The organism is Pseudoxanthomonas sp. LH2527, from assembly GCF_022539275.1.
Classification (GTDB): domain Bacteria; phylum Pseudomonadota; class Gammaproteobacteria; order Xanthomonadales; family Xanthomonadaceae; genus Pseudoxanthomonas_A.
On record NZ_JAKZBW010000011.1, the window covers coordinates 1 to 57,671 of the forward strand.

Genomic DNA, 57,671 nt, shown 5'->3' on the forward strand with positions numbered 1-57,671 from the left:
TCCCCGCCCCCATGGACCCAGCCACCCAGATGGTGATCGACGGCCAGCAGGCCTTCGGGATGATCAACGCCATCCTGTGGACGATGCTGCGCACGGGCGCGCTGCTGATGGCCGCGCCGCTGATCGGCACGCGCGCGGTGTCGGTGCGCGTGCGGGTCATCATCGCCGGTGCGCTGGCGATGGCGCTGGCCCCGCTGCTGCCCGGCACGCCGGACCGCATCGCCTTCGACGCCAGCACCGTGCTCAGCGTGGCGCGCGAACTCGCCGTCGGCGCCAGCATGGGCTTCATGCTGCGGCTGGCCTTCGAGGCCGGGGCGATGGCGGGCGAACTGATTTCGCAGGGCACCGGCCTGGCCTTCGCGCAGATGTCGGATCCCCTGCGCGGGGTGAACTCCGGCGTCGTCGGCCAGTGGTTCTACCTGGCCTTCGGCCTGCTGTTCTTCACCGCCAACGGCCACCTGGCGCTGGTGTCGCTGCTGGTGGACAGCTACCGCTCGCTGCCGATCGGCACGGCGCTGCCCGATGTCCAGCAGATGCTGGAAGTGGCGCCGATGCTGTTCACCCATGTGCTGCGGGCCGCCGTGGGCCTGGCACTGCCGGTCATGGTCGCCATGCTGGCGGTGAACCTGGCGTTCGGCGTGCTGGGCCGCGCCGCGCCGGCCCTCAACCCCATCCAGCTGGGCCTGCCCACCGCCCTGCTGCTGGGCTTGTTCCTGCTGGCCCTGCTGGCCGGCGAGCTGGGACCGCCGGTGCAGCGGATCTTCGATGTGTCGTTCGACGCGGCGCGGCAGCTGACCGCCTGAGGGTGTGAAAGTCACGTTTGTGAAACGGTGCGGAAACGCACAGTTGGCGGATCTGCCGTGCCCGTCTCACATTAAAGTGCGTCGCCGGTTCCACTAAATGCATGAATTTGTGCAGAATGGAGGCGAGGGAGTTGCGACATACGCCTGCGCACGGACGGAACCGATCCCGCCCGACGCCGGAACGCTCCTCCCGCGAACCGGAGATTGCCGTGCACCACAGCCCGACCCACAAGCGCCGCACCAGTCAGGAAACGCGTGAAGCCGTGCTGGCCGCCGCGCGCCGGCTGTTCTTCACCAAGGGCTTCGACCAGACCACGCTGATGGACCTGGGCGAGGAAACCGGGCTGAGCGCACGCGGCGTGATCCTGCACTTCGAGACCAAGGCCGACATCATCGCCACCCTGCTGATCCGCGACTACACCGCGCGCCGGGCGCCGATGGTGGAGCGTCCGCAAGGTTCGACGCATGCGCAGCGTATTCTGGATTTCTATTTCTGGATGGCGCGCGAAGACGCAGCCAACTTCATCGCCTTCCCCGCCTTGTGGAGCGTGTCGGCACGCTGGTCGCCGACAGTCGAGGCGGAGATGAACACCGCGCTGCGCCGCATGCGCGAACCGGTGCGCCTGGAACTGAGCCGCGGCATGGGCGCTGGCGAATTCCGCGGCGTCGACATCCAGCACGCCGACGAAATGATCTGGCAGAGCTACCAGCACGGCCTGCGCGCCGTCGCCGTCAACGGCGGCACGCCGGCGATGGCGGTGCCGCAGGTGTTCAAGACGCTGGAAGCACTGTCGGCCTGACGCGCGCCGCGCCGGTTGCGTACAAACAGAACGGCCTCCTTGCGGAGGCCGTTCTTCGTTCACACCTGCGACGGCTCAATAGCTCGAGCACTCTGCGTGCCAACCGTGCCGTTCTTCAATGCACGGAGGGAAGGCGATCGCGTGACGATCGGCGGGAACTCCAAGCGTGACCTCCATCACTCTCGTCTCACAGTTAGCGCCTACACTGCGCGGGGCGCCGGGGTGGCGCCTGTCCCTGCCCCTTCCGAGCGACGAGTCGCCGACTCGCGACTCCCGCAACCGCACTCGAGATGAAGCCGAAACACCGCGACTTCCGCCTGGACATCATCGTCCTGCTGGGCTCCATTACGGCAGTGACGATCGCCTCGTTCGGCGTCTATCGCGGCTGGCAGGGACAGTGGTCGCAGGCGGGGTTCGATCTCGTAGTGGTCCTGGCCGTCGCCGCTCCCGTGGTGTACGCGTGGCGTACCGGCGACAGTCTCCGTGCCGGCAACGTGCTGGCGGTGCTCAATTCCGTCGCGACGTTCGGCGCCTGCCTGTTGCTGGGCCACACCGCGCTCACCTGGACCTACCTGGTACTGCTGACCAACTTCTTCATCGCGCACCGCTGGGTGGCGGTGGCGTGCAACGTGCTGCTGATCGTCGGCATGCAGCTGCTCCCGGGCTTCTTCCACGATGTGGTGCACGCGGCGTCGGTCTTCGTCAGTGCCGGCATGATCACCGCGTTCTCGCTGATCTTCGCCGCGCGCACGCAGGACGACCGCGCGCACCTGGAGCGGCTGGCGGCGGTCGATGCACTGACCGGCGTCCCGAACCGCCGCAGCATGGAGCGCGCCCTCGCCGATGCCGTCGGCCGCTTCCAGCGCGGCGAGCGCCGTTTCGGACTGGTCGTGCTGGACCTGGACCATTTCAAGGACGTCAACGACCAGTACGGCCATGCCGCCGGCGACGCCGCCATCGCCGACCTCGCCTCGATCCTGCGCTTCGAGATGCGCCGCAACGACCAGGTATTCCGTTTCGGCGGCGAGGAGTTCGTGACCCTGCTCGAACTCGACAGCACCGACGACCTGGAAGCCGCGGCCGAACGCCTGCGCAAGGCCGTACGCGGCAGCCTTCGCGGCCCCGGCGGACGCATCACCATCTCGCTCGGCGCCGCGCTGCTGCGCGAACAGGAAAAGACCTGGCACGACTGGTTCTCGCGCGCGGACGCCGCGCTGTACCGCGCCAAGTCGGCCGGCCGCGACAGCTACGTGATCGCGGACGACCTGTTCTAGCGGCAGCAAGGCTGCATGCAGAACTCCACCGCCGTCATCCCGGCGAAAGCCGGGACCCAGCGACTTGCGTTGCTGTCATGCGTGGAAAGCGAAAGGCACTGGGTCCCGGCCTGCGCCGGGATGACGGTCCCCACACCGTCGTCCCAGCGGCTTTCAACAGACGCACGTCTGGTCACGCTGGAACCCATCTTGCTTTTGCTTCTCGGTGTATCCAGGACACTGCAGCCGCAAAGGCCAAATGGATCCCAGCGTGCGCTGGGATGACGTCTCGGACGGTTAGGCAGTTCCGTCATCCCGGCGAAAGCCGGGACCCAGCGACTTGCGTTGCTGTCATGCGTGGAAAGCGAAAGGCACTGGGTCCCGGCCTGCGCCGGGATGACGGTCCCCACACCGTCGTCCCAGCAGCTTTCAACAGACGCACGTCTGGTCACGCTGGGACCCATCTTGCTTTTGCTTGGAGCCTCGACACTCACGGGCAATGGATTCCAGCATTCGCTGGAATGACGAGTTCCTGGCCTTCCCGCACCCTCCCCTTCGCCGTCGTCCCAGCGAAAGCTGGGACCCATCTTGCTCTTGCTGCGGGAGCTTTGGTACTCACGGACAATGGATTCCAGCGTTCGCTGGAATGACGAAATCCAGGCCCTCCCGCGCACGCATCTCCGCCGTCGTCCCAGCGGCTTTCAACAAGCGCACGTCTGGTCACGCTAGGACCCATCTTGCTCTTGCTCAACGAACCTCGGCGCTCACAGGCAATGGATTCCAGCGTTCGCTGGAATGACGGCAGCGAATCCTCCGGATGGACGATCCGGCTCCATGCGTGCGTCACTTCCCGCGCCACAACCACCGGTACAGCACTGGCAGCACCAGCAGCGTCAGCAGTGTCGATGACACGATGCCGCCGATCACCACCGTCGCCAGCGGCCGCTGCACTTCCGATCCCGCGCCGACGTTGAACGCCATCGGCAGGAAGCCGAGCGAGGCGACCAGCGCGGTCATCAGCACCGGGCGCAGGCGACCGAGTGCGCCGTCGACGACGGCCTGATCCAGCGCCAGCCCCTGCTCGCGCAGCTTGCGGATGAAGGCGATCATCACCAGGCCATTGAGCACCGCCACGCCGGACAGCGCGATGAAGCCCACGCCCGCGGAGATGGACAGCGGAATCCCGCGCAACGCCAGCGCCACCACGCCACCGGTCAGCGCCAGCGGCACGCCGGTGAACACGATGGCGGCGTCCCTGGCCGAACCGAAGGCCCAGAACAGCAGCGCGAAGATCAGCAGCAGCGTCGCCGGCACCACCACGGCGAGCCGCTGGCTGGCCGAGATCAACTGCTCGAATGTGCCGCCATATTCGATCCAGTAACCGGCCGGCATTGCCACGTCCTTCGCAACGCGTGCGCGCAGCTCCTCGACGAAGCCGCCCAGGTCGCGACCGCGTACATTGGCCGTCACCACTACCCGGCGCTTGCCGTTCTCGCGATTGATCTGGTTGGGTCCAAGGGTGGTCTCGATCTTCGCCACTTCACGCAACGGCACGGTGCCCGGGGCGCCGGAACCCCAACTGGCCGAGCGTATGGATTCGTCCTCGTTGCCGGCGCGGCCCAGCGGGATGGGCAGGTCGTGCAGCGCGGCGGGGTCCTGCCGCATCGCTTCCGGCAAACGCACGACGATGTCGAAGCGGCGGTCGCCCTCGAACAGCTGGCCGGCCACCTCGCCGCCGACCGCGGTCGCCACGGTGTCCTGCACGTCGCCGGGATTCAGCCCGTAGCGGATCAGCGCCTGGCGGTCCGGCGTGATGGTCAGCAGCGGCAAGCCGGTGGCCTGTTCGAGGCGGACGTCGGCCGCACCATCTACGGTGTTCACGACCGCCTCGATGCGTTCGCCGACCTCCACCAGCGTATCCAGATCGTCGCCGTAGAGTTTGATCGCCACGTCGGCACGCACGCCGGAGATCAGCTCGTTCATCCGCATCTGGATGGGCTGGGTGAACTCGTAGTTGTTGCCGGGAATCTGCGCCACGGCCTGTTCGATCTCGGCGACCAGCGTCGCCTTCGGCTTGCGCGGGTCGGGCCACTGCTCGCGCGGCTTCAGCATGACGAAGGTGTCGGCGACCGACGGCGGCATGGGGTCGGTCGCCACCTCCGCGGTGCCGAGCTTGCCGAACACGCGGTGCACTTCGGGAAACTGCGTGATCCGCGCCTCCAGCGTGGCCTGCATGCGCACCGCCTGGTCCAGGCTGGTACCGGGAATGCGCATGGCATGCATGGCGATATCGCCTTCGTCCAGGCTGGGCACGAACTCCGTGCCCAGCCGCGTGGCCAGCAGGCCGCACAGCACCACCAGTGCGAACGCACCGCCCACCACCACCGCGCGCGCGCGCAATGCCCACGCCAGCGCCGGCGCATACGCGCGGCGCGCCCATTCCATCACGCGCGTTTCCTTTTCCTGTACGCGGCCACGCAGGAACAGCGCGATCGCGGCCGGCACGAAGGTCAGCGACAGCACCATCGCGCCGCTGAGCGCCAGCACCACCGTGATCGCCATCGGATGGAACATCTTTCCCTCCACGCCGGTGAGCGCGAAGATCGGCAGGTACACCGCGGTGATGATGCCCAGGCCGAACAGGCTGGGCCGGATGACCTCGGCCGTCGCCGAGGCCGTGGCGTCCAGCCGCTCCTCCTCGGTCGGCAGGCGTCCGAGCCGGTGCTGCAGTTCGCCGAAGCGGCGCAGGCAGTTCTCGATGATGATCACCGCACCGTCGACGATCAGGCCGAAGTCCAGCGCGCCCAGGCTCATCAGGTTGCCCGACACGCCGCCGCGCACCATGCCGGTGAGGGTGAACAGCATCGACAGCGGGATCACCGCCGCGGTGATCAGCGCCGCGCGCACGTTGCCCAGCAACAGGAACAGCACGACGACGACGAGGATCGCGCCTTCGACCAGGTTCTTGGCCACGGTGCGGATGGTGCGGTCGACCAGCGCCGTGCGGTCGTACATCGGCTCCGCGCGCACGCCGGCGGGCAGGCTGCGGTTGGCCTCGGTCAGGCGTGCGGCCACCGCCTGCGACACGTCGCGGCTGTTGGCGCCGATCAGCATGAAGGTGGTGCCCAGCACGACCTCCTTGCCGTCCAGCGTCGCCGCGCCGGTGCGCAGCTCCGGCCCCTCGCCCACCTGCGCCACGTCGCCCACGCGGATCGGTACGCCGTCGCGGCGGTCCAGCACGATGTCGCGGATGCCGTCGAGGTCGGCCACCTGTCCCGGTGCGCGCACCAGGAACTGCTGGCCATTGCGCTCGATGTAGCCGGCGCCGACGTTGCGGTTGTTGCGCGCCACCGCCTGCACCACGTCGTGCAGGGTGAAGCCCAGCGCCACCAGCCGCGCCGGGTCGGGGGTGATGTGGATCTGCCGGGCGAAGCCGCCGATGGTGTTGACCTCGGTCACGCCGGGCACGTTGCGCAGTTGCGGACGCACCACCCAGTCCTGCAGCGTGCGCAGGTCGGTGGCGGTATACGGCGTACCGTCGTCCTTGCGCGCCGTCGCCTCCGCTTCGAGGGTGTACATGAAGATCTCGCCCATGCCGGTGGCGATGGGCCCCATCTCCGGCTCCAGTCCGGCCGGCAGCTGCGATTTCACCTGCTGGATGCGCTCGCCGACCTGCTGGCGGGCGAAGTAGACGTCGGTGCCGTCCTTGAACACCACCGTCACCTGCGACAACCCGTAGCGCGAGATCGAGCGCGTGTAGTCCAGCCCCGGCAGACCGGCGAGCGCGGTTTCCAGGGTGAAGGTCACGCGTTGTTCGGCCTCCAGTGGGGAATAGCCGGGCGCCTCGGTATTGACCTGCACCTGCACGTTGGTGATGTCGGGGGTGACGTCGATCGGCAGCCTGCCGAAACTCCATGCGCCCACCGCCACCAGGACCAGCGTCAACGCCATCATCAGCCAACGGTGCCCGATGGCGAAGCGCAGGACACGCTCCAGCACACCGCCGGATGCGGGAATGCCGGGATCAGTGGTCATGCGAGGCCCCCGATTTCTCGATGTCGGCCTTCACCAGATAGCTCTGTTCGACTACCACCTGGTCGCCCACCTGCAATCCTGAGCGCACTTCGACGCGCTGCGCGTCGCGCTGGCCCAGCTCGACCGGCCGGATCTCGTAGGTGTCGCCGACGCGCACGAATACCACGTCCCAGTCGCGGAACGTCTGCAGCGAGGCCAGCGGCACGACCATCGCCGCCGGCTGCTGTTCCACCGTGATGCGCGCCTTCACCGCGGAGCCGGGGCGCCACAGGCCATCGCGGTTCTGCAGCGTCGCGCGCGCCACCGTGCTCTGGCTGGCGGTGGCGGTGCCGGGCAGCACGCGCTCCAGCGTGGTCTGCGCGGTGGCGCCATCGCTTAGGCGCGTCACCGTGACCGGTACACCGGGCACGATGTGCTGGGCATCCGCGCCGAAGATGTGCAGGTCCACCCACAGCGTGGACAGGTCGGCGATCTCGAACAGCGTGGCACCCTCGCCCGCCACGCTGCCGACGCTGGCGTTGCGCGCCAGCACCACGCCGCCGATCGGCGAGGTGACGGAATACGTGGTCAGGCTGAGGTTGCTTTCGATGGTCGCCAGCGTCTGTCCGGCGCGTACGCGGTCGCCGGCATTGACGGACAGCCGGCGGACAGGACCGGGAAAGCGCGCAGCGACGTTGGCAACGCGGCCTTCCACCGGCGTCAGCAGGCCCTGCACCTCGTGCTCGTCGGCGATCGTGCCGGCCTGCACCGGCGCAACGCGGATGCCGGAATCCGCGGCGATCTTCGCGCCGATGGTGGTGCGGCCTTCGTAGCTGTCGTAGGCCCAGCGCAGCGGCTTGCCTTCCACCTTCGCCAGCACTTCGACATCGAAGGAGTGCGGTTCGCCCACCACGCTCTTCGCCAGCAGGCTGCCGTCGGCCTGCGGATGCAGCACGTGCGTCTCCCGCACGTGGCCCAGGCGGACCAGACGAACCTCCACGCTGCCCGCCGTGGCCGGCAGCGGCTTGCCGTCGCGGTACAGCCACGCCTGGTAGGTCGGTGGCGTGCCCGATTCGGCGATCGCCAGTTCGACGCGATAGCCGGCCTGTTCCAGCAGGCGGCCGCCGTGTTCGCCGCGTGCGACCTCCTCATCGCCGTGGCCGCCCGCTTCATCGTGGCCATGGCCGGCTTCGCTGCCGTGGTCGTCGGCGTGATCGTCCTTGCCGCCACACGCGGCCAGCATCAGCGAAAGCGCCAGCGCGCTCATCAGGGGACGCAATGTCATGGGGTTGTTCCTTGTTCCGGGTTCATCGGCATGGCCACCAGGGCTTGGCCGGTAAGGCGCTGCAGTTCGATCAGCGCGAGCTGGGCTTCCAGCGCCGCATCCAGTTGCTGCCGGCGTGTCGCGGTCGTTTCCGACTGCAGCTGCGCCCATTCGAGGTAACTGATGGCACCGGCGCGATACGCCCGCTCGGCGGCCTGTTCCGCACGCCGCAGGCGCGGCAGCACGTCGTCGCGCGTGCGCTGGACGTCGAGTTGCGCCAAACGGTAGCGGCCATGGGCGTCGGTGAGCGTGGCGTACAGCGCGATGTCGCGCGACTCGCGCTCCATTTCCAGCGCTGCCAGATCCGCTTCGGCGACACGGATCGCCGGCGTGGCGCGACGTGCGCCGCCCAGCGCCAGCGACACGCTGCCGACGAGCGTGATATCACCGCTGTCCTGCAGGCGACGCACGCCGACCTGCCAGTCCAGGTCCGGCGTGGACGCCGTGCGTGCAAGCCGTACGCGGGCCTCGCGCACGCGATGCTCATCGGCGAACTGCGTCAGTTCCGGCGTGCCGTCCAGCAGCTCGGCCAGTTCGTTGGCATCGGCGATGGCGGCGAGCGCCAGCGGATCGGTGGCTGCGATCTCGAACCGCGGTGCGCGTTCACCCCACAGCGCCGCGAGGTGCTGTCGCGCCGCGACGGCCTGGTGATCGGCACGTGCCAGCGCCAGGTCGGCGCGCGCGAGCGCCGCCTCGGCGGTCAGCACGACGGACGCCGGTGACGCGCCGGCCTGAAGGCGCTGACGCGCCGCCGCGACCGTGCGGCGACGCTGCGCGATGTCCTGCACGGCGATGGCCTGCTGGGCACGTGCGCCGGCAACGGCGAGGTAGCGGCGGGCGACATCGGCCAGCAGGTCGAGGCGCTGCGTCTCGCGCTGCATCGCCAGGGCATCGATACGGGCCTGTGCCAGCGTCCGGCGCGCATCCAGCTTGCCGCCGCGCTCCAGCACGCCGGCCAGCGTCAACGTCGCTTCGGCTTGGCGGAAGCCGCTCGCATCGCCGGTGCCGAGCACATTCTCGACCTCCAGTCCGGCACGCAGCGCAGGCCTCAGCAGCGCGGCCTCGCGTTCGGCGAGCAGCGCCTGGGTGCGTGGGCCGAACAGGCGCAGGTCGGGATGGACGCGGGCGACGCGCGCGATGGCGTCGTCCAGGGTCAGGATTTCAAGGGGAACAGCAGGCGATGGCGCCTGTGCGTGCACGCACGGCGCGATCGCGAAGGCGGCCAATGCCGCCAGTCGCAACCACATGGGAAGTCTCCGGAACGTCGGTGATGGAATGCGGGCGACGGAACGTCAGCCCGGCACGGGCATCACGCGGCGATCGGGGGACGCAGCAACGACGCGCGTGGTGCCTGCGCCAGGGGCACCGCATCCAGCACGGGCACCGCGGCGGGCAGCACCATGGCCGGCACGCGCATCGGCGCCGGCACGATGGCGGTCAGGTGGCCGCAGCAGTGGCTGGCATGCATCAGGGCATGCAGCAGGTCGCCCGGATCGGCATCGTCGTGATCGTGGCGGGGGCCTTGGCCATCGTGTTCGCCGACCACGTGCAGATGCTCGGCGCCGTTGCCCAGTTCGTGCAGGTCGCCCAACGAGGCGAACACCGGATTGGCCAGCACCGCCAGCAGCAGTACCGCCAGCGCCGGCAGGCGCAGCAGGAGGAAACGGCGGTGGCGCAGGAAACGGAGCATCGGCGGGCATGCTAGCGGCCGATGCCGGCGTTAGACAATTCCACGAGGGATTCCCGTCCCCGGACTGGAACAGGTCTTGCAGCGCACCGTCCGACCCCGTCGGAAATGCGCCATGTCTGAGCAGGACGAAAGCGGCGAACGCACTGAACTTCCTACCGAAAAACGGCTTCGCGAGGCCCGTGAGCAGGGCAACATCCCGCGCTCGCGCGAGCTGGCGACGGCGGCGGTGTTCGGCGCGGGCGTGCTGGCGATCATCGCGATGGGCCCCGGCCTGGCGCGCAATGCGCTGGGCTGGATGAAGATCGCCCTGACCCCCGACCCCATGCTGATGCGTCAGCCGGACCAGTTGTTCGGCCATGTCGGCCTGTTGCTGCTCAAGCTGCTGGCCGCGGTCGCGCCGGTGGCCGGCATCTGCGTGCTGGCCGGGCTGGCGGCGCCGGCGCTGATGAGCGGCCTGCAGTTCTCGCAGAAGTCGCTGATGCCCGACTTCAAGCGCCTCAACCCCGCCACCGGCCTCAAGCGCCTGTATGGCGCGGAAAGCATCGCCGAGCTGCTGAAGTCGCTGCTGCGTGTGGCGCTGATCGGCGGCGCGGCGGCCATCTGCCTGAAGCTGGGCCTGGATCCCCTGCGCGAACTGCTGACCATGCCGCTGGAACAGGCCGTGCGCAGCGGCCTGTCGTTCACCAGCACCCTGCTGCTGGCCACCACCGGCGGGTTGATCCTGCTGGCCGCCATCGACGCGCCGTACCAGAAGTGGAACTGGCTGCGGAAGCTGAAGATGACGCGCAAGGAGCTGCGCGACGAGATGAAGGAAAGCGAGGGCAGCCCGGAGGTGAAGGGCCGCATGCGCCAGTTGCAGCACCAGATGTCGCAGCGCCGGATGATGGAAGAGGTGCCGACCGCCGACGTGATCGTGGTCAACCCGACCCACTACGCCGTGGCGCTGAAGTACCAAGCCGGCCAGATGGGCGCGCCCACCGTGGTCGCCAAGGGCGTGGACGAAATGGCCCTGCGCATCCGCGAACTGGCCGACGCCCACCGCATCGCCATCGTCTCCGCGCCGCCGTTGGCACGCGCCTTGTATCGGGAAGGCCAGCTTGGCCGGGAAATCCCCGTGAGAATGTACGCCGCCGTCGCCCAGATCCTCTCCTACGTCTACCAGCTGCGTGCCTGGCGCGTGGGCGAAGCCCCGCTGCCCGACCAGCCGACCGTCGACATCGATGAGCACGGAGGCAAGGCATGAGCGCGCAGCCCGCCGGCGGGCTGCGCTGGATGGAGATGCTGAAGAACGGCCTGGGCGCACCGCTGGTCGTGCTGGCGCTGCTGGCCATGATCGTGGTGCCGTTGGCGCCGCCGGTGCTGGACGCGCTCTTCAGCTTCAACATCGCCATCTCGCTGGTGGTGCTGCTGGCGGTGATCTACGTGAGGCGCCCGCTCGACTTCACCATCTTCCCGATCATCCTGCTGATGACCACCATGCTGCGGCTGGCGCTGAACGTGGCGTCGACGCGGGTGATCCTGCTCAACGGCCAGAACGGCCACGACGCCGCCGGCAAGGTCATCGCGGCGTTCGGCGAGTTCGTGGTGGGCGGCAACTACGCCGTCGGCATCGTGGTGTTCGCCATCCTCACCATCATCAACTTCGTGGTGATCACCAAGGGCGCCGGCCGCATCGCCGAGGTCTCGGCACGCTTCATCCTGGACGCGATGCCCGGCAAGCAGATGGCCATCGACGCCGACCTCAACGCCGGCGTGCTGACCCGCGAGGAAGCCAAGGCCCGCCGCGAGGAAGTGCGCGCGGAAGCCGACTTCTACGGTTCGATGGACGGCGCCAACAAGTTCATCCGCGGCGACGCCATCGCCGGCATCCTGATCCTGTTCATCAACCTGGTGGGCGGCTTCGCCGTGGGCATGTTCCAGCACGGCATGCCGGCGGCCGAGTCCGCTTCCACCTACACCCTGCTGTCGATCGGCGACGGCCTGGTGGCACAGCTGCCCGCGCTGCTGGTGTCGTCGGCCGTGGCCATGCTGGTGACCCGCGCCTCGCGCTCGGAAGACATGGGCCAGGCCGTGATGGGCCAGGCCTTCGGCCAGCACAAGGCGCTGGCGGTGGCGGCCGGCGTACTGGGCCTGGTCGGTCTGGTACCCGGCATGCCCAACGTCGCCTTTTTGACGCTGGCGGCCGGCATCGGCTACCTGGCCTGGAAGATGTGGAAGCGGACCCAGGAAGGGCCGGACGCGGCCGGCGGCGACGTGCCCGCCCTGCCCGGCCCGGGCGCCCCGGACCGCAATGCCGAACTGACCTGGGACGAGCTGCGTCCGGTCGATCCGCTGGGCCTGGAAGTGGGCTACCGGCTGATCCCGCTGGTCGACAAGAACCAGGGCGGCGAGCTGATGTCGCGGATCAAGGCCGTGCGCCGCAAGCTGACCCAGGACCTGGGCTTCCTGGTGCCGCCGGTGCACATCCGCGACAACCTGGAACTGCCGTCCAACGGCTACCGGCTGCTGGTGCATGGCGTGCCGGTGGCCTCGGCGGAGATCCATCCGGACCGCGAACTGGCCCTCGACCCGGGCGGCGCGTTCGGCACCATCGACGGCATCCCCGGCAAGGACCCGGCGTTCGGCCTGGACGCGGTGTGGATCCAGTCGCACCAGAAGGCCACCGCCGAATCGCTGGGCTATACCGTGGTCGATCCGGCCACGGTGATGGCCACCCACCTCTCGCACCTGGTGCGCGAACACGCGCCGGAACTGCTTGGCCACGAAGAAGTGCAGCAGCTGCTGTCGCAGCTGGCCCGCAGTGCGCCGAAGCTGGTCGAGGACCTCACCCCGAAGGCGCTGCCGCTGGCCACCGTGGTGCGCGTGCTGCAGAACCTGCTGATCGAGCGCGTGCCGATCCGCCAGCTGCGCCGCATCGTCGAGGCGCTGGTCGAGTTCGCCCCGCAGAACGCCGATCCGGCCGCCCTCACCGCCGCCGTGCGCACATCGCTGGGCCGCTTCATCGTGCAGGAAATCTCCGGCATGGCACCGGAACTGCCCGTCTATACCTTGGCGCCGAATCTGGAACGCGTCTTGCAGGACAGCACCCAGGGAACCGGCGCGGCGCTGGAACCGGGACTGGCCGAACGCCTGCACCAGAGCCTCGCCGACGTGGTGACCAAGCAGGAAGCCCGCAGCGAGCCTGCGGTGGTGCTGGTACCGGGAACGGTCCGCGCCGCCCTCGCCCGCCTGGTCCGCCACAGCGTCCCCTCGCTGTCGGTACTGGCCTACAGCGAGGTGCCGGAAGACAAGCGGTTGAAGCTGGTGGGGACGATCAGTTGATCGCGCGGGAATGGGGATTTGGGAATGGGGAATCGTGAAAAGCGATTCCAGGCCGGAGAAAGCAGTGATGACGCGAACATGTAGACACAAGGCAAATCAGGGCGCGAGACCTCGCAACGATCAGCGAGTCCTTTCGATTCCCCATTCCCTATTCCCCATTCCCGGCCTGCACCCATGAAAATCAAACGCTTCGTCGCCGCCGACATGCGCACTGCCTTTGCGATGGTCCGGCAGGAACACGGGCCGGATGCGGTGATCCTGTCCAATCGGGTCACCGAGGACGGTGTCGAGATCGTCGCCGCCAGCAACTACGACGAGGCGCTGGTGCAGCGCACGCTGGAGGCGATGCGTCCCGCTGCACCCGCAGCGCCGCTGCATCCGCTGCTGGACCCGGCCACGCCGGCCGCCGCCGCGAATGCACCCGCCCAGTCGCCGGCGCAGGCCGCGGCCAGCTACTTCGCCCGTCGCCAGCCGGCGACGCCTGCGGCCCCGCACGCCGAGGTCGCGAAGCCGGCGCCTGCCGCCGCCGCTGCGGTCACCGTCGCCACGCCTTCGCCGGTCACCGCGCCGCGTGCGCCGGTGGCCCCGGCCGACCGCGTGCCGGCACCGGTGGTGCGCGAGATCGCGCCGCTGCTGATCGAACCCGAATCCTTCGCCGCCAAGCTGGCGTCGTGCCTGCCGCCGGCGCCGGCCAACGAGCCCGTCGCCATCGCGCCGGCCATCGCCCCGCGTCGCCCGGTGGTACCGCGCGCCGAGGCCGACGACACCCTGGACCTGGACGCGCTGCTGCCCTTGATCGCACCGCCGGTGTCGCTGCCGGAACCCGAACCCGCGCCGGTGGCGGCCCTGCACGCCACCCGCACGCCGGCCCTCGCGCCGGTGCCGGCGCCCACCACCGTCACCGTGCCCACGCTGAGCGTGGTCACCGACAACGCCGCGCAGGCGCGCGAGAGCGACGAGCAGCTCGTGCAGATGCGCGGCGAACTGTCGGCGATGCGCGAGATGATCGAACGCGAGATGCATCGCCTCACCGACGAACGCCTGCGCGGTTCGCCGGTGCGCATGCAGGCGATGGAGCTGATGGAGGACTACGGCTTCGACGCCGGCATCACCCGCGACATCGCCCTGCAGATTCCGGCCGATACCGAAGCGCATCGCGGCCGCGGCCTGATGCTGGGCCTGCTGTCGAAGAAGCTGCCGGTGCTCGACACCGACCTGCTGGACACCGGCGGCGTGATCGCCTTGGTCGGCCCCACCGGCGCCGGCAAGACCACCACCATCGCCAAGCTGGCCGCCTGCTTCGCCCAGCGCCACAACCCGCGCGACGTGGCGCTGGTGACCACCGACACCCTGCGCGTCGGCGGCCGCGAGCAGCTGCATGGCTATGGCCGCCAGCTCGGCATCGCCGTGCACGAGGCCGACAGCGCGCAGGCCCTGGCCTTGGTGCTGGAACGCCTGCGCGACTACAAGCTCGTGCTGATCGACACCGCCGGCCTGGGCCAGCGCGACCGCAACCTGGTCGGCCAGCTCAACTGGCTGCGTGCCTCCGGCCAGGTGAAGACCCTGCTTTGCCTGCCGGCCAATTCGCACTTCTCCGACCTGGACGAAGTGGTCCGCCGCTTCAGCACCGTGCAGCCGCAAGGCGTGGTGCTGACCAAGCTGGACGAGACCGGCCGCCTGGGCAGCGCACTGAGCGTGGTCGTCGACCACCAGCTGCCGATGACCTGGGTGACCGACGGCCAGCGCGTTCCCGACGACCTCCATCGCGCCAACAGCGCCCACCTCGTGCTGCGGCTGGACCAGCTGCGCCGCGAAGCCGACGAACCCTGCTCGACCGAGGCCACCCATGTCGCCTGACCACCCGCTGCAGACCAATCCCCGCAGCACCCCGCCGTTGCCCGGCGCGTTCCATCCCGTGCGCGTCGTCGCCGTCACCGGCGGCAAGGGCGGCGTGGGCAAGACCAACGTCTCGGTCAACCTGGCCGTGTCGCTCGCCGAGATGGGCAAGCGCACCCTGCTGATGGACGCCGACCTGGGCCTGGCCAACGTGGACGTGCTGCTCGGCCTGTCGCCGAAGTTCACCCTGGCCGACCTGGTGGCCGGCCGCTGCGGGCTGGAGGATGTGCTGCTGGAAGGTCCTGAGGGCGTGCTGGTAGTGCCGGCGTCGTCGGGTTTCCGCCACATGGCCGAACTGACCCCGGCCGAACACGTCGGCCTGGTCAACGTGTTCTCAGAACTCCAGCGCGCCCTCGACTTCATGATCGTCGACACCGCCGCCGGCATCACCGACAGCGTGCTGACCTTCTGCCAGGCCGCGCAGGACACCGTGGTGGTGGTCTGCGACGAACCGGCCTCGATCACCGACGCCTACGCGCTGATCAAGGTGCTGGCGCGCGAGCGCGGCCTGGACCGCGTGCACGTCATCGCCAACATGGTCCGCGACCCCAACGAGGGCCGCAAGCTGTACGAGAAGCTCGCCCGCGTCTGCGAACGCTTCCTCGGCGACGTTGCCCTGCACTACCTGGGCGCCGTGCCGCAGGACGACTGGCTGCGCCGCGCCGTGCAGCGCCAGCAGGCGGTGGTGAAGGCCTACCCGGGCAGCCCCTCGGCGCGCGCCATCACCGACATCGCACGCACCACCGCACGCTGGCAGCCGCCGGTGGGCGCGCGCGGCAACGTGGAATTCTTCGTCGAACGCCTGATCCAGCGGGGGGTGGCCGCATGAACACCGCCGCCGCCCAATACCGCGCGGTGCAGCGAAGCGCCGCCAACGACTTCGTCACCCAGCACGCCGACCTGGTCCGCCGCATCGCCCATCACCTGGCGGCGCGACTGCCGGCCAGCGTGGAGATCGACGACCTGATCCAGGCCGGCATGATCGGCCTGCTGGAAGCCTCGCGCAGCTACGACGCCGAACAGGGCGCCTCGTTCGAGACCTACGCCTCCATCCGCATCCGCGGCTCGATGATCGACGAGATTCGCCGTGGCGACTGGGTCCCGCGCTCGGTGCACCGCCGCGCGCGCCAGGCCGCCGCCACCGTGCGCGAGATCGAACAGCGCACCGGCCGCGCCGCCATCGCCACCGAAGTCGCGAGCGCGATGGAGATGCCGCTGCCCGAATACCTGCGCCTGATGGAAGACGCCGCGCGCGGCCAGGTGCTGAGCCTGGAGTCGCACATCGACGACCACGGCGAGCCGAACACCTCGCGTACCGGCGGTCCCTCGCCGCAGCAGAACCTGGAACGCAGCGAGTTCCGCCAGCAACTGGTCAAGTGCATCGGCCAGCTGCCCGAACGCGAGCAGCTGGTGCTGTCGATGTACTACGAGCAGGAGCTCAACCTGAAGGAAATCGGCGCCGTGCTCGGCGTGAGCGAGTCGCGCGTCTGCCAGATCCACGGCCAGGCGATGGTGCGCCTGCGCGGCCGCCTGCAGGTGTTCGAGAAGGCCGATGCGGGGCTGGGAGACGATGAGTGAAAGGACGGGGAATCGGGAATAGGGAATAGGGAATAGGGAATGGAGAGTGGCGCTCTGCGTTGTCCGCAGGTCCGCGTTCCTTCGGACGCAACAAAACCGCTCCCCATTCCCCATTCCCTATTCCCGATTCCCCGCTACCCCTAAACCTTTCCCGGCCCCGGCCGATACCCCTTCCAGACTCGCCGTCCACGCAATACCGGAGCACCCGTGACCAACAAGAACATGCGCATCCTCATCGTGGACGACTTCTCCACCATGCGCCGCATCATCAAGAACCTGCTCAACGACCTGGGCTACACGAACACCGCCGAGGCCGAGGACGGCAACAGCGCGTTGACAGCGCTGGGCCAGGGTGGTTTCGACTTCGTGGTCACCGACTGGAACATGCCCGGCATGACCGGCATCGAGCTGCTGAAGGCGATCCGTGCCGACGACCGCTACAAGACCCTGCCGGTGTTGATGGTGACCGCCGAGGCCAAGCGCGAGCAGATCATCGAGGCGGCGCAGAACGGCGTGAACGGCTACATCATCAAACCGTTCACCGCGCAAACGCTGGAAGAAAAGCTGGGCAAGATCTTCGAACGCCTGGGAGCGGCCGCCTGATGAACGCCGTCGTCGACGCCACCGCTGCCCGCGCCGCGCTGGTGGAGAAACTGCAGCACGCCCTCGACGCCCTGGAACAGGGCGACGAAGCCGGCTGGCGTCGCGAGCTGGATGCCATCGCCGCCTGGCGCACGCAGCCGATGATGCAGGGCCTGGGACGGCTGGCGCGCGAACTCGCGCAGACGCTGGGCGAGCTGCCGCCGACCGGTCCGGACGAACTCGACGACGCCTGCTCACGCCTGGACCATGTGGTCGAAATGACCGAACAGGCCAGCCACAAGACGCTGGACCTGGCCGAACAGTGCCGCGGCTACGCCACCGAACTGAAAGCCACCGAGCTGTCACCGGCGCAGGCCGCGCTGGTGGACAGCATCGGCAAGGGCCTGTCCGAGATGGCGCTGGCGCAGAGTTACCAGGACCTCACCGGCCAGATCATCCGCCGCGTGGCGGGCATCGTGCGCCGCGTGCACGAGGGCTTCGGCGCGCTCGGCCTGCCGCCGCCGGAAAAAAACCGCGACAAGGGTTCAGAACTCGCCGGTCCGGCCGTTGCTGGTCTTGACCGCAACGCGTTTTCGCAGGACGACGCCGACGACCTGCTGTCCGGCCTGGGGTTGTAGCCCCGGGGGACACGCGCTGCGGAACCGGAGACCTGCCATGCCCGCCGCTGCCGCCCGCCGTTCCCGTCACCCCGTCGTCCTGCTGTTCGTGGGATCGCTGCTGGTCTGCGATGCGCTGGTCGGCCGCTTCCTGCGACGCCGTGCCGCCCCGGCCCTGCTCGATTCCTCCCGCTGATCGCCTGCCCCGGTATCCGTCCTGCCCATGTCCGCCGTCACGCCCGAAATCGCCGCCGACTTCCTGATCGAAGCGCAGGAAATCCTCGACCGGCTCGGCGAACAACTGGTCACGCTGGAACAGGACCCGTCCGACAGCGACCAGCTCAACGCGGTGTTCCGCGGCTTCCACACGCTCAAGGGCGGTGCCGGCTTCCTCGGCATCCAGCCGATGGTCAACCTGTGCCACGCGGCCGAAGAGACGCTGGGCCTGGTCCGCGCCGGCCAGGCCACGCTGGAAGCGCAGCACTTCGACGCCGCGCAGCAGTCGCTGGACTGGCTGCAACAGATGCTCGACGCCATCGGCGCCGGCGAAGAGCCGCCGCATGCACCGCAGATCCTGATCGACCAGTTCGACGTGCAGGGCGGCACACCCGCCTCGCGCCCGGCGCCTGCCGCGCTCGCGACCCCCACGGCGCCCGCCGCGGGCGGCGACATGATCAGCGACGACGAATTTGAAGCCCTGCTCGACCAGCTGCACGGCGAGGCGGCGCCCACCACCGTGGCCACGCCTGCGCCCGCAGCGCCGCGTGCCGCGCCGGCGCCCGCTCCCGCCAGACCCGCCGCGCCGAAGCCCGCCGCCAAGGCCGGTGGCGAGGTCGAACAGACCATCCGCGTGGACACCAAGCGGCTGGATGCCATCGTCAACCTGGTCGGCGAACTGGTGCTGTCGCGCAACCGCCTGAAGACCCTGCGCGCGCGCATCCGCGACGAAGAACTGGACCGCGCCGTCAGCAGCCTGGACATCGCCACCGCACGCCTGCAGACCGCCGTGATGCGCACGCGCATGCAGCCGGTCGGCAAGGTGTTCTCGCGCTTCCCCAAGGTCGCCCGCGACGTCGCCCGCCAGTTGCAGAAGGAAGTCGACCTGGAACTGGTAGGCGCCGACACCGAACTCGACCGCAACCTGGTCGAGGCGCTGGCCGATCCGCTGGTGCACCTGGTGCGCAACGCGATCGACCACGGCATCGAAGTGCCGTCGCTGCGCGAAGCGTGCAGCAAGCCGCGGCAGGGCCACGTGCGCCTGTCGGCGCAGCAGGAAGGCGACTTCGTCACCATCGAGATCCGCGACGACGGCGCCGGCATCGATCCGGAACGCCTGCGCGCCAAGGCGCTGGAAAAAGGCCTGATCGATCCCGAGGCCGCTGCCCGCCTCAGCCATGACGAGTGCCTGCAGCTGATCTTCCTGCCGGGCTTCTCGACCAAGGCCGAGGTCACCGACATCTCCGGCCGCGGCGTCGGCATGGACGTGGTGCAGTCGCGCATCCGCGAACTCAGCGGCCAGATCACCATCCATTCCGATGTCGGCCGCGGCAGCCGTTTCGTCATCCGCGTGCCGCTGACCCTGGCCATCCTGCCGACCCTACTGGTGCAGGCCGGCGAGCCGGTCTATGCGCTGCCGCTGGCGCGCGTGATGGAAGTGCTGCACGCCCCGTCCGAAAGCCTACGCTGGTTCGACGGCCAGGCCGTGCTGGACCGCCAGAGCCACACCCTGCCGCTGGTCGACCTGCGCCAGTGGCTGCGCGTGGATCCGTTCATGGCGCCGCTGCTGACCATCGTGGTGTTGCAGATGGGCGAACAGCGCTTCGGCCTGATCGTCGACCAGGTCCGCGGCCGCGAGGAAGTCGTCATCAAGCCGCTGCCGCGCGCCGTGCGCGGCCTGCCCGGCTACGCCGGCGCCACCCTGATCGGCGACGGCCGCATGGCCCTGATCCTGGACGTGGACGGCCTGCGCGCGACGGCGTGATCAACCCGCTGTAAAGCTCCTGTAGGAGCGACGTAAGTCGCGACCGCACGTCCACCTCAACGCGGAAAACCGGTGATTGTCGGTACGGATGCGCTACGGCGCGGCGGTTGTTACTGCAAGGCAACAGGGCTCTCCAGGGGCGCGATCGCGACTTACGTCGCTCCTACAACAGCGCACCCTACCCTCGCGACTACGTCCCTCGCACGACATGACAGCCGGATGTCTCTGTGATCCCGGTCGCGACTCACGTCGCTCCTACAGGGGCATCACCTCAAGTCCCCCTCGACCAGGCCGATAGATCAGCACATGGACATCTTCAGCCTCATCGGACTCCTGCTGGCACTGGTCGCGCTGGTCGGCGGCAGCATCCTCAAGGGGGCCGGCCTGTCGTCGCTGTGGTCGTCGGCGGCCTTCGTCATCGTCATCGTCGGCACGCTGGCCGCGATCCTGGTGCACACGCCGCCGCCGGTGTTCAAGCGCGCGGTGTCGATCGCCCGCTGGGTGATCCGCCCGCCGGGCACCGCCGGCGACGCGCTGCTCGCGCAGATCGTCGAGTGGAGCAACATCGCGCGCAAGCAGGGCCTGCTGGGGCTGGAGCCGGTGGTCAGCCAGCAGGACGACCCGTTCCTGAAGAAGGGCCTGCAGATGCTGGTCGACGGGGTGGAGCCGGAATCGATCCGCCACATGATGGAGATCGACCTCAACGGCCAGGAACACCAGGACCTGGCCGCCGCCAAGGTGTTCGAGGCCATGGGCATCTACGCGCCCACGCTGGGCATCATCGGCGCCGTGTTCGGCCTGATCGCGGTGATGAAGAACCTGGCCGACCCCAGCAAGCTGGGCCACGGCATCGCCGCCGCGTTCACCGCCACCATCTACGGCATCGCCTCGGCCAACCTGTTCTTCCTGCCCATCGCCAGCAAGCTGAAGAGCGTGATCGGTGGCCGCAGCCGCGAGCAGGAAATGATCATCGAAGGCCTGATCGCCATCGCCCAGGGCGAGAATCCGCGCAACATCGAGGCCAAGCTGGCCGGCTTCCTGCACTGAGCCCGCGGGACGACGGCGATGGCACGCAGGAAGAAACACGAAGAGCACGCCAACCACGAGGCCTGGGCGATCCCCTACGCCGACCTGATGACGCTGCTGCTGGCCTTCTTCGTGGTGATGTACGCCATCTCCACCGTCAACGAAGGCAAGTACCGGGTGGTGGCCGATGCGCTCACCGCCGCGTTCGGCGGCGCGCCGCGCACGATCAATCCGGTGCAGGTGGGCAACCACCAGCTGCAGGGCTCGGACTTCGACCGTCCCTCGCCCATCAAGTCCGGCGCCAAGGAAGGACCGTCGGCGCCCTCGCCGTCGCCCAACGTCACCCTGCTGGCGGCAATGGCCTCGCAGATGAACATGTCGCTGGACGCCGCCGGCCTGCAGGCCGCACAGGGCGAGCTCAAGCGCATCGCCGACGACCTGGAGCGCGCGCTGGCGCCGCTGATCGACGAGAAGCTGGTGACCATCAAGCGCTCGGCGCTGTGGCTGGAAGTGCAGATCAACAGCGACATCCTGTTCGCCACCGGCTCGGCGGCGCTCGACCCGCAGGCGCAGCAGACCGTCGGCAAGCTGGCCGAAGTGCTGGGCAACGTGCCCAACTCGGTGCGGGTGGAGGGGTATACCGACGACCGGCCGATCCGCACCTCGCAGTTCCCGTCCAACTGGGAGCTGTCCTCGGCCCGCGCGGCCAGCGTGGTGCACCTGTTCGTGCGCGACGGAATTCCGCCGGAACGGCTGGCGATGATCGGCTACGGCGAGTTCCGCCCCATCGCCGACAACGCCAGCGAGGAAGGCCGCAACACCAACCGCCGCGTATTGCTGGTGATCCTGGCCAGCCCGGCCGGTCCGGCACCGGTCTTGCATGCAGGGGAACAGGTCGTCGCGCCGCCGTCAGTGATCCCGCTGCCGCCGTTGCCGGCCCACGCCGCGTCGCCCATGCCCGGAGCGCCGCCGGCGCCCCAGGTCCATGAAGGAGTCCCGTGATGCGCGTGTGGGCAATCGCCAACCAGAAAGGCGGCGTCGGCAAGACCACCACCACCCTCGCCCTCGGGCGCGGCCTGGCCATGCGCGGCCATCGCGTGCTGCTGGTCGACCTGGATCCGCATGCATCGCTGACGCGCGCGTTCGGCGTGGCCACCGATCCACAGCCGACCGGCGTGCTGGAACTGTTCGACGAGCAGCCGCCCATGCTGGCCAGCGTGGCGCGCGCCACCGAGATCGAGAACCTGTCCTTCGTCGCTGCGCAGACGCCGCTGGCCACGCTGGAGCGCCGCAGTGCCACCCAGCCCGGCCTGGGCCTGGCGTTGTCCACTGCGCTGGCGCGCGGCGGCCAGGCCTGGGACCACGTGCTGTTCGACTGTCCGCCCACGCTGGGCCTGCTGATGGTCAACGCGCTGGCCGCGGCCGACCACGTCATCATTCCCACCCAGACCGAACCGCTGGCGCTGCACGGCCTGAAGGGCATGTGCCGCACGGCCGACATGATCCAGCGCTCGCGCCATCGCGTGCTGCCGGTCTCGATCCTGCCCACCCTCCACGACAAGCGCACGCGCACCGGCGCGGATACGCTGAAGGCGATGCAGGAGGAATACGGCGAGCGCGTCTGGAACGACGCCATCCCCAATGACACCCGCATCTGCAGCGTCGACGCGCTGACGCGCTCAAGCCCGGCCACGCAGTACCCCGGCCGTGGGTTGTCGGCGTACCGGCGCGCGCTCGACTGGCTGCTGCTGACTGAAGCGCGCGACACGGAGCAGGCCGCATGACCACCCCGGCCGTCCTCGACGACTACCTGCTCGACCTGCTCGGCGACGCCGGCCTGCCTGCGACGACGCCGGCACCGGCCGTGGTCGCGGAGGCGATCGAGCGCGCCGCGCCGGCCGTGGACATGGCAGCGGTCGTGGTCGCGCCGGTCGCTGAAGTGGCTCCAACTCCTGCTCCGACTCCGGCACCCGCGCTGGCGGTGGCGCCGACGCGTCCCGGCAGCGAGGCGGAACTGATCAGCGACGACGAGTTCGAAGCCCTGCTCGACCAGTTGCACGGCGACGGCGTGCCGACCGCGGTGGTTGCCGCGGCACCTGCGTCCGCACCGACGCCCGCCGCCGCGGCACCCGCACTGGCGGTCGCCCCGACGCGTCCCGGCAGCGGCAACGACATGATCGGCGACGACGAATTCGAAGCCCTGCTCGACGAACTGCATGGCGGTGCCGCGCCGACCGCGCGCGTGGCAACCCCGGCCGCGCCGGTCATCGCGCCCGCACCCGTCCCGGCATCCCCGCCGCCGCGGGCCATGCCGCCGTTGCCGGACAAGCCCTACCTGCTGACACCGACGGACCACGGCGAACGCCGGCGTGCGACCGAACGCAAGACCCGCTGGCTGCGCCTGCGCTGCGACCAGCAGCACTACGCGCTGGAACTGCTGAAGGTGCAGGAAGTCGTGCGCCCGGCCACCCTGCTGCCGTTGCGCGGCGCCGCGTCGCACATGCTGGGCGTGATGAACCTGCGTGGCCAGGTGGTGCCGGTGATCGACCTGGGCCTGTACCTGGGCCGGCGCGCGATCGAATCCGACGCCGCCACCCGCATCGTCGTGCTCGAAGAACATGGCGAAACCCTGGGCCTGCGCGTCACCGCGGTGGAGGACGTCGCCAACCTCGCCGACCAGCAGATCGAATCCCCCGACAACGCCCGCGTCGGCCGCATCGCCAACCCGCTGTTCCGCGGCGTGGCACGCCTCAACGAATGCGCGGTGATCCTGCTGGATGCGTCGCGGATATTGCAGTGAAGCGGGGAATGGGGAATGGGGAATGAAGGTGCAGCGCGCAAGCGCAACCGACGTGTCTTCCGCGAGTGCCGCAGCGCGTGGAGCGGAAAACACCACGGTTTCCTTCATTCCCCATTCCCCATTCCCCATTCCCCGCTCCCTCCTCGCTTCCACCAACTCCGTCACACATTCACACCCATCCCTCAAGACCGGCCACCCCGCGCCGATACCTCACTAGAGCCGCCCTTCCGGAGACACGATGAGCGCTGTGCCCCTGGGTGACGACCTCGGTATCGAGGCCGCCACCGACCTCAAGCAGCACCTGGCCCCGCACATCGCGCAGCCGGAACCGCTGGCGCTGGACGCCGGCACCGTGCAGCGCGTGCATACCGCCAGCCTGCAGGTGCTGTGCAGCTTCGTGCGCCAGCGCGAGCAGGCCGGCCTGGCCACCGATTTCAGTGCGGTCAGCCAGAGCTTCCGTGACGCCGCGCGCCTGCTCGGTCTGGCACCGCAGCTGGGCCTGGCCAACGACAACGAACACAACACGCAACAAGTGGAGAACGCCGCATGAGCGCACGCATTCTGGTAGTGGACGATTCGGCCTCGATGCGACAGATGGTCGCCTTCGCCCTGAGCTCGGCGGGCTTCTCGGTCGATGAAGCCGAAGACGGCCAGGTGGCGCTGGGGCGCGCGCAGGGGCAGAAGTTCAACGCCGTGGTCACCGACGTCAACATGCCCAACATGGACGGCATCTCGCTGATCCGCGCGCTGCGCGGCCTGCCGGACTACAAGTTCACGCCCATGCTGATGCTGACCACCGAGTCGGCCGCCGACAAGAAGGCCGAAGGCAAGGCCGCCGGCGCGACCGGCTGGCTGGTCAAGCCGTTCAACCCGGAACAACTGGTCGCCACCGTCCAGAAAGTCCTGGGCTGATCCTCCCCTCCTCCGCTTCCCTTCCGACCGCACCAGGGCACCGTCGCAATGAACATGGACATGCAGCGCTTCCACGCCACGTTCTTCGAGGAAAGCCGCGAAGGGCTGGAAGCCATGGAAGCCGGCCTGCTGTCGCTGGAACAGGGCAACCGCGACGGCGACCTGATCAATTCCATCTTCCGCGCCGCGCATTCGATCAAGGGCGGCTCGGCGACGTTCGGCTTCGACGCCATCGCCGGCATGACCCACGTGCTGGAAACGCTGCTCGACGAACTGCGCGCCGGCCAGCGCGCGGTCAGCCCGCCGGCGGTCGACGCGATGCTGGCCTCGGTCGACGTGCTGCGCGCCCTGCTGGCCGAAGCCGAGCACGGCACCCCGGCCGATCCGGCCGCCGTGCAGGCCATGAAGGACCGCCTCAACGCGGTGCTGTCGGGACAGGACGCGCCTGCGTCTGCCGCTCCGGCCACCGCTGCCGTTGCCGAGGCCGAACCGGACGGCTGGAAGATCGGCTTCACGCCGGCGCCGTCGCTGTTCATGAGCGGCAACGACCCGCTGCGCATCCTGCGCGAACTGGAACACCTGGGCCCGCTGGAAATCGCGTGCCGCATGGAACGCCTGCCCGGCTTCGAGCAGATCGATCCGCTGGAAGCCTATCTCGCCTGGGACCTGGGCCTGATCGGCAAGGTGCCGCGCAGCGCGGTGGACGACGTGTTCGCCTGGGTCGTCGACGACTGCGAACTCGACATCCAGCCGATGCAGCGCAACGCGGTGCCGGTCGAAGCCGTCGCCGTGGCCGCGCAACCGGTGGCCGCCGTCGTCGCCAGCGGTGCGCAGGCGCCCGCCGCCGCGCCTGCCGCGAACGATGCCGCCGAAACCTCCATCCGCGTCAGCGTCGACAAGATCGACGGACTCATCAACCTGGTCGGCGAACTCGTCATCACCCAGGCCATGCTGAAGCAGGTCTCGGGCCTGCTCGACCAGGCCCAGTGCGAGCGCCTGTTCGCCGGCCTGGACCTGCTGGAGCGCAACACGCGCGACCTGCAGGAAGCCGTCATCGGCGTGCGCATGTTGCCGGTCGATGCCGTGTTCCGCCGCTTCCCGCGCCTGGTCCGCGACCTGTCCGCGCGCCTCGGCAAGCAGGTGCGCCTGCGCACCGTCGGCGAAGGCACCGAACTGGACAAGGGCCTGATCGAACGCATCGCCGATCCGCTCGTGCACTTGGTCCGCAACTCGATCGACCACGGCCTGGAAATGCCGGACGTGCGCGCGCAGTCGGGCAAGGACGAGACCGGCACCATCACCCTGGCAGCCTCGCACCAGGGCGGCCACATCGTCATCGAAGTCAGCGACGACGGCCGCGGCCTCAACCGCGACCGCATCCTCGCCAAGGCCGCCGAGCGCGGCCTGCCGCTGCCGGAAAACCCCACCGACGCGCAGGTCTGGGACCTGATCTTCCAGCCCGGCTTCTCCACCGCCGATGCCGTCACCGACCTGTCCGGTCGTGGCGTGGGCATGGACGTGGTCCGCCGCAACATCCAGGCGCTCGGTGGCGAAGTGCAGCTGGAAAGCACCGCCGGCCACGGCACCCGCGTGGTGATCCGCCTGCCGCTGACGCTCGCCATCCTCGACGGCATGGCCGTGTCGGTCGGCGAGGAAACCCTGATCCTGCCGCTGACCTACGTGCTGGAAGCGCTGCAGCCGCAGGCCGAGGACGTGCGCACGGTCGGCGGCGAAGGCCGCGTGCTGCGTGTGCGCGGCGAGTACCTGCCGATCGTGGCGCTGAACCAGTATTACCGCTACGGCCAGAGCGAGGCGGACGATCCGCTGGTGGTGGTGGTGGAAGCCGACGGCCAGAAGCTGGCGCTGGAAGTGGACGAACTGATCGGCCAGCAGCAGGTCGTGGTGAAGAACATCGAGAACAACTACCGCCGCATCGAAGGCATTTCCGGCGCCACCATCCTCGGTGATGGCCGCGTCGCGCTGATCGTCGATGTCGGTGGCCTGGTCCGCGCGCGCCGGATGCAGCAGGCCGCCTGACCCCATTCCACGCGTTGTCCCCGACCGCGTCGCTCCCCACCGGGCGGCGGCCGGTGGCGCACGCCCCTACACTGACGGTATCCACATGAAGTACATGCTCTCCACCCTCGCCCTTTCGCTGCTGGCCGTGCATGCCGGCGCCCGTGCCGACGACGGCCGCACCACCGCGGCCGCGTGGCCGCCGAAGATCACCTTCGCCGACGGCACCGAGCTGAGCCTGGGCGGCAACCTGCAGTACGACCTCAACCGCTTTTCCGGCGAGGGCTACAACGGTGCCGCCCTGGAAGACGACGACGCCTGGCGCCGCCAGGAGATCGGCGTGACGCTCAAGCGCAAGGGTGTGTACGACTTCGGCGCGACCTTCGACTTCGAGGCCAAGACCTGGAACGACGTCGCCCTGCGCCTGGAAACCAAGGCGCTGTTCGGCCACGACACCGGCAAGCTGCGCATCGGCCAGATGAAACTGCCGCTCGGCTTCGAGGGCAACACCGGCACCCGCCACGTCTCGATGATGGAACCGTCGCTGCCCACGCAGGCGTTCTACCAGGGCCGCCGCAGCGGCATCGACTGGGCGTTCGAGCGCGCGCGCTACATCGCCAACGTCGGCTACTTCTTCGAGTCCGACCTGCAAGGCAACAACAAGGGCGACACGGCGGCGTTCCGGCTGGCGTGGACGCCGCGCAAGGCGGCCGGCGACGTGCTGCACCTGGGCATTGCCGGTTCGCAGGAACGTCCCGACAGCGAGGTCAACGGGCTGGGCGTCACCGTGTATCCCAGCGTGCGCTGGCGCGCCAAGCCGGAAGCCTCGCTCACCGGCGTGCGCCTGGTCGATTCCGGCACGCTCACGCGCGTGGACCAGATCGAGCGCATGGGACTGGAAGCGTTGTGGATCCATGGCCCGTGGTCGCTGCAGGGCGAATACCTGCGCCAGGAGACCACGCGCGAGCTGGGACTACCCTCGTACTCGGCCGATGGCGGCTACGTACTCGGGAGCTGGCTGGTGACCGGCGAATCGCGCGGCTACAGCGGCGGCAACGTCAGCAACCCCAAGCCCAAGCACAAGCATGGCGCGCTGGAACTGCTGGCCCGCTACAGCCGCATCGACCTGGACAGCGACGGCATCGCCGGTGGTCGCGAACACAACTGGACGCTGGGCGCCAACTGGTACCTGACGCCCTACTTCAAGTTCCAGGCCAATTACGTGAAGAGCGATGCGACGCGCGGTGCGTTCTCCGCCGATCCGTCGGTGTTCCAACTGCGCGCGCAGATGCACTTCTGACCGCGTATTCCGCATCGCCCACGGTCTGCGCGGGCCTGCCGCGGGAGATCGGGTAAGTCCGCTTGCTTTGGACGCTGGGTGCCAAAGGGTGCCCGGCGCATTACTTCATTTCCAGGCCGACCACGTGAAGACCGATGCGACGCGCGGGCCGTTCTCCGCCGAGCCGTCGGTGTTCCCGCTGCGCACGCAGATGCACGGCTGAGCCTGCTTTCCGCATCGCCTGCGCACCCGGTCACGGTCCGCGTGGGCATGCCGTCGACATGCAGGTAAGCGCGCTTACCTTTCCGCCGAGCGGTCATCAAGAACTGTCACATTGCGCCGTTACTCGGGGAGAGACACCGCTCCAAGGGCACGCACCGCAACGGCTTCCGCCCGCTGCACCGGCCCCATCCACTGAACTCTACCGAGACCGCCTTCATGTTCAAGCACCTCAAGATCGGCAAACGCCTGGCCATCGGCTTCGCCGTGCTCGTCCTGCTCATCGTCGCCACCGGGGCGTTCTCGGCACAGCGGATGGGCGTGGCCCAGGGCGTGGTGCTCGACATCACCAAGAAGGAAGTACCGGCCATCCGCGACCTGGGCCGCATGGCGACGATGCTGGCCGAATACCGCGTCAGCGAGCGCGGCCTGGTCGCCGGCTACGAGGACCCCGAAAAGGTCGCCGAATACACCGGCGAGCTGATCGCGGGTGGCAAGGCCTTCGACGAGCTTGCCAAGGCGTATGGGGCCGGCCTTTCCGACAAGCAGGACCAGGCCCTGCACCAGGAGATGACGGCAAGGGCCGCGCTGTATTTCGAGAACAGCCGCCGGCTGATCGAGTCGGTCAAGGTCGGCGACCTGACGCCTGCCAGTGGTGCCGGCGACCTGCGCCAGGCCACCGCCGACGCCGTCGCGCGGATGCTGGAAGCGAAGATGAAGGAACTGGACCAGGCCGTGGCGGCCCAGGAAACGGGCTACAGCACCAACATCAAGGCCATCGGCCTGCTGGTGGCGGTCGCCTTGATGCTGGCCATCGCGGCCGCGGTCCTCATCACCCGCTCGATCGTGCGCCCGATGGCCGAGGTCATGAGCGTCGCCGACGCCGTGGCGCGCGGCCAGCTGGATCGCCAGATCATCATCGACGACCGCAGCGAGCTCGGCGACCTGCTCGGCTCCATGCAGCGCATGCAGACGCAGGTGAAGGCGGTCATCGCCGCCCAGAGCGAAATGGCGGTGCGCCATGACGAAGGCCGGATCAGCTACCGCATCGACGACAGCGCCTTCCCCGGCGAGTACGGCCGCATGGTGCGCGAGACCAACGCACTGGTCGCCCAGCACATCGGCGTGAAGATGCGCGCCGTGGAAGTGATGCGCCGCTACGCCGTGGGCGACCTGTCGGAAGACATGGATCGCCTGCCGGGCGAGAAGGTCGTCATCACCGAAGCGATGGACATGTGCAAGGCCAACCTGTCGGCGATCAATGGCGAGATCAAGCGCCTGGCCACCGCCGCCGCGGCCGGCGATTTCACCCTGCGTGGCGACGCCGACAAGTACGAATACGATTTCCGCGAGATGGTGTCAGGCATCAACCGCCTGATGGAAACCACCGACGGCAACCTGGCCGAGGTCTCCGAACTGTTGCAGGCCATCGCCCGCGGCGACCTGACCGCACGGATGGAAGGCGACTTCCATGGCGTGTTCGCCACGATGCGCGACGACGCCAACGCCACCGTCAGCCAACTGACCGAGATCGTTGGCGGTATCCAGATGGCGGCCACCAGCATCAACACCGCAGCCGGCGAAATCGCCAGCGGCAACTCGGACCTGTCGCGCCGTACCGAACAGCAGGCGGCGAACCTGGAAGAAACCGCCGCCTCGATGGAGGAACTGACCTCCACCGTGCGCCAGAACGCCGAGTCGGCCCGCCAGGCCAACCAGCTCGCCATCGGTGCGGCCTCGGTCGCCTCGCAGGGCGGCGACGTGGTCGGCAAGGTCGTCACCACGATGACCGACATCGAACAATCCTCGAAGAAGATCGCCGAGATCATCTCGGTGATCGACGGCATCGCGTTCCAGACCAACATCCTGGCCTTGAACGCAGCGGTGGAAGCGGCGCGTGCCGGCGAACAGGGCCGTGGCTTCGCGGTCGTGGCGTCGGAAGTGCGCACGCTGGCCCAGCGTTCGGCCAATGCCGCCAAGGAAATCAAGGGCCTGATCGAGAACTCGGTGGACAAGGTGTCCGACGGTTCCAAGCTGGTGAACCAGGCCGGTGCGACCATGGCCGAGATCGTGGCCAGCGTGCAGCGCGTGACCGACATCATGGCCGAGATCTCCGCTGCTTCGCAGGAACAGAGCGCCGGCATCGAGCAGGTCAACCAGACCATCACCCAGATGGATGAGACCACCCAGCAGAATGCCGCGCTGGTGGAAGAAGCCACCGCCGCCGCGCGTTCGATGGAGGAGCAGGCGCAGACGCTGACCGAGTCGGTCTCGGTGTTCAAGCTGCAGGCCACCCCGGTCAGTGCCCCCGTGCGCAAGGCGATCGCGGCAGCCGCCGTGGCCACCGCGCCCAAGCCGAAGGCCGCCGCCAAGGCGGTGGCCCGCAAGCCGGCGCCGCGCAAGCCCGAGCCGGCCCTGGCCGACGGCGACTGGCAGGAGTTCTGAGCCCACCGGCTTCGCGGTATCCCCACGGCCCGGCTTGTCCGGGCCGTGTGCGTTGGGGACAGGACACCGCTCCAAGTACACACGTTTACCGTTCGTCGGGAAAAGCCTGACGCAGCGCTCAATTTGGTGGGTGTAACGCCGATACCGGTCTGGATATCCCAACCAGCTCCCTGCCCCATGACCCGACTCGCGCGTCTTTCCCTTGGCAGCAAACTCTCCCTGCAGGTCACCCTCGCCGTCGCGGTGGTGCTCGCCATCCTCGCCTTCGTGGTGCAGCGACAATCCAGCCGCGCCATCCAGGACCGTGCGCTCGCCGACCTGGATGTCGCCGCGCAGGTCATGCTGGAATCCGTCGCCCTCTACGACAGCACGCTGACCGATGCCACGCAGCGGATGGCGCGCAGCTTCCGCGCGTCGCTGCCCTCCGGCGACGTGTCGGTGGACGCTGCCGCCAGCACGCCCATCGGCGATGTCGACGTGCCGGCGTTGCGCTTCGGCGAGCAGACCGTGAACCTCGATTTCACCCACGTGGACCGTTTCACCGACGCCACCGGCGTGGTCGCCACGCTGTTCGCGCGCCAGGGCGACGACTTCATCCGCGCCACCACCTCGCTGCGCAATGCCGAGGACCAGCGCGTGATCGGCACGGCGCTGGACCACAAGCATCCGGCCTACGCGCTGATGCTGGAAGACAAGCCGTACACCGGCCGCGCGCGCCTGTTCGGCCGCGACTACATGACCCACTACGAGCCGCTGCAGGATGCCGAGGGCAACACCGTCGGCATCCTGTTCGTCGGCCAGAACTACGGCGACGGACTGGCCGCGCTGAAGGACAAGCTGCGCACGACCAAACTCGGCGAAGCCGGCTACTTCTTCGTCGTCGACCTGGCCGAAGGCGAACAGCACGGCATGATGCCCGCGCATCCGTCCAGCCAGGACGCGCCCTACACCGACGTGGTGGCCGCCGGCTCCGTGGACACGATGAAGTCGCTGCTGGAACAGGACCACGGCCATGACGTGCTCGACGTCGCGCCCAAGTCCGGCGACGAGGCCGTCCCCGCGCTGGTCGCGGTGAAGCGGTTCGCGCCGTGGAAATGGGCCTTGGTCGCGGTGGAACCGCAGGCCAACGTGCTCGCGTCCAGCCATGCGCTGACCATCGCGATCGTGGCGCTGTCGCTGCTCGCCCTGGTGGTGATCGCCGTGTTCACCTGGATCGGCGTGCGCCGCGTGGTCTCGCAGCCGCTGCGGGGCGCCGTGGCCATCGCCGGTGACGTGGCGGCGGGACGGCTGGACGGCCGGATCGACACCACCCGCCAGGACGAGGTCGGCCAGCTGCTGTCGGCCATGCATCGCGTGCAGACGCAGGTGGTGTCGGTGATCGCCGCGCAGACCGAGATGACGCGTCGCCACGACGAAGGCGAGATCAGCTACCGCATCGACGACAGCGCCTTCCCCGGCGAGTATGGCCGCATGGTGCGCGACACCAACACGCTGGTCGCGGCCCACATCGCGGTCAAGATGCGCGCGGTCGGCATCATGCGACGCTACGCCGACGGCGACCTGTCGGAAGACATGGACCGCCTGCCCGGCGAGAAAGCGTTCATCACCGAAACGCTGGATGCCTGCAAGGCGACGCTGTCCGCCATCAACGGCGAGATCAAGCGCCTGGCCATGGCCGCGTCGGCGGGCGATTTCAGCCAGCGTGGCGACGTGGACAAGTACCGGCACGACTTCCGCGACATGGTCGGCGGTCTGAACCACCTGATGGAAACCACCGACGGCAACCTGGCAGAAGTGTCGGATCTGCTGAAGGCCATCGCCCGCGGTGACCTGACTGCGAGGATGGAAGGCGACTTCCACGGCGTGTTCGCCAGCATGCGCGACGATGCCAATGCCACCGTCGCGCAGCTGACCGACATCGTCGGCCGCATCCAGGAAGCCTCCGGCTCCATCAACACCGCCGCTGGCGAGATCGCCTCGGGCAACCTGGACCTGTCGCGCCGCACCGAGCAGCAGGCCGCCAACCTGGAAGAAACGGCGGCGTCGATGGAGGAACTGACCTCCACCGTTCGCCAGAACGCCGAGTCCGCGCGCCAGGCCAACCAGTTCGCCATCGGTGCCGCATCCGTCGCTTCGCAGGGTGGCGATGTGGTCGGCAAGGTCGTCACCACGATGACCGATATCGAGCAGTCCTCGAAGAAGATCGCCGAAATCATCTCGGTGATCGACGGCATCGCCTTCCAGACCAACATCCTGGCCTTGAACGCGGCGGTGGAAGCGGCCCGTGCCGGCGAACAGGGTCGTGGCTTCGCGGTGGTCGCCTCGGAAGTCCGCACGCTGGCGCAGCGTTCGGCCAATGCGGCCAAGGAGATCAAGGGCCTGATCGAGAATTCGGTCGACAAGGTCGCCGATGGCTCGGTGCTGGTGAACCAGGCCGGCGCGACGATGGCCGAAATCGTGGCGTCGGTGCAGCGCGTGACCGACATCATGTCCGAGATCTCCGCCGCCTCGCAGGAACAGAGTGCCGGCATCGAGCAGGTCAACCAGACCATCGTGCAGATGGATGAAACCACGCAGCAGAACGCCGCACTGGTGGAGGAAGCCTCGGCGGCGGCGCGTGCGATGGAAGAGCAGGCCCACGCCCTCACCGCGTCGGTGTCGGTGTTCAAGCTGCACGCGAAGGTCAGCGCACCGGCGCGCAGGCCGGCGACGGCGGCCACACCGTCGCGTCCGGTTGCTGGCAGAAAGACACGCCCCCCGGCGGTGCGCGCAACGGAGCCGGTGGTCGCCGGTGACGACCACGAGGACTGGCAGACGTTCTAGCCGCGAACCGCTCATCTGTTCCTGCGTCAGCGACGGCCCGGCAATGTCCGGGCCGTCTGCTTTTCCGCGATATTGGCGCCACGCCATGTTATTCAAGTTACTGATACGCAAGGAAATATGTGAGTCAAGCGGGTGCCGGGGGCGCCGATAGCTACGGAGCCACCGGCCCGATGACGGGCCGGATCCACCCGACCCTGGTGACTCCCATGAACCGCGCCCGCTTCTTCCTGCCGCTACTCCTGCTTGCCGCCGCCATCGCCGACGCGCACGCCGCCGAGCCCATCGCCACCGACCGTCCCGACTTCGTCGAATCCAGCCAGACCGTCGGCGCCCGCCGCACCCAGATCGAAACCAGCGTGGCCTGGGAGAAGGACGACGACACGCGCACCTTCGCCACCCCCACCCTGCTGCGCGTGGGCGTCTCCGACCACTGGGAACTGCGCCTGGAAGGCGACGGCTGGCTGCGCAGCGCCGGCGCCGGCGAACGCGAGAGCGGTGTGGCCGATGTCTCGGTCGGCGCCAAGTACCACGTCGCCGGTTCCGGCGAGCACGGGCCGTCGCTGGCCTGGCTGCTGCATGCCGACCTGCCCAGCGGCGACCGCGCGCTCCGCGGCCACGGCGTGCGTCCGTCGGTGCGGCTGGTGGCCGAGTGGGAACTGCCCCACGACTACGCCCTCGGCGTGATGCCCGGTTTGGTCCATGAGAGCGACGACGACGGCCGTCGCTACACCGCCGGCATCCTCGGCGTGGTGGTCGGCAAGGCGTGGACGGAGCGCTTCCGCACGTTCGCCGAAGTCGCCCTGCCGCAGATCGCACGCAGCGACGACGGCGGCACCGTGGCCCTGCTCGACCTGGGCGGCGCATGGCTGCTGAGCGACGACGTGCAGCTCGACGTGGCCTACAGCGCAGGCCTCAACCAGCGCAGCCCCGACCACGGCGTCACCGTCGGCCTGTCGGCGCGCTTCTGACCCCTTCGATCACGCAGGACCCTTGCCATGAAAACCACCCACATGCTCGCCACCCTGGTCGTCTCCGCCCTGACCGGCCTGCTGGCGATGGGCCTGATCGGCCACCTGGGCCAGCGCGACCTGCTGGCCTCGCTGGAAGACCAGACCAACAGCGCGCAGGCGCTGCGCCACCACATGCAGGCCGACATGATGCATGACGCCCTGCGCGGCGATGTGCTGGCGGCACTGCTTGCCGGCCGCCAGGGCGACACCGACGGCATCGCCGCGGCGCGCGCGTCGTGGCAGGAACACGCCGCCACTTTCCGCCAGGCCATCAAGACCGACGCGCATGCGCAACTGGCGCTGGATGCGGACACCAAGCAGGAGACGAAGGACGTGGTGCCGGCACTGGAAGCCTATATCGCCAGCGCGGACACCGTCATCGCGCAGGTCGAGACCGGCGCGCCCACGATCAACGACGCGTATGCCGGCTTCATCGCCAGCTTCGAGGATCTGGAAACCCGCATGGAGCAGATCAGCGATGGCATCGCCGCGGCCAGCCAGGCCTCGCATGTGCTGACCGACCAGCGCGCCAGCCGCGTCGCCCTGCGGCAGTGGCTCAGCGCCGCGCTGGCCATCGTCGCCCTGGCGCTGCTGGGCATGTGGATCGCCCGCCAGCTGCGTCGCCAGCTGGGCGGCGAGCCCGCCGATGTGGCCGAGATCGCACGGCGGATCGCCGCCGGCGACTTCAGCCGGACCATCACGCTGCGCCAGGGCGACCAGGGCAGCCTGGCGCAGAGCATGCAACGAGTGCAGGAGCAGGTGCAGGCGGTCATCCAGGCCCAGTCGCTGATGGCCGAACGCCACGAGCAGGGCACCATCAGCTACCGCATGGACGAAACCGCCTTCCCCGGCGACTACGGACGCATGGTCCACGACACCAACGAACTGGTCGCGGCCCATATCGGGGTGAAGATGCGGCTGGTCCAGCTGATGCAGTGCTATGCGGTCGGCGACCTGTCGGCCGACATGGACCGCCTGCCGGGCGAGAAGGCCGTCATCACCGAAACGATGGACGCGTGCAAGAGCAACCTGTCCGCGATCAACGGCGACATCAAGCGCCTGGCCGCCGCCGCCGCCGCGGGCGACTTCTCGCAGCGTGGCGACGCGGATCGCTACCAGTACGACTTCCGCGACATGATCGAAGGCCTGAACCAGCTGATGGAAACCACCGACGGCAATCTGGCCGAAGTGTCCGAGCTGTTGAAGGCCATCGCCCGCGGCGACCTGACCGCGCGCATGGAAGGCGACTTCCGTGGCGTGTTCGCCACCATGCGCGACGACGCCGACGCCACCGTGGCGCAGCTGACCGACATCGTCGGCGGCATCCAGGACGCGTCGGGCAGCATCAACACCGCGGCCGGCGAAATCGCCGCCGGCAACCTGGACCTGTCGCGCCGCACCGAGCAGCAGGCGGCCAACCTGGAAGAGACGGCGGCCTCGATGGAGGAACTGACCTCCACCGTGCGCCAGAACGCCGAATCGGCGCGCGAGGCCAACCAGCTCGCGATGGGCGCGGCCAGCGTGGCGCTGCAGGGCGGCGAGGTGGTCGGCAAGGTGGTCGCCACCATGTCCGACATCCAGCAGTCGTCGCGGCGGATCGCCGACATCATCTCGGTCATCGACGGCATCGCCTTCCAGACCAACATCCTGGCGTTGAACGCGGCGGTGGAAGCGGCGCGCGCGGGCGAACAGGGCCGCGGCTTCGCCGTGGTGGCCAGCGAGGTGCGCACGCTCGCCCAGCGCAGCGCCAACGCGGCCAAGGAGATCAAGGGGCTGATCGAAGCCTCGGTGGACAAGGTGGCCGAGGGCTCGACGCTGGTCGACCAGGCCGGTACCACGATGAGCGACATCGTCGCCAGCGTGCAGCGCGTCACCAACATCATGGCCGAGATCTCGGCCGCGTCGCAGGAGCAGTCGATCGGCATCGAGCAGGTCAACCAGACCATCACCCACATGGACGAGGCGACCCAGCAGAACGCCGCGCTGGTGGAAGAAGCGTCGGCGGCCGCCACGTCGATGGCGGACCAGGCACGGGCGCTGGCCGAATCGGTCGCAGTCTTCACGCTGGACAGCACCATCAGCGCACCGGTGCGCCACGCCATCGCGGCCGCCACCACCGGCAAGCACGTGCCGCCTGCCCCGACGATGAAGCCCAAAGCCGTCGTCCGCAAGCCCAGCCCGCGCAAGACCGATCCGGCGGTGGCCGAAGACGGCGAATGGCAGGAGTTCTGAGCGCGTCGGCGCGCGCAGTGACCCCTCGAAGCAGACGACCCGGCTCAGGCCGGGTCGTCTGCTTCATGCCATGGCGACGCAGGCGGGCATTGCGCGCCAGACGACGCGCTCTGCCCGATCGCGATCAGAAGCGGCGCTGGCCGCCGCCGTAGTTGCCGATGTCGCACTGGCCGGAGAACGTGGTGCCGCCTTCGATGTTGATGCGGCCGGAGCGACGGTCGACCGTCAGCCGCGGCTTGTTCATGCCATTGAGGCGGTAGGTGGCGGTGATGCGGTCCGCGCCGACCTGCAGGTTGTCCAGGTCCCACCAGCCATGATCGCCGTGCGAGTTGATCGGCGGAATCAGCGGCGCGCCCAGGTGGATGCGACCGTGGTCGCCGTACAGTTCGATCTGCACATCGCTGTTGAAGCCTTCGGTGGTGGCGCGCACGGTGTCGGCTTCGTGCCACTTGTTGCGCTTGTCGTCCCAGCTGTAGTTCGGCTCGCTGGTCACCGTCGGACGCGTGCCGGCGCCGTAGCAGACCAGCACGAGCGAATCGGGATCGCGCTCGCTGGACGGATACGGACGCGACGATGCGCCGCCCGCGGCACTGCCCGATGCGCCGCAGTTGGCGGCCGGCACCGACTGGATCGAGGCATAACGCCCGTCCATCGTCGACACGGAAATGCACTGGCTGCGTTTGGCATTCCACCAGAAGGTGAAGCGCTGGTCGCGTACGGTGCTGGAGTCGCGCTGCTCGTAGCCGCGCGACTGCAGCTGGGTTTCACCGCCGGCACCGCGCGCACCGACCAGGTCTTCGACGTCGGGCGGCGTCTGCGCGGATGCAGCGAAGGACATGGCGAGCGATGCGACTAGGGAAACGGCGAGAGGCTGCGGACGCATGGCGGTTCTCCTGGTGGGATTCGAGCGTGGATCGTGAGGGAAGTGGGACAACGACGATCTTGGGCAACGTGTTTTGTTTGGCCCGCCAACGCAGGTTGGAAGAACGGGTCGGCGGAGCATCGCTGCATGGTCGGCGCGATGGCGTGAAGATCACTCCGACGGGAATGCCTACAGCGCCGGCACATCCGCATTGAGCACCTGCAGTGCCTGCCCGGTGGTCTCCGGCAGCACGTGCAGGTCGGTCTGCAACAGCACGGCGCCCGGCTGCAGCAGCGGCGAGACCGCTGCGGTGAAGGCCGGCGGCACCACCACGCGTGCCACGTCCTGCGCCGTGACGTCCTGGCCGGCTTCGTCCTCGCGGCCGGGAATGCCGATCCGTCGCCACGTCGGCGCCTGGCCCGGGGTGACGCCGGAGACCAGGTAAGCATGTGTACCTTGCGGCACGGGACCATTGCGGAAATCGATCCGCGCCCGTCCGATCTCGATGCCGTTGCGGAACACGAACAGGCGACGGTCCGCCGTGCTCATCACCATCGACAGCGGACCGGTGGGCGACTTCTGCGGTTCCCAGCGGAACGACTCGTGCGCGCCCAGCAGCGGCCCGGCGTTCTCGACGCCGGTCTTCGGATCGATCGGGCTGGCGACGGGCGGATGCACCAGATCCTCGGGGGCCAGACCTTCCCTCGCGACCACCACCACCATGCCCATGGTGGTGGCATCGAACAGCAGGCGGGCGAACTCGGTGGGCAGGTGCACGCAGCCATGCGACTCCGGATAGCCGGGCAAGCCGCCGGCATGCAGGGCCACGCCATCCCACGTCAGCCGCTCCTGGTACGGCATCGGCGCGTTGTTGTACTTGCTGGAGTGGTGGTCCTTGTCCTTCTGCAGGATGGTGAACACACCCGTGGGCGTTTCATGGCCCGGCTTGCCGCTGCTGACAGTCGAGACGGCGACCAGCAATCCGTTGCGGTACACGTAGGCGCGCTGCTCGGTCAGGCTGACCACCACCGCCATCGGGCCCATGTCCTTCGCGTCGCCGCCCCAGACCCATTCACCGGGTTTGAGCGCGGCCGGCGGCGTGCCGGCGGGACTGGAGGTCTTTGCGCCCCATGAGGGCGTGGCCTGCGCGCTGAAGGAAAACAGCAGCAGTACCAGCCATGCGAACAGTGTGGTCCGGATCATCGCGGTGTCCTTGTCTAGATGGCACGAGCGTCAGCTCGTCTCACATATTGCATTGGTTCGTGCTTCAATGCAGCCGTTCGCTTCCGGAGTCGCCCATGCATTCTCCCGGTTCGCAGGATCGTCACGACTTCCCCTTCTACGCCGGCACACCGGTCAGCCTTTCCGGTCCGCAGTGGCTCCTGGTGCTCGCCAGCGTGGCGTTGGCGTTCTGGCTGCTGGTCGCCCCCTGGGCGCGCCCTCCGTACCCGTGGGGCATGTGGATCCCGGTGCTGCTGTTCTGCGGTGTGCCGCTGGCCACGCTGGCGCTGGTCGCCGGCCGCGCATGGACGGCGCTGTTCCACCGACTCAGCGGCCGCGACCTGCTGTTGATGGTCGGTATTGCCGTGCTGAACCTGGTGGTCACCGTGCTGGTCGGCCTGCTGGTGAGCAACCTGGATCACGGGTCGGCCAACCCCGCGTTCAAGTCGCTGGACGAGGCGGATACCGCCACCCGTGTCATGGCCTTCGCGGCGATGGTGCCGCAGCTGCTGGGCGAGGAGCTGCTGACCATCCTGCCCTTCCTCGCCCTGCTGTGGTGGCTGCATACCCGCATGAAACTGCAGCGACGTACCGCCCTGGTGCTGGCGTGGCTGCTGTCGGCCATCCCGTTCGCACTGCTGCACCTGCCCACCTACCAGTGGGACCTGGTGCAGTGCCTGGTGATCATCGGCAGCGCCCGGCTGGTGCTGAGCCTGGCGTACCTGTTCTCGCGCAACCTGTGGGTGTCGACCGGCGCGCACGTGCTCAACGACTGGGCGCTGTTCGGCTTCGCCCTGCTGATGGGATAGCGGCTGCACCCACGCTGCCGGATCGCGCGTTCGGGTGGCGCTCGAAAAAAACATGTCAGCGCGTCACAGATACTCTGTCGCGTCGCCTTTTTCAGACTCAACGCGTGTGCCCGATGCACGGCAAGACAGGACGTGGCAGCGCAGGCGTACTAATACAGGCCCATCCTGCTGCACCAGGCCACGTCTCCAAGCGCGATGCGCGGTCGATGGGCCTCGCTGACGACCGACGTGCAGACGCTTGCACGCCCGCCGTGCGCACCAGCGCCGGCAGCGGCGAACTCATCACCCGCGCCACCGGCCCTACGCGCACGCGAAAACCCGTGTCGGTGGCCGCCACCACTTCGACCCAGTGCTGGCCCTGCGGCAGGCGGAAGCGTTCGCCGGGTTTCAGCATGGAACCTTCGTTGGACGAGTACGTCGCCGGCGGCACGTCGCTGTCCAGGCTCTGGGTGGTTCCGTAGTGGGTCAGCGCGTGGATGATGACGGCGTCTCCCGGCAGGTTGGACTCGTAGGGGGCGGTGCGCCGCCTCGCCTCCACCGTGTAGATGACCGTCGCGAACGGATCGGGCTGCGCGGGCAATGCCAGCACCAGCAACTGCACGCCGGTCGTTCCCGGCGCATCGACGGTATCCAGCAGGAATTCGTGCGTGCCGATGTCGTCCGCCTGCAGCGTCCGCCTGTTCGCCGCCGGCACCCATCCCAGCCGCTCGCGCTGGTAGGCGTTGATGTGCTTGGGCAGCAGCCCGTACACCGGGTCGCTGCTGGCCCGGCGCCACGAATCGCTCATCAGGTCCCAGGGATTGTCGTAGGTATCGGCGTCGCCATCGCTGTTGTCCGAATGCGGCAGTCCATAGCCATGGCCCATCTCGTGCGCCATCACCGCCAGGTTGTCGAAGGCCCAGGGGGGATTCCAGGTGGCGCGCAGGCAGCCATAGAGGCCATCGAGCACGGCGCACGCGCCGCCGCCCCAGGCACGGCCGTCCAGCTCGCCGTTGAACATCAGGTTGATGCCGATGACGCCGCTGAAGTCCACCTCCGCATCCGCGGCCGCCGTGCAGTCGGCGAACAGCAGCGACAGGTCGGGCTGCGTACCCACATAGCGACTGCGCGGCCCGGGCAGCGTGTACCAGCCATGGGCGCTGCTGCCGGCCAGGTCGATGGCGTGCCGTGAGACCTGCGACCAGTAGTGACCCAGCTGTCCGGGTGCGTCGCCGTACTGGGACTGGAAGAACGCGCGCGGCTTCTGTTCCTCCGCCACGTCGGCGAACCGGCACATCAGTGTGATCCAGCGCGTGCTGCCGGACACCGGCGCCGCCATCCGCGGACGGCCGTCCTCGCCGACCGCGATGGTCCGCGACATCACGCGATCCACCGGGACAATGGCGTCGATCGCCCGCCCTGCCCCGCGTGCCGCACGTGGCGCGTGCGAGACGGCGACACGACGGTTGGCCAGCGCATACAGATCGCCTGCCGTCCGTTTGGCCTGTTCGACATCCAGCGGACGACGCACGCCGGGGGCCGTTTCCAGCCATGCGGTGAATCGCGGGACGCGTGCGGCCTGCCCCGGGGCGGCGGGCGGCGCGTCGCCCCAGCGCAACAACAACACACCCTGCTCGATCCCGTCCGCCCGCGACGGCGGCGATGCCGCAGAGCAGGCCAGCAGCAGCACAAGCATTGCCTGGAAACGCAGCCGTCCGCTGCGGCGCACGCGCAGATTCGCATCCATGACGTTCTCCCTCCTGGGCCCCGACAGCCCGGGCAATCGCGTGCACCGGAAGGCGTGGACGGGACTTCGCCCCAGGCACTCCGCCGCGGCGGCATGCGAAGACCCGATGGCATTTCCTTGATTGCAAGGGAAAAGCGTCGCGGGGTCCGCGTACTTCCGGTGTCAATGCCGATCTTGCGTCCGCACGGCGTTCAACTAATGTGATTTGAGGCGACCGCCTGTCTGCTACATGGATGTAGCTGGCGGCAGCGCGCTGCGTCCGTGTGCGGTCGCGTGCGGAAGACGCGCCCAGTGCCCATGCTGCGGGCGCGGAACGGACGTCCCGTCCTTCGGCCACATCACCTCACTAAAGATGCTGTGACCCATGCCGATACAGCCTGTGACGCCTTCCACGCACTGACGTTTCCGCCCGCATGACCGAGCCCAGCGACGACCTTCTGGCCGATCCCGTCAGGTACGACGAGGAAGAGAAATACCTGGTCCATGGCGAGTACGAGATCCGCCAGATCCTGCAGTCGCTGATTGCCAAGCGGTCGCTGGTCAGCGGCTGCGCGATGCCGCGCAACCACACCTTTCCCACCTCGGTGGTGGAAGTGCTGGAAGACGAGGACGGCGTGCTGATCGACGGCAGCGCCTCCGAGGCGATCAACCGCAGCATCGCCGAAGCCAGCCACGTCACCTGCGTGTCCCGGCTGGAGCGCATCCACGTGCAGTTCAAGCTCTACGACCTGCAGCGCGTGCAGAAGGACGGCCAGGTTGCTTTCCGTGCCGCGTTCCCGGACTGCATCCTTCGCCTGCAGCGCCGCGAGTTCTACCGCCTGCAGGTGCCGGTGACCCAGCCGATGGACTGCGCCATCGCCGAGCGCCAGCCCGATGGCGAGACCACCTACCGCACCTATCGCGTGCTGGACATCAGCGGTGGTGGCGTTGCGCTGGCGGTGCAGGCTGAAGAACCCGCGCTGAAGCCGTACAAGGAATTCCCGGGCAGCCTGCTGCACCTGCCCGACAGCGGCCCGCTGTGCGTGCGGCTGATGGTGAAGAGCCTGCACCGGCAGCTCAACCAGAACGGCAGCGAGAGCTGGCGCGCCGGCTGCCAGTTCACCGACATGCCGCGCGGCGGCGACGCGCTGATCCAGCGCTACATCTTCCGCCTGGAGCGCCAGCGCAGCGCCCGCGAACGCGGCGCAGCGTGACCGGCGTCGCCATTCCGGCCGCCGTTTGTCGGGCATCGGCCGTCCCGCACTCAATCGCCCCGCGACGCCGCCGATAGCTCTCGTAACACGACTGCAATACCGGACGCCGGCTCTCGCGCCACTTCCCGGACGGCAGGCGTCGCCACTCTGCCTACGAGGTCTCCATGTCTTCCGCTTCTTCGCGCTTCTCTTCCCGCAGCATCGCCACCCGGGTGATGTACGGCACCGCCGTCGTCGCCCTGCTCGCCTTCGGCGTGGCCGCGGCCGCCAGCTACCTGCGCAGCAGCCAGTCCCTGCTGGCCGGCGCGCGCACCACGATGGAAGGACTGGCCAACCTGGAAGCGCAGCGCATCGCCGGCGAACTGACCGGCGCCTTCGACACCAACGCGGCGCTGGCCGATGCCCTGCTCGCGCAGCGCGCCGGCGATGGCATCAGCCGCAGCACCGCCAGCGCCATCTTCAAGCGCCAGCTGGAAGCGCATCCGGAATGGGTGGGCGTGGGCACGCTGTGGGAGCCGGAAGCCTTCGACGGCAAGGACGCGGAATACGTATCCGCCGAGGGCCACGACGACACCGGCCGCTTCATGAGCTACTGGGCCTGGGCCGACGGCGTCCCGTTGCAGGAGGCGCTGCGCGACTACGAGGTGCCCGGTGCCGGCGACTGGTACCTGCGCCCGCGCGAGCTCAAGCGGGCGGTGGTGGCCGAACCCTATGTCTACAAGATCGCCGGCAAGGACGTGCTGATGACGACGCTGTCCACGCCGGTGCTGGACAACGGCACGTACGTCGGCGTCATGACGGTCGACTTCGCCCTGCAGTCGCTGCAGGAGCGCATCGCCAAACTCACCCCGATGGACGCCGGCTTCGTCCGCCTGCTGACGCCGGCCGGCGTGGTCATGGCCGACCAGAATGCCGCCTCGGTCGGCAAGCCCTTCGCCGGCGCGCAGGCAGCCGACGTCATGAAGCAGATCGCCAGCGGCAAGTCGGTTTTCCGCGAAGCCACCGACGCCACCGGCGAATCGGTGATGGAAGCCTACGTTCCGCTGCAGATCGGCGACGCGCAGGAACGCTTCGCGCTGGGCGTGGTGGTGCCGCGCGCCGTGCTGATGCAGGAAGCACGCGCCGTGCTGTGGACCGTGGTGATGGTGGGCGCGCTGGGCGCGGTGCTGCTGTGCGGCGCGGTGTTCTGGCTGCTGCGCCGCCAGGTCGCCCGGCCGCTGGCCGGCGCGGTGCAGGTGGCCGACGACATCGCCCGCGGCAAGCTCGACAGCGACATCGACACCGCGCGCAGCGACGAGATCGGCACGCTGATGAAGGCGATGCGCAGCATGCAGGCCAACCTGCGCGAGCGCATCGAACGCGACGCCGTGGTGGCGAAGGAAAGCCTGCGCATCCGTACCGCACTGGAAGACGTCACCACCAACGTCATGATCGCCGATGCCGACCGCACCATCGTCTACGCCAACCGCCCGCTGATGAAGATGCTGACGGACGTGGAACAGGACCTGCGCCGCGACCTGCCCGCCTTCGACGTGCGTACCGTGGTGGGCAGCAGCATCGACATCTTCCACAAGAAGCCCGAGCACCAGTCGCGCATGCTGGCGCAGCTGCAGGGCACGCACCGCGCGCAGATCAGCGTGGGCGGCCGCATCATGCAGCTGATCATCAACCCGGTGACCGACGGCGAGGGCCAGCGCATCGGCTACGTGGTCGAATGGGCAGACCGGACGAACGAAGTGAGCGTCGAGCAGGAGGTCACCCGCATCGTGCAGGCCGCCGTGCAGGGCGATCTCAGTGGCCGCATCGCGGAGACCGGCAAGCAGGGCTTCCTGCTGACGCTGTCGCAGCAGGTCAACGGCCTGCTGGCGACCATCGCCGGCAGCGTCGAGGCGGTGTCCGGCGTGCTGCAGTCGCTCTCGAAGGGCGACCTGACCGCGCGCATGGAGGGCGACTTCCACGGCGTGTTCGCCAGCATGCGTGACGACGCCAACGCCACGGTTGCACAGCTCACCGACATCGTCGGCCGCATCCAGGAGGCTTCCGGTTCCATCAACACCGCGGCCGGCGAAATCGCCAGCGGCAATGCCGACCTGTCGCGCCGCACCGAGCAGCAGGCGGCCAACCTGGAAGAAACCGCCGCCTCGATGGAGGAACTGACTTCCACCGTGCGCCAGAACGCCGAGTCGGCACGCCAGGCCAACCAGCTCGCCATCGGTGCGGCCTCGGTCGCTTCGCAGGGCGGCGACGTGGTCGGCAAGGTCGTCACCACCATGACCGACATCGAACAGTCCTCGAAGAAGATCGCCGAGATCATCTCGGTGATCGACGGCATCGCCTTCCAGACCAACATCCTGGCGCTCAACGCGGCAGTGGAAGCCGCGCGTGCCGGCGAACAGGGCCGTGGCTTCGCGGTCGTGGCGTCGGAAGTCCGTACGCTGGCGCAGCGCTCGGCCAATGCGGCCAAGGAGATCAAGGGCCTGATCGAGAATTCGGTCGACAAGGTCGCCGACGGCTCGGCACTGGTGAACCAGGCCGGCGCGACGATGGCCGAGATCGTGGCCAGCGTGCAGCGCGTGACCGACATCATGGCCGAGATCTCGGCGGCCTCGCAGGAACAGAGCGCGGGCATCGAACAGGTCAACCAGACCATCGTGCAGATGGACGAAACCACCCAGCAGAATGCGGCGCTGGTGGAGGAAGCCTCGGCGGCGGCCCGTTCGATGGAGGAACAGGCCCACGCCCTGAGCGATGCCGTGTCCACCTTCCGCCTGGACGGCCACGGCACCGTGGCGCGCCTGGTGCAGGAACGGGTCACCCGCATCGCGGCCGGCGGCGCCCTGCGCGGCGTTGCCGAACCGGATCTGCACTGACCGCACTAAAGAAACCCCGCCCGGGGCCGATCTAGGCCTTGACCGGTTCCGCCCCGGGAACCCCGACACCCTTACCGGCTGCAACAGGAGCCCGACGAATGAGCGACAAGAAGACCCTGGCCGCGGCGACCGCGGACGAGTTCCTCAGCTTCACCCTGGGAGACGAGCACTACGGCGTGGACATCCTGAAGGTCCAGGAAATCCGCGGCTACGACTCGGTGACCCGCCTGCCCGACGCACCGGACTACATCAAGGGCGTCATCAACCTGCGCGGCACCATCGTGCCGGTGATCGACCTGCGCCTGAAGCTGCGGCTGAAGGAAGCGCGTTACGACGCCTTCACCGTGATGATCGTGCTGAACGTGGAAGACCGCGTGGTCGGCATCGTGGTGGACAGCGTGTCGGACGTGATCGCCCTCAACGCCGAACAGATCCGCCCCACGCCGGAGTTCGGCGCCAGCGTCGATACCCGCTTCATCTCCGGCATCGGCACCATCGACGAGCGCATGCTGATCCTGCTCGACATCGAAACGCTGATCGACAGCGCCGACCTGGGCCAGCCCCTGCCGGAAGCGGCCGCCGCCTGATCCACCGCCGGGCCTCCGGCAACACGGCAGCACGCCCGAGACCGCGGACCGCAAGGCCCGCGGTCTTCGCGTATGCGGCCATCGCAAGCCCGGCCATGCGTCTTTCGTCGAAGCACGCACCGCACCCCTGCAAATCCGCCAGCGCCGGCCGATAACACCAGAGGGACGCACTGCGTTCCTTCCCACTCCCCATGCATCGCCCCTGCCGTCCGAGACCGCCATGTCGCTGAATGCCAAGATCGCCGCCACGCTCTCCTCCCTGCCGCTGAAGCGCCGGTTCCTGATCCAGACCGCGCTGGTCGCGCTCGGCACCATCGCGCTGGCGGTGATCGCCGCGCGCATGCAGTACCTGGACCTGACCAGCACGCGCCAGGACGGCCTGAAGGCGCAGACCGAGATGGCGCTCAGCGTGATCGCCGGCTATGCCAAGCAGGCGGCCGACGGCAAGCTCGACGAAGCCGACGCCAAGGCGCGGGCACTGGCCACGCTGTCCACGATGCAGGCCAACGGCGGCGTCGACTACTTCTTCGTCACCGACGAAGCCCCGATCATGCTGATGCACCCCACCCGGCCGGACCTGACCGGCAAGCCGCTGGACGACGTGCTGAGCCCGGACGGCAAGCGCATCTTCCCGGAATTCGTCCGCGTGGCGCGGGCCGGCGGCGGCCATGTCGACTACAGCTGGGCCAAGGCCGGCGAGGAAGCGCCGGTGCCGAAGACCTCGTACGCCGCGCTGTACCAGCCGTGGGGCTGGGTGATCGGCACCGGCGTCTATCTCGACGACACGCAGGCGCAGGCGCTGCAGTTCACCGTGGTCATGACCATCGCCGGCGGCCTGCTGGTGCTGCTGAGCATGGCGATCGGCTGGGTCATCGGCCAGTCCGTGCTGGAGCCGGTGGCGCGTGCCCTGTCCGCGATCAAGGGCGTCTCGCGCGGCGACCTGAGCGTGCGCACCGGCCATCACGGCCGCGACGAGGTCGGCCAGATGCTGAAAGCCACCGACGAGATGGTGCACATGCTGGAACGCTTCTCGCACGAGACGCGCGACATGATCCGCCTGCACGAAGCCGAGGACATCACCCACCGCATGCCGGAGGATTTCCCCGGCGTGTACGGCGAACTGGCCGGCGGCATCAACACCATGATGTTCGAGCACCTGCACGCGTTCCGCGATGCCATCGGCATCCTGGAGCGCTACGCCAGCGGCGACCTCAGCCAGGACGCGCGCCGCCTGCCCGGCACCCGTGCGTTCCTGCACGAGGCGATGGACGCGGCCAAGCAGAGCCTGCTGGCCATCAACGGCGAGATCAAGCGGCTGTCGCAGTCGGCGGCGGCCGGCGACTTCACCGCGCGCGGCGATGAGGCCGGCTTCCGCCACGACTTCCTGCAGATGGTGCAGGGCCTGAACACCATGATGGCCACCAGCGACCGCAACCTCGCGCAGCTGTCGGCCCTGCTGCGCGCCATCGCCGACGGCGACCTGACCGCGCGGATGGAAGGCGACTTCCATGGCGTGTTCGCCACGATGCGCGACGACGCCAATGCCACCGTCGCGCAGCTGACCGAGATCGTCGGCGGCATCCAGATGGCCGCCACCAGCATCAACACCGCAGCCGGCGAAATCGCCAGCGGCAACTCGGACCTGTCGCGCCGCACCGAGCAGCAGGCCGCCAACCTGGAAGAAACCGCCGCCTCGATGGAGGAACTGACCTCCACCGTGCGCCAGAACGCCGAATCGGCTCGCCAGGCCAACCAGCTCGCCATCGGTGCCGCATCCGTCGCTTCGCAAGGCGGCGACGTGGTCGGCAAGGTCGTCACCACCATGACCGACATCGAACAGTCCTCGAAGAAGATCGCCGAGATCATTTCTGTGATCGACGGCATCGCCTTCCAGACGAACATCCTGGCGTTGAACGCGGCGGTGGAAGCCGCGCGTGCCGGCGAACAGGGCCGTGGCTTCGCGGTCGTGGCCAGCGAGGTACGTACCCTCGCCCAGCGTTCGGCCAATGCGGCCAAGGAGATCAAGGGCCTGATCGAGAACTCGGTGGACAAGGTGTCCGATGGTTCCAAGCTGGTGAACCAGGCCGGCGCGACGATGGCCGAGATCGTGGCCAGCGTGCAGCGCGTGACCGACATCATGGCCGAGATCTCCGCCGCGTCGCAGGAGCAGAGCGCTGGCATCGAGCAGGTCAACCAGACCATCACCCAGATGGACGAGACCACCCAGCAGAACGCCGCGCTGGTGGAAGAAGCCACGGCCGCCGCGCGTTCGATGGAGGAACAGGCGCAGGCGCTGACCGGTTCAGTGTCGGTGTTCAAGCTGCACACGACGCTCGCCGCGCCGGCGCGGAAAGCAACAGCGGCGGCGACCCCGTCACGGGGGGCAGCGCCGAAGGCTCTGGCCCGCAAGCCGGTGGCCCGCCCGCCCGAGCCGGCGCTGGCCGACGGCGACTGGCAGGAATTCTGACGGCGCCCTCCGTCCCGTGACCGTGTTCAAGTAATCCGGAACCTGGCCGTTATGTCCCTTGAAGGCACCCCACCCTGGCCCCCGATGACCGTCGCACCCACCGCCCACGACGACGCCAGCCGCCCGACGCCCGTGCACCACGCGGAGGCGGCATGCTGCGCCGCACGCTGAATGCGCTGACGCCGCTGCGCGAGGCCCAGGCACCGGCCGAGCCGGCGCACGACAGCCTGTGGCACGTGCTGGAGCAGTCGGTGGATGCGGCCTTCGTCGTCGATGGCCGCCATCGCGTGGTGCTGTTCAACCCCGCGGCCGAAGCGCTGTGGCGCTGCCGCCGCGAGGACGTGCACGGCCTGCCCTTCACCCGCCTGCTGGCGGACGTGCAGGCTGACGGCACGGCCGACTCGACCCTTGCCGCCCTGCTCGGCAGCCATCGCGATGCCGTGCTGCTGCGCCAGGACGGCAGTCAGGCCGCCTGCTCGGTTTCGATGTCGAAGGTGGTGATCGGCGAACACGTCTTCCACACCGCCTTCGTCCGCGACACCAGCGACCAGCAGCGGCAACTGGCGCGCCTGCGCCAGCTGTCCATCGTGGTGGACAGCAGCGACAACGCGATCTTCATCAGCTCGGTCGACCGCGAGGTCGTGTACGTCAACAGCGGCTTCACCCGCATGCTCGGCTACCGGCTGGAGGAACTGCGCGGCATCAAGCCCTCAGAACTGCTGTCCGGTCCGCATACCGACGGCTCGCTGGACGAGCGGATCAACCGGGCGATGGACGCCGGCGAAGGCCTGCAGACCGAGGTGCTGCTGTACACCAAGGCCGGGCGTCCGTTGTGGCTGTCGGCCGCGATCAATCCGGTGCACGACGAAGACGGCACGCTGCTGGGCCTGGTCAGCGTGCTCAGCGACATCACCCGGACCAAGATGCACCAGGTGCTGCACAACAAGGTGCTGGACGCGCTGGTGCACGAGTGGAACGTCGCCGACGTGATGACGCTGATCTGCCGCGAGGTGGAGCACATCGCGCCCGAGCTGACCGTGTCCATCATCACCGTGGACAGCGAAGGGCTGATGCACGCCCTCGCCTCGCCGAGCATGCCCGAAGCCTGGGCGCGCAAGATCAACGGCATGGCGATCGGCCCGCGCGCCGGCGTCTGCGGCGTGGCCGCCTGGCGTGGCCGCGCGGTGCTGGTCAAGGACATCGCCAGCGATCCGCTGTGCGCCAACACCCGCCACCTGACCACGCCGCTGGGGCTGCGCGCGTGCTGGACCCACCCGATCAAGTCGAGCAGCGGCCGCGTACTGGGCACGCTGTCGTTCTACTACCGCGAGAACCGCGGCCCCGACGAACTGCACGAACGCCTCGCCGACACCTGCCTGCACCTGTGCTCGCTGACGCTGGAGCGCGAACAGACCAACGAGCGCGTCCACCAGTTGGCGTTCTACGACACTCTCACCGGCCTGCCGAACCGCATCATGTTCAGCGCCAAGGCCGAGCAGGCGCTGGCCAACGTCGCCCAGTCCAACGGCACGGCCGCCGTGCTGTTCATCGACCTGGACCGCTTCAAGCGGGTCAACGACGCGCAGGGCCACGCCGCCGGCGACGGCCTGCTGCGTGATGTCGCCGCCCGCCTCAGCGAGGAACTGGGCGGCATCAACATCGTCGGCCGCCAGGCCGGCGACGAATTCGTTGCGGTGCTGCCGATGTGCAGCACCGAGCAGGCCGGCAGCGTGGCCGAGCGCCTGCTCGGCGCCATCGCCGCGCCGACCACCGCCGGCCTGATGACCCTGCATCCCAGCGCCAGCATCGGCGTGGCGATGTTCCCCGAGGACGGCCGCGACATCGACCTGCTGGTGCGCCACGCCGACATGGCCATGTACCGCGCCAAGCGCGACGGCGGCAGCGGCTTCCGCTTCTTCAGCGTGGACATGAACCGCCTGGCACAGGAACGCGTCTCGCTGGAAACCGCCTTGCGCGACGCCTTGCGCCAGAACCAGCTGGACCTGCATTACCAGCCGCAGGTCGGGGGTTCCAGCGGCCGCGAACTGTACGGCGTGGAGGCGCTGCTGCGCTGGCACCACGCGGACCTCGGCGTGATTCCGCCCGCGCGCTTCGTGCCGGTCGCCGAAGAGTGCGGCCTGATCGCCGACCTCAGCCTGTGGGTGTTGCGCCAGGCCTGCGCACGCATGGCCGACTGGCGCGGCCGCGGCATCGACATCCCGCGCGTCTCGGTGAACATCTCCGCGATCAACTTCCGCGACCCGCAGCTGTCGCTGCAGATCTCCGACCTGCTGGACGAACACGGCCTGGTGCCCACCGACCTGACGCTGGAGATCACCGAGAGCGTCATGCTCGATCCCGACCCGGACGTGCTGGAGAACATCGAGGCCATCTACCTGCTCGGCGTGCGCCTGTCGCTGGACGACTTCGGCACCGGCTATTCCAGCCTCAGCCACCTGCACCGCCTGCCGATCAGCGAGCTCAAGCTGGACCAGAGTTTCGTGCGCGACATCGACACCAGCGCGATCGCGCGCACGCTGACCTCGTCGGTGCTGCGCATCGGCGAAAGCCTGGGCATGAAGGTGGTGGCCGAGGGCGTGGAAACCGAGTCGCAGCATCGCTTCCTCACCGAACAGCGCTTCCCCGTGCTGCAGGGCTACCTGTTCTCGCCGCCGTTGCCGGCGGACGAGCTGGAGCAGTGGCTGCAGGCGCAGGGTTACAGCGCGGCCCGCGAGGCCGAGGCCGTCGCGTCCGTCGCCTGAGCGCTCGCGCGCGGTCCGGCGCGCCGGCAGGACACGCGAACTGTGACGCACCTCGCAATCGCACACATCCGCGCGTCAGGGTTCGACCATCGTCTCAAGTTTGATCCGGGTGGGCCGATCTCAGCCGGTGAGTCCTTCCCACTTTCCCCACTCTCCGGAGCCACTGGCATGAAGATCGCATCCGTCCTGACCCTGTCCATCGCCGTCGTCGGCGCCGCCCTGCTGATGCCCGCCGCGCCGGCCAGCAGCCAGTCGCAGATCGACAACGCCATCCCCGCCGACATGGCGCCGCGCTTCGCCGGCAAGTCGGGCACCGTCTGCGGCAAGGTCGGCAAGGCCCGCTTCGCCGAGAACTCGGAAGGCACGCCGACCTTCCTGTACATGGGCGGCAACTTCCCGCGCCACACCTTCACCGCGCGCATCCCGGGCGACGCCCGCGCCAAGTTCAAGCCGGCCCCGGAAGAACTGGAAGGCAAGGACGTCTGCGTGATCGGCAACATCGAGCGTGACCAGTCGCGCGCCGAAATCGTCGTCAACTCGCCGTCGAACCTGAAGCTCGCGACGATCCGCTGATACGCCGATCCGTTCCATGGGCAGGGCGCATGACGCCCTGCCCCGGTTGCACCCAGAGCGGCGCGGCGCGCGCCAAGGTCAAAGGAAAAAGAATCCCATGCAGCGGATCAAGAACCTCAAACTGACGACGAAGATGATGCTCGCCTTCGGCGTCGTGCTGGCCCTGATGCTGATCCAGGGCATCGCCGCGTTCGTCGGCCTCAATTCGTTGAACGGCGCCACCACCGAAGTCACCGGCAATGTGCTGCCCAGCGTCAAGGCCGCCGGCGACCTGCGCAGCCTGCTCGGCGAGTTCCGTACCACCGCCTATCGGCAGCACGTACGTGCCAGCGATGCGGTCAAGGCGGAGGCGAAGACCCGCGCTTCAGCGCAGGAGAAAGAGATCGATGCCGGCATCAAGCAGTACGCCGCACTGGTCGCGACGCCGGAGGAAAAGAAAGCCTACGACCTGTTCGTGAAGGAGTGGGCCGCTGCCAAGCAGTCCTATGCCGAAGTGCAGGAGATGATCGACCTCGGCCTGCCGGACGACGCCGTGGACACCTTCATCGGCGCCACGCGGGACCAGCACACCAAGGCCACCAGCGCGCTGACCGCACTCATCGCCATCGTCGACGGTCAGGCCAAACAGGCCAGCGCCAGCGCCGAAAGCACCTACACCGCCTCCAGCACGCTGATGATCGTCATGCTGCTGGCCGGCATCGTCGGCGGCCTGACGCTGGCCTGGTTCTTCGCCCGTGCCATCGCCAACGGCGTCGGCGAGGCCGTGCGCGTGGCCAACGACGTCTCCGCCGGCAAGCTGGACGGCAAGATCGACACCAGCCGCGCCGACGAAGTCGGCCAGCTGCTCACCGCCATGCAGCGCATGCAGACGCAGGTGCAGTCGGTCATCGCCGCGCAGAGCGAGATGGCCGCGCGCCATGACGAAGGCCAGATCAGCTACCGCATGGACGACAGCGCGTTCCCCGGCGAGTACGGCCGGATGGTGCGCGACACCAACGCCCTGGTCGCCTCGCACCTGCAGGCGATCGGCGATGCACTGAAGATCATGCAGCGCTACTCGGTCGGCGACCTGAGCCTGGACATGCCCAAGCTGCCCGGCGAAAAGGCCAACCTCACCGAGACGATGGACGCCACCAAGGCCAACCTGTCGGCCATCAACGGCGAGATCAAGCGCCTGGCCATGTCGGCGTCGGCCGGCGACTTCAGCCAGCGTGGCGACGTGGACAAGTACCAGTACGACTTCCGCGACATGATCGACGGCCTGAACCAGCTGATGGAAACCACCGACGGCAACCTGGCCGAGGTGTCCGAACTGTTGAAGGCGATCGCCCGCGGTGACCTGACCGCGCGGATGGAAGGCGACTTCCACGGCGTGTTCGCCACGATGCGCGACGATGCCGACGCCACCGTGGCGCAGCTGACCGACATCGTCGGCCGCATCCAGGACGCATCGAGCAGCATCAACACCGCCGCCGGCGAGATCGCCAGCGGCAACTCGGACCTGTCGCGTCGCACCGAGCAGCAGGCCGCGAACCTGGAAGAGACGGCCGCCTCGATGGAGGAACTGACCTCCACCGTGCGCCAGAACGCCGAATCCGCCCGCCAGGCCAACCAGCTGTCCATCGGTGCCGCCAGCGTGGCGTCGCAGGGTGGCGAGGTGGTCGGCAAGGTGGTCACGACGATGCGCGACATCGAGCATTCGTCGAAGAAGATCGCCGACATCATCTCGGTCATCGACGGCATCGCCTTCCAGACCAACATCCTGGCGCTCAACGCCGCGGTGGAAGCCGCCCGTGCCGGCGAACAGGGCCGTGGCTTCGCCGTGGTGGCGAGCGAGGTGCGTACCCTCGCCCAGCGCTCGGCCAATGCGGCCAAGGAGATCAAGGGCCTGATCGAAACGTCCGTGGACAAGGTGGCCGACGGTTCCAAGCTGGTGAACCAGGCCGGCGCGACCATGGGCGAGATCGTCGCCTCGGTGCAGCGCGTGACCGACATCATGGCCGAGATCTCGGCGGCGTCGCAGGAACAGAGCGCCGGTATCGAACAGGTCAACCAGACCATCACCCAGATGGACGAGACCACCCAGCAGAACGCCGCACTGGTCGAAGAGGCCTCCGCCGCCGCCCGTTCGATGGAAGAGCAGGCGCAGGCGCTGAGCGAATCCGTCTCGGTGTTCAGGCTGCATGCGCAGGCGCCGGCCGCCCCGCTGGCGACCGCCAAGCCGGCCAAGGCCGCGCCCGCTGCCGCCAGCACCCGGCCGGCAGTCACCCGCAGCAGCGCGCCCGCGCCGCTCGAGCCGGCGCTTGCCGACGGCGACGACTGGCAGGAGTTCTGAGGCACGCCGCTTGCATCCCACGGACATGCCGATGCCCCGTCCTCCCGACGGGGCATTGGTCGAGTAATCCGACAGCCGTCCTCTCTTCCGAGATCCCATGTCCGTCAGTCCCCGCCCCCTTGTTCCGGCACCTTCGACCCGACGGACCTCCGCCGCGCCACCGCATGACGATGCAGCAGCATCCGGCGCGCGCGATTTCGAGTTCGACGACCGCGACTTCCGCCGCGTCGCCGACCTGATCCGCCAGCGGGCCGGCATCGCCCTGGCCGATGGCAAGCGCGACATGGTCTACGGCCGCCTCTCACGCCGCCTGCGTGCGCTGGGACTGCGCAGCTTCAAGGACTACCTGGACCGGCTGGAACGCGATGGCGGCGACGAATGGCAGGCGTTCACCAACGCGCTGACCACCAACCTCACCTCGTTCTTCCGCGAGCCGCACCATTTCGAGCGGCTGCAGGAAGAACTGGCCAAGCGCCGCCACGACGGACCGCTGAAGATCTGGACCTGCGCCGCCTCCACCGGCGAGGAACCGTATTCGATCGCCATCTCCGCCTGCGAGGCCTACGGCACGCTGACCCCGCCGGTACGCATCCTGGCGACCGACGTGGACACGCAGGTGCTGGCCACCGGCGAACGCGGCGTGTACCCGGTCGAACGCATCGCCGGCCTCGACGACACGCTGAAGCGACGCTACTTCCAGCGCGGCAGCGGACCCAACGAAGGCAAGTGCCGCGTGCATCCGGCGCTGCGGCAGATGATCGAGTTCCGCCCGCTCAACCTGCTGGCGCCCCGCTACGACGTGGCCGGTCCGTTCACGGCGATGTTCTGCCGCAACGTGATGATCTATTTCGACAAGCCGACCCAGCGCGGCATCCTCACCCGCCTGGTCCCGCACCTGGCCGACGACGGCATGCTGTACACCGGGCACTCGGAGAACTACCTGCACGCGGCGGACATCATCCAGCCATGCGGCCGCACGCTGTACCGGCGCGCCGGGGCCGCCGCGTGAGCGCCGCCGCGGCCGCGTTCGCCGATGGCAGCGTCCTGCGCTACCACGACATCCGCTTCAAGACCGCAGCCGCCAAGCTGCTGCCCACGCAGTACCTGGTGGTGGACGACCACACCGCGCTGGTCACCGTGCTGGGCTCGTGCGTGGCGGCGTGCATCCGCGACCCGCTGCTCAAGCTCGGCGGCATGAACCACTTCCTGCTGCCCGACGGCAACGTCGGCGACGGCGCGCCCGCGCGCTACGGCAGCTATGCGATGGAACTGCTGATCAACGACCTGCTCAAGCGCGGCGCCGCGCGCAACCGGCTGCAGGCCAAGGTGTTCGGCGGCGCCAACGTGCTGAAGGGGTTCACCAGCAATCCGGTCGGCACGCGCAACGCCGAATTCGTCCGCCGCTATCTGGATGCCGAACGCATCCCGGTGGTGGCCGAAGACCTGCGCGGCATCCATCCGCGCAAGGTCTGGTATTTCCCCGACAGCGGCCGCGCGGTCGTGCAGCGCCTGCCGCATGCGCACGATGCCGAAGTGCTGGCCGCCGAGTCCGCGGCCCGCGCCCGCCTGTCCAAGACTCCCGTCACCGGGGGCGTGGAGCTGTTCTGATGAGCATGACCCCTTGCCGCGTGCTGATCGTCGACGACTCGGCGGTCGTGCGCCAGATGCTGACCGAAATCCTGTCCCGCGACCCTGGCATCGAGGTGGTCGGCTCGGCCGCCGATCCGCTGCTGGCGCGCGACAAGATCAAGCGCCTGAATCCCGACGTGATGACGCTGGACGTGGAAATGCCGCGCATGGACGGGCTGGCGTTCCTGGAGAACGTCATGCGCCTGCGGCCGATGCCGGTGGTGATGATCTCCTCGCTCACCGAGCGCGGCGCCGACACCACGCTGCAGGCGCTGGCCCTGGGCGCGGTGGACTTCGTCTCCAAACCCAAGCTCGATGTCGCCAGCGGCCTGCAGGCGTATTCCGACGAGATCATCGCCAAGGTCAAGGCCGCGGCGAAGGCGCGCGTGCGCCCGCTGGCGCGCCAGGGTGCACCGCGCGTGAACCTCGACGCCGCCCTGCCCGCACCGCCGGCGCTGCGCTTCCGCACCACCGACCGGCTGATCGCCATCGGCGCGTCGGCCGGCGGCACCGAGGCGCTGCGCGTGGTGCTGGAGCAGATGCCTGCCGACGCCCCGGCCATCGTGCTGACCCAGCACATCCCCGCCGGCTTCAGCCGGGCCTTCGCCGAACGCCTGGACCGGCATTCGGCCATGGCCGTGCGCGAAGCGACCGACGGCGAAGCCATCCTGCCCGGCCACGCCTACCTGCCGCCCGGCGGCCTGCACATGCGCGTGATCCGCGACGGCGCCCGCTGGCGCTGCCGCATCGATGACGGCCCGGCGGTGAACCGCCACAAGCCGGCGGTCGACGTGCTGTTCCGCTCGGTCGCGCAGAGCGCCGGCGGCAACGCGGTCGGCGCCATCCTCACCGGCATGGGCGACGACGGCGCCCGCGGCCTGCTGGAGATGAGCCAGGCCGGCGCCCCCACCCTGGTGCAGGACGAAGCCACCAGCGTGGTCTGGGGCATGCCCGGCGCCGCCATGCGCCTGGGCGCCGCCAAGGAAGCCCTGCCACTGGAACGCATCGCCCAGCGCCTGCTCGACCTGGCCGCCGCGATCGCCTGAGGTGCAGGAGCCCTCTTGTGGGAGCAACTGTAGGAGCGACGTCAGTCGCGACCGCACACCCCCACGGTCGTGGACCGAGACACAAGCAAGCAGCGTTGACGGTCAGGTGCACCACTCCAGCATTACCAATGCCCATTCCCTGCCGCGGTCGCGACTCACGTCGCTCCTACAGCGGGACGCAACGCCGGTCACAGATCGTCCGCTGTCGAAAAACCACCCGAATTCCCGCCTAAAGAGCCGTTCCGCACGGCCGATACTCAACAGTGAGCTTCATCAGAGAGCACCCATGTACTCGCGCATCCTGGTTCGTCTGGCGGCACCCCTCATCCTGACCCTGCTGTTCCCGCTGTCGGTCGGCTTCGACTGGCCCAACGCCCTGCAATGGGCCCTGTTGACCTCGCTGACCCTGGCCTGGTTGATTTTCGCCTGGCTGACCGCGACCCACGGGCACCAGATCTCGCCCGAGCACGCCAGCGTCGTGCGCGAGCAGGACGCGTTGCTGACCGAACTGCGCCGCTTCGTCAACAATGAGATCGAAGGCTCGCGCAGCGAGATCGAACGCGCCCGCGAACTGATCCGCGAAGCCGTCAACAACCTCGGCGGCAGCTTCGACGCGATGAACCGCAAGTCGCGCGAACAGAGCGCGGCCATCTCGCGCATCATCGACCGCAACGGCGAGGGCGACCGTGCCGGCGTGGATGTGGCGCGCTTCGCCCAGAACGCCAGCCAGCGCATGGAACAGCTGGTCGAGGCGCTGGAACAGGTCGCCGGCCAGAGCGGCACCACCGTGCACCACATCGACGACATGGCGCAGCACCTGGACGGCATCTTCTCGCTGCTGGAAGACGTCAAGTCGATCGCCGACCAGACCAACCTGCTGGCGCTGAACGCGGCCATCGAAGCGGCGCGCGCCGGTGAAGCCGGACGCGGCTTCGCCGTGGTTGCCGACGAGGTGCGCAACCTGTCCGAG

General features: G+C 68.7%; 42 protein-coding genes and 1 pseudogene (1 of these 43 running past the window's edge). 36 read left to right on the forward strand and 7 right to left on the reverse strand.

Translation table 11 applies throughout. The features are described 5' to 3' along the window. Positions 1 to 11: 11 nt before the first annotated feature. From fliR to MMG85_RS08020, 3 genes are all read left to right on the forward strand, one after another. Positions 12 to 803 (forward strand): flagellar biosynthetic protein FliR, encoded by a 792-nt coding sequence (fliR, locus tag MMG85_RS08010; RefSeq protein ID WP_241045628.1) that lies wholly within the window; start codon positions 12 to 14, stop codon positions 801 to 803. A 209-nt stretch (positions 804 to 1,012) separates the two neighbouring features. Beyond that, entirely contained in the window at positions 1,013 to 1,603 is a 591-nt protein-coding gene (locus tag MMG85_RS08015; protein ID WP_241045568.1) for a TetR/AcrR family transcriptional regulator, read from the forward strand. A gap of 290 nt (positions 1,604 to 1,893) precedes the next feature. Then, a complete protein-coding gene (locus MMG85_RS08020) occupies positions 1,894 to 2,877 on the forward strand; it encodes a GGDEF domain-containing protein (protein ID WP_241045569.1) in 984 nt (327 codons plus the stop codon). 822 nt (positions 2,878 to 3,699) lie between these two features. Here the strand turns inward: MMG85_RS08020 and MMG85_RS08025 are convergent. The 4 genes from MMG85_RS08025 to MMG85_RS08040 form a co-directional block, all read right to left on the reverse strand. Then, positions 3,700 to 6,855: a CusA/CzcA family heavy metal efflux RND transporter gene (locus MMG85_RS08025; protein WP_241045629.1), complete on the reverse strand. Its 3,156-nt coding sequence runs from the start codon at positions 6,853 to 6,855 to the stop codon at positions 3,700 to 3,702. A gap of 25 nt (positions 6,856 to 6,880) precedes the next feature. Further along, on the reverse strand, positions 6,881 to 8,155 hold the full coding sequence (locus MMG85_RS08030; protein ID WP_241045570.1) for an efflux RND transporter periplasmic adaptor subunit: 1,275 nt from the start codon (positions 8,153 to 8,155) through the stop codon (positions 6,881 to 6,883). Continuing rightward, positions 8,152 to 9,441: a TolC family protein gene (locus MMG85_RS08035; RefSeq protein ID WP_241045571.1), complete on the reverse strand. Its 1,290-nt coding sequence runs from the start codon at positions 9,439 to 9,441 to the stop codon at positions 8,152 to 8,154. Before MMG85_RS08035 ends, MMG85_RS08030 begins: the two co-directional genes overlap by 4 nt. 62 nt (positions 9,442 to 9,503) lie before the next feature. Continuing rightward, positions 9,504 to 9,884, reverse strand: a complete 381-nt coding sequence (locus tag MMG85_RS08040; RefSeq protein WP_241045572.1) for a hypothetical protein — start codon at positions 9,882 to 9,884, stop codon at positions 9,504 to 9,506. 112 nt (positions 9,885 to 9,996) lie between these two features. Here MMG85_RS08040 and flhB point away from each other — a divergent pair, with 112 nt between their 5' ends. From flhB to MMG85_RS08145, 21 genes and pseudogenes are all read left to right on the forward strand, one after another. Beyond that, positions 9,997 to 11,127 (forward strand): flagellar biosynthesis protein FlhB, encoded by a 1,131-nt coding sequence (flhB, locus tag MMG85_RS08045; protein ID WP_241045573.1) that lies wholly within the window; start codon positions 9,997 to 9,999, stop codon positions 11,125 to 11,127. Then, the gene (gene flhA / locus MMG85_RS08050; protein ID WP_241045574.1) at positions 11,124 to 13,205 is read left to right on the forward strand and encodes a flagellar biosynthesis protein FlhA; all 2,082 of its coding nucleotides are present in this window, start codon (positions 11,124 to 11,126) and stop codon (positions 13,203 to 13,205) included. Before flhB ends, flhA begins: the two co-directional genes overlap by 4 nt. Positions 13,206 to 13,379: 174 nt before the next feature. Next, the gene (gene flhF / locus MMG85_RS08055; RefSeq protein ID WP_241045575.1) at positions 13,380 to 15,062 is read left to right on the forward strand and encodes a flagellar biosynthesis protein FlhF; all 1,683 of its coding nucleotides are present in this window, start codon (positions 13,380 to 13,382) and stop codon (positions 15,060 to 15,062) included. A gap of 55 nt (positions 15,063 to 15,117) precedes the next feature. Next, positions 15,118 to 15,930, forward strand: a pseudogene (locus MMG85_RS08060) (MinD/ParA family protein); the annotation flags it as partial. Beyond that, on the forward strand, positions 15,927 to 16,679 hold the full coding sequence (locus tag MMG85_RS08065) for an RNA polymerase sigma factor FliA (RefSeq protein WP_241045577.1): 753 nt from the start codon (positions 15,927 to 15,929) through the stop codon (positions 16,677 to 16,679). The pseudogene MMG85_RS08060 and the gene MMG85_RS08065, both read left to right, overlap by 4 nt. Positions 16,680 to 16,901: 222 nt before the next feature. Beyond that, positions 16,902 to 17,282, forward strand: coding sequence for a chemotaxis response regulator CheY (gene cheY / locus MMG85_RS08070; RefSeq protein ID WP_055945081.1), 381 nt, complete (start codon positions 16,902 to 16,904; stop codon positions 17,280 to 17,282). After that, complete coding sequence (locus tag MMG85_RS08075; RefSeq protein ID WP_241045578.1) at positions 17,282 to 17,899, forward strand: protein phosphatase CheZ; 618 nt, start codon at positions 17,282 to 17,284, stop codon at positions 17,897 to 17,899. Before cheY ends, MMG85_RS08075 begins: the two co-directional genes overlap by 1 nt. Positions 17,900 to 17,936: 37 nt before the next feature. Then, positions 17,937 to 18,074: a hypothetical protein gene (locus MMG85_RS08080; RefSeq protein WP_156383701.1), complete on the forward strand. Its 138-nt coding sequence runs from the start codon at positions 17,937 to 17,939 to the stop codon at positions 18,072 to 18,074. A 27-nt stretch (positions 18,075 to 18,101) separates the two neighbouring features. After that, positions 18,102 to 19,859, forward strand: coding sequence for a chemotaxis protein CheA (locus MMG85_RS08085; protein WP_241045579.1), 1,758 nt, complete (start codon positions 18,102 to 18,104; stop codon positions 19,857 to 19,859). Positions 19,860 to 20,165: 306 nt separating this feature from the next. After that, a complete protein-coding gene (locus tag MMG85_RS08090; RefSeq protein WP_241045580.1) occupies positions 20,166 to 20,906 on the forward strand; it encodes a flagellar motor protein in 741 nt (246 codons plus the stop codon). 18 nt (positions 20,907 to 20,924) lie between these two features. After that, entirely contained in the window at positions 20,925 to 21,887 is a 963-nt protein-coding gene (motD, locus tag MMG85_RS08095) for a flagellar motor protein MotD (protein ID WP_345778843.1), read from the forward strand. Next, complete coding sequence (locus MMG85_RS08100) at positions 21,887 to 22,669, forward strand: ParA family protein (RefSeq protein ID WP_241045581.1); 783 nt, start codon at positions 21,887 to 21,889, stop codon at positions 22,667 to 22,669. Before motD ends, MMG85_RS08100 begins: the two co-directional genes overlap by 1 nt. Beyond that, entirely contained in the window at positions 22,666 to 23,685 is a 1,020-nt protein-coding gene (locus tag MMG85_RS08105) for a chemotaxis protein CheW (protein ID WP_241045582.1), read from the forward strand. The genes MMG85_RS08100 and MMG85_RS08105 overlap by 4 nt, the downstream gene beginning before the upstream one ends. A 238-nt stretch (positions 23,686 to 23,923) precedes the next feature. After that, positions 23,924 to 24,235, forward strand: a complete 312-nt coding sequence (locus tag MMG85_RS08110; RefSeq protein WP_055944465.1) for an STAS domain-containing protein — start codon at positions 23,924 to 23,926, stop codon at positions 24,233 to 24,235. Further along, positions 24,232 to 24,597: a response regulator gene (locus MMG85_RS08115; RefSeq protein WP_055944462.1), complete on the forward strand. Its 366-nt coding sequence runs from the start codon at positions 24,232 to 24,234 to the stop codon at positions 24,595 to 24,597. Before MMG85_RS08110 ends, MMG85_RS08115 begins: the two co-directional genes overlap by 4 nt. A 48-nt stretch (positions 24,598 to 24,645) precedes the next feature. Beyond that, positions 24,646 to 26,634: a chemotaxis protein CheA gene (locus tag MMG85_RS08120; RefSeq protein WP_241045583.1), complete on the forward strand. Its 1,989-nt coding sequence runs from the start codon at positions 24,646 to 24,648 to the stop codon at positions 26,632 to 26,634. Positions 26,635 to 26,719: 85 nt separating this feature from the next. Next, the gene (locus MMG85_RS08125; protein ID WP_241045584.1) at positions 26,720 to 27,913 is read left to right on the forward strand and encodes a porin; all 1,194 of its coding nucleotides are present in this window, start codon (positions 26,720 to 26,722) and stop codon (positions 27,911 to 27,913) included. A 417-nt stretch (positions 27,914 to 28,330) separates the two neighbouring features. Further along, entirely contained in the window at positions 28,331 to 30,556 is a 2,226-nt protein-coding gene (locus MMG85_RS08130) for a methyl-accepting chemotaxis protein (RefSeq protein WP_241045585.1), read from the forward strand. 177 nt (positions 30,557 to 30,733) lie between these two features. Further along, complete coding sequence (locus tag MMG85_RS08135) at positions 30,734 to 33,379, forward strand: Cache 3/Cache 2 fusion domain-containing protein (protein WP_241045586.1); 2,646 nt, start codon at positions 30,734 to 30,736, stop codon at positions 33,377 to 33,379. Between the two features lie 206 nt (positions 33,380 to 33,585). After that, positions 33,586 to 34,347 carry a transporter gene (locus tag MMG85_RS08140; protein ID WP_241045587.1) on the forward strand — a complete coding sequence of 254 codons (762 nt, stop codon included), beginning with the start codon at positions 33,586 to 33,588 and terminating at the stop codon, positions 34,345 to 34,347. Between the two features lie 27 nt (positions 34,348 to 34,374). Next, on the forward strand, positions 34,375 to 36,621 hold the full coding sequence (locus tag MMG85_RS08145; RefSeq protein ID WP_277399793.1) for a methyl-accepting chemotaxis protein: 2,247 nt from the start codon (positions 34,375 to 34,377) through the stop codon (positions 36,619 to 36,621). Between the two features lie 124 nt (positions 36,622 to 36,745). Here MMG85_RS08145 and MMG85_RS08150 read toward each other — a convergent pair whose 3' ends face one another. Both MMG85_RS08150 and MMG85_RS08155 read right to left on the reverse strand, forming a co-directional pair. Then, positions 36,746 to 37,504: a hypothetical protein gene (locus MMG85_RS08150; RefSeq protein ID WP_241045588.1), complete on the reverse strand. Its 759-nt coding sequence runs from the start codon at positions 37,502 to 37,504 to the stop codon at positions 36,746 to 36,748. 168 nt (positions 37,505 to 37,672) lie between these two features. Then, on the reverse strand, positions 37,673 to 38,686 hold the full coding sequence (locus tag MMG85_RS08155; protein WP_241045589.1) for a L,D-transpeptidase: 1,014 nt from the start codon (positions 38,684 to 38,686) through the stop codon (positions 37,673 to 37,675). A gap of 95 nt (positions 38,687 to 38,781) precedes the next feature. Here MMG85_RS08155 and MMG85_RS08160 point away from each other — a divergent pair, with 95 nt between their 5' ends. Further along, positions 38,782 to 39,513 carry a CPBP family intramembrane glutamic endopeptidase gene (locus MMG85_RS08160; protein ID WP_241045590.1) on the forward strand — a complete coding sequence of 244 codons (732 nt, stop codon included), beginning with the start codon at positions 38,782 to 38,784 and terminating at the stop codon, positions 39,511 to 39,513. 97 nt (positions 39,514 to 39,610) lie between these two features. Here the strand turns inward: MMG85_RS08160 and MMG85_RS08165 are convergent, their stop codons facing one another. Continuing rightward, positions 39,611 to 41,239 carry a hypothetical protein gene (locus MMG85_RS08165; protein WP_241045591.1) on the reverse strand — a complete coding sequence of 543 codons (1,629 nt, stop codon included), beginning with the start codon at positions 41,237 to 41,239 and terminating at the stop codon, positions 39,611 to 39,613. Positions 41,240 to 41,652: 413 nt separating this feature from the next. Here MMG85_RS08165 and MMG85_RS08170 point away from each other — a divergent pair, with 413 nt between their 5' ends. From MMG85_RS08170 to MMG85_RS08220, 11 genes are all read left to right on the forward strand, one after another. Further along, positions 41,653 to 42,432, forward strand: coding sequence for a flagellar brake protein (locus tag MMG85_RS08170; protein WP_241045592.1), 780 nt, complete (start codon positions 41,653 to 41,655; stop codon positions 42,430 to 42,432). Positions 42,433 to 42,596: 164 nt separating this feature from the next. Beyond that, complete coding sequence (locus tag MMG85_RS08175; protein ID WP_241045593.1) at positions 42,597 to 45,302, forward strand: methyl-accepting chemotaxis protein; 2,706 nt, start codon at positions 42,597 to 42,599, stop codon at positions 45,300 to 45,302. Between the two features lie 98 nt (positions 45,303 to 45,400). Then, entirely contained in the window at positions 45,401 to 45,889 is a 489-nt protein-coding gene (locus MMG85_RS08180) for a chemotaxis protein CheW (RefSeq protein WP_241045594.1), read from the forward strand. 220 nt (positions 45,890 to 46,109) lie between these two features. Next, on the forward strand, positions 46,110 to 48,356 hold the full coding sequence (locus tag MMG85_RS08185; protein WP_241045595.1) for a methyl-accepting chemotaxis protein: 2,247 nt from the start codon (positions 46,110 to 46,112) through the stop codon (positions 48,354 to 48,356). A 152-nt stretch (positions 48,357 to 48,508) separates the two neighbouring features. Next, complete coding sequence (locus MMG85_RS08190; protein ID WP_241045596.1) at positions 48,509 to 51,118, forward strand: EAL domain-containing protein; 2,610 nt, start codon at positions 48,509 to 48,511, stop codon at positions 51,116 to 51,118. Positions 51,119 to 51,286: 168 nt separating this feature from the next. Next, entirely contained in the window at positions 51,287 to 51,691 is a 405-nt protein-coding gene (locus tag MMG85_RS08195; protein WP_241045597.1) for a hypothetical protein, read from the forward strand. A gap of 97 nt (positions 51,692 to 51,788) precedes the next feature. Further along, on the forward strand, positions 51,789 to 54,026 hold the full coding sequence (locus MMG85_RS08200; protein WP_241045598.1) for a methyl-accepting chemotaxis protein: 2,238 nt from the start codon (positions 51,789 to 51,791) through the stop codon (positions 54,024 to 54,026). A 97-nt stretch (positions 54,027 to 54,123) separates the two neighbouring features. Next, the gene (locus MMG85_RS08205; RefSeq protein WP_241045599.1) at positions 54,124 to 55,035 is read left to right on the forward strand and encodes a CheR family methyltransferase; all 912 of its coding nucleotides are present in this window, start codon (positions 54,124 to 54,126) and stop codon (positions 55,033 to 55,035) included. Next, the gene (gene cheD / locus MMG85_RS08210; protein WP_241045600.1) at positions 55,032 to 55,634 is read left to right on the forward strand and encodes a chemoreceptor glutamine deamidase CheD; all 603 of its coding nucleotides are present in this window, start codon (positions 55,032 to 55,034) and stop codon (positions 55,632 to 55,634) included. Before MMG85_RS08205 ends, cheD begins: the two co-directional genes overlap by 4 nt. Then, on the forward strand, positions 55,631 to 56,701 hold the full coding sequence (locus MMG85_RS08215; RefSeq protein ID WP_241045631.1) for a chemotaxis response regulator protein-glutamate methylesterase: 1,071 nt from the start codon (positions 55,631 to 55,633) through the stop codon (positions 56,699 to 56,701). The genes cheD and MMG85_RS08215 overlap by 4 nt, the downstream gene beginning before the upstream one ends. 286 nt (positions 56,702 to 56,987) lie before the next feature. Then, a protein-coding gene (locus MMG85_RS08220) for a methyl-accepting chemotaxis protein (protein WP_241045601.1) crosses the window boundary here: on the forward strand, positions 56,988 to 57,671 show its 5' portion. 507 nt of this gene lie beyond the right edge of the window; the window shows 684 of its 1,191 coding nt (coding positions 1-684); it begins with the start codon at positions 56,988 to 56,990; the stop codon falls past the right edge of the window.

Bases quoted from the DNA above. Each gene is read 5' to 3' on its own strand.
- MMG85_RS08115 (WP_055944462.1), top strand. From the start codon at position 24,232: ATGAGCGCACGCATTCTGGTAGTGGACGATTCGGCCTCGATGCGACAG.
- MMG85_RS08175 (WP_241045593.1), top strand. From the start codon at position 42,597: ATGTCTTCCGCTTCTTCGCGCTTCTCTTCCCGCAGCATCGCCACCCGG.
- MMG85_RS08190 (WP_241045596.1), top strand. From the start codon at position 48,509: ATGCTGCGCCGCACGCTGAATGCGCTGACGCCGCTGCGCGAGGCCCAG.
- MMG85_RS08150 (WP_241045588.1), bottom strand. From the start codon at position 37,504: ATGCGTCCGCAGCCTCTCGCCGTTTCCCTAGTCGCATCGCTCGCCATG.
- MMG85_RS08130 (WP_241045585.1), top strand. From the start codon at position 28,331: ATGTTCAAGCACCTCAAGATCGGCAAACGCCTGGCCATCGGCTTCGCC.
- MMG85_RS08125 (WP_241045584.1), top strand. From the start codon at position 26,720: ATGAAGTACATGCTCTCCACCCTCGCCCTTTCGCTGCTGGCCGTGCAT.
- MMG85_RS08035 (WP_241045571.1), bottom strand. From the start codon at position 9,441: ATGTGGTTGCGACTGGCGGCATTGGCCGCCTTCGCGATCGCGCCGTGC.
- MMG85_RS08170 (WP_241045592.1), top strand. From the start codon at position 41,653: ATGACCGAGCCCAGCGACGACCTTCTGGCCGATCCCGTCAGGTACGAC.
- MMG85_RS08030 (WP_241045570.1), bottom strand. From the start codon at position 8,155: ATGACATTGCGTCCCCTGATGAGCGCGCTGGCGCTTTCGCTGATGCTG.
- cheY (WP_055945081.1), top strand. From the start codon at position 16,902: ATGCGCATCCTCATCGTGGACGACTTCTCCACCATGCGCCGCATCATC.
- fliR (WP_241045628.1), top strand. From the start codon at position 12: ATGGACCCAGCCACCCAGATGGTGATCGACGGCCAGCAGGCCTTCGGG.
- MMG85_RS08100 (WP_241045581.1), top strand. From the start codon at position 21,887: ATGCGCGTGTGGGCAATCGCCAACCAGAAAGGCGGCGTCGGCAAGACC.
- MMG85_RS08090 (WP_241045580.1), top strand. From the start codon at position 20,166: ATGGACATCTTCAGCCTCATCGGACTCCTGCTGGCACTGGTCGCGCTG.
- MMG85_RS08185 (WP_241045595.1), top strand. From the start codon at position 46,110: ATGTCGCTGAATGCCAAGATCGCCGCCACGCTCTCCTCCCTGCCGCTG.
- MMG85_RS08195 (WP_241045597.1), top strand. From the start codon at position 51,287: ATGAAGATCGCATCCGTCCTGACCCTGTCCATCGCCGTCGTCGGCGCC.
- MMG85_RS08200 (WP_241045598.1), top strand. From the start codon at position 51,789: ATGCAGCGGATCAAGAACCTCAAACTGACGACGAAGATGATGCTCGCC.
- MMG85_RS08085 (WP_241045579.1), top strand. From the start codon at position 18,102: ATGTCCGCCGTCACGCCCGAAATCGCCGCCGACTTCCTGATCGAAGCG.
- MMG85_RS08165 (WP_241045591.1), bottom strand. From the start codon at position 41,239: ATGGATGCGAATCTGCGCGTGCGCCGCAGCGGACGGCTGCGTTTCCAG.
- MMG85_RS08135 (WP_241045586.1), top strand. From the start codon at position 30,734: ATGACCCGACTCGCGCGTCTTTCCCTTGGCAGCAAACTCTCCCTGCAG.
- flhA (WP_241045574.1), top strand. From the start codon at position 11,124: ATGAGCGCGCAGCCCGCCGGCGGGCTGCGCTGGATGGAGATGCTGAAG.
- MMG85_RS08080 (WP_156383701.1), top strand. From the start codon at position 17,937: ATGCCCGCCGCTGCCGCCCGCCGTTCCCGTCACCCCGTCGTCCTGCTG.
- flhB (WP_241045573.1), top strand. From the start codon at position 9,997: ATGTCTGAGCAGGACGAAAGCGGCGAACGCACTGAACTTCCTACCGAA.
- MMG85_RS08145 (WP_277399793.1), top strand. From the start codon at position 34,375: ATGAAAACCACCCACATGCTCGCCACCCTGGTCGTCTCCGCCCTGACC.
- MMG85_RS08075 (WP_241045578.1), top strand. From the start codon at position 17,282: ATGAACGCCGTCGTCGACGCCACCGCTGCCCGCGCCGCGCTGGTGGAG.
- MMG85_RS08020 (WP_241045569.1), top strand. From the start codon at position 1,894: ATGAAGCCGAAACACCGCGACTTCCGCCTGGACATCATCGTCCTGCTG.
- MMG85_RS08120 (WP_241045583.1), top strand. From the start codon at position 24,646: ATGAACATGGACATGCAGCGCTTCCACGCCACGTTCTTCGAGGAAAGC.
- MMG85_RS08140 (WP_241045587.1), top strand. From the start codon at position 33,586: ATGAACCGCGCCCGCTTCTTCCTGCCGCTACTCCTGCTTGCCGCCGCC.
- MMG85_RS08065 (WP_241045577.1), top strand. From the start codon at position 15,927: ATGAACACCGCCGCCGCCCAATACCGCGCGGTGCAGCGAAGCGCCGCC.
- MMG85_RS08155 (WP_241045589.1), bottom strand. From the start codon at position 38,686: ATGATCCGGACCACACTGTTCGCATGGCTGGTACTGCTGCTGTTTTCC.
- MMG85_RS08205 (WP_241045599.1), top strand. From the start codon at position 54,124: ATGTCCGTCAGTCCCCGCCCCCTTGTTCCGGCACCTTCGACCCGACGG.
- MMG85_RS08040 (WP_241045572.1), bottom strand. From the start codon at position 9,884: ATGCTCCGTTTCCTGCGCCACCGCCGTTTCCTCCTGCTGCGCCTGCCG.
- MMG85_RS08110 (WP_055944465.1), top strand. From the start codon at position 23,924: ATGAGCGCTGTGCCCCTGGGTGACGACCTCGGTATCGAGGCCGCCACC.
- flhF (WP_241045575.1), top strand. From the start codon at position 13,380: ATGAAAATCAAACGCTTCGTCGCCGCCGACATGCGCACTGCCTTTGCG.
- MMG85_RS08160 (WP_241045590.1), top strand. From the start codon at position 38,782: ATGCATTCTCCCGGTTCGCAGGATCGTCACGACTTCCCCTTCTACGCC.
- MMG85_RS08180 (WP_241045594.1), top strand. From the start codon at position 45,401: ATGAGCGACAAGAAGACCCTGGCCGCGGCGACCGCGGACGAGTTCCTC.
- MMG85_RS08105 (WP_241045582.1), top strand. From the start codon at position 22,666: ATGACCACCCCGGCCGTCCTCGACGACTACCTGCTCGACCTGCTCGGC.
- motD (WP_345778843.1), top strand. From the start codon at position 20,925: ATGGCACGCAGGAAGAAACACGAAGAGCACGCCAACCACGAGGCCTGG.